At 63.0% G+C, this 57,671-nt stretch carries 46 protein-coding genes, 4 tRNA genes and 1 pseudogene (2 of these 51 cut by a window edge); 28 read left to right on the top strand and 23 right to left on the bottom strand.

The annotated features are described in order from the left end of the window. From JOE60_RS03770 to JOE60_RS03755, 4 genes are all read right to left on the bottom strand, one after another. On the bottom strand, positions 1 to 326 hold the 5' portion of the coding sequence (locus JOE60_RS03770) for a hypothetical protein (RefSeq protein WP_167264991.1). Its footprint begins 31 nt before the window's first position; only the first 326 of its 357 coding nucleotides appear in the window; the start codon lies at positions 324 to 326; its stop codon lies beyond the left edge, outside the window. Then, the gene (gene ispF, locus JOE60_RS03765; protein ID WP_167264992.1) at positions 319 to 864 is read right to left on the bottom strand and encodes a 2-C-methyl-D-erythritol 2,4-cyclodiphosphate synthase; all 546 of its coding nucleotides are present in this window, start codon (positions 862 to 864) and stop codon (positions 319 to 321) included. The genes JOE60_RS03770 and ispF overlap by 8 nt, the downstream gene beginning before the upstream one ends. After that, positions 861 to 1,643 carry a 2-C-methyl-D-erythritol 4-phosphate cytidylyltransferase gene (ispD, locus tag JOE60_RS03760; RefSeq protein WP_167264993.1) on the bottom strand — a complete coding sequence of 261 codons (783 nt, stop codon included), beginning with the start codon at positions 1,641 to 1,643 and terminating at the stop codon, positions 861 to 863. The genes ispF and ispD overlap by 4 nt, the downstream gene beginning before the upstream one ends. A gap of 76 nt (positions 1,644 to 1,719) precedes the next feature. Further along, the gene (locus JOE60_RS03755) at positions 1,720 to 2,202 is read right to left on the bottom strand and encodes a CarD family transcriptional regulator (RefSeq protein WP_011690592.1); all 483 of its coding nucleotides are present in this window, start codon (positions 2,200 to 2,202) and stop codon (positions 1,720 to 1,722) included. Positions 2,203 to 2,495: 293 nt separating this feature from the next. Between JOE60_RS03755 and JOE60_RS03750 the strand changes: the two genes are divergently transcribed. Beyond that, on the top strand, positions 2,496 to 3,083 hold the full coding sequence (locus JOE60_RS03750; protein ID WP_167265678.1) for a hypothetical protein: 588 nt from the start codon (positions 2,496 to 2,498) through the stop codon (positions 3,081 to 3,083). Positions 3,084 to 3,219: 136 nt separating this feature from the next. Here the strand turns inward: JOE60_RS03750 and JOE60_RS03745 are convergent, their stop codons facing one another. Together JOE60_RS03745 and JOE60_RS03740 are read right to left on the bottom strand one after the other, a co-directional pair. Beyond that, positions 3,220 to 3,900, bottom strand: coding sequence for a response regulator transcription factor (locus tag JOE60_RS03745; RefSeq protein WP_167264994.1), 681 nt, complete (start codon positions 3,898 to 3,900; stop codon positions 3,220 to 3,222). Next, positions 3,897 to 5,123, bottom strand: coding sequence for a sensor histidine kinase (locus JOE60_RS03740; protein ID WP_167265680.1), 1,227 nt, complete (start codon positions 5,121 to 5,123; stop codon positions 3,897 to 3,899). Before JOE60_RS03740 ends, JOE60_RS03745 begins: the two co-directional genes overlap by 4 nt. 200 nt (positions 5,124 to 5,323) lie before the next feature. Between JOE60_RS03740 and phoU the strand changes: the two genes are divergently transcribed. Then, on the top strand, positions 5,324 to 5,977 hold the full coding sequence (gene phoU, locus JOE60_RS03735; RefSeq protein WP_167264995.1) for a phosphate signaling complex protein PhoU: 654 nt from the start codon (positions 5,324 to 5,326) through the stop codon (positions 5,975 to 5,977). 79 nt (positions 5,978 to 6,056) lie between these two features. On the opposite strand, the gene JOE60_RS03730 is transcribed toward phoU, so the two are convergent. Beyond that, entirely contained in the window at positions 6,057 to 6,803 is a 747-nt protein-coding gene (locus tag JOE60_RS03730; RefSeq protein ID WP_167264996.1) for a phosphoglyceromutase, read from the bottom strand. 256 nt (positions 6,804 to 7,059) lie between these two features. Here JOE60_RS03730 and JOE60_RS03725 point away from each other — a divergent pair, with 256 nt between their 5' ends. Beyond that, the gene (locus JOE60_RS03725; protein WP_204814825.1) at positions 7,060 to 7,881 is read left to right on the top strand and encodes a class I SAM-dependent methyltransferase; all 822 of its coding nucleotides are present in this window, start codon (positions 7,060 to 7,062) and stop codon (positions 7,879 to 7,881) included. Positions 7,882 to 7,930: 49 nt separating this feature from the next. On the opposite strand, the gene JOE60_RS03720 is transcribed toward JOE60_RS03725, so the two are convergent. Both JOE60_RS03720 and JOE60_RS03715 read right to left on the bottom strand, forming a co-directional pair. Then, positions 7,931 to 8,272, bottom strand: a complete 342-nt coding sequence (locus tag JOE60_RS03720; protein ID WP_167264997.1) for a DUF2516 family protein — start codon at positions 8,270 to 8,272, stop codon at positions 7,931 to 7,933. 10 nt (positions 8,273 to 8,282) lie between these two features. Beyond that, the gene (locus tag JOE60_RS03715) at positions 8,283 to 9,467 is read right to left on the bottom strand and encodes a trans-sulfuration enzyme family protein (protein WP_167264998.1); all 1,185 of its coding nucleotides are present in this window, start codon (positions 9,465 to 9,467) and stop codon (positions 8,283 to 8,285) included. Positions 9,468 to 9,549: 82 nt separating this feature from the next. Here JOE60_RS03715 and tmk point away from each other — a divergent pair, with 82 nt between their 5' ends. The 3 genes from tmk to JOE60_RS03700 are packed head-to-tail and all read left to right on the top strand — an operon-like array spanning position 9,550 to position 12,910. Next, positions 9,550 to 10,212 carry a dTMP kinase gene (tmk, locus tag JOE60_RS03710; protein WP_167264999.1) on the top strand — a complete coding sequence of 221 codons (663 nt, stop codon included), beginning with the start codon at positions 9,550 to 9,552 and terminating at the stop codon, positions 10,210 to 10,212. After that, positions 10,209 to 11,372, top strand: a complete 1,164-nt coding sequence (locus JOE60_RS03705) for a DNA polymerase III subunit delta' (RefSeq protein WP_167265000.1) — start codon at positions 10,209 to 10,211, stop codon at positions 11,370 to 11,372. The genes tmk and JOE60_RS03705 overlap by 4 nt, the downstream gene beginning before the upstream one ends. Further along, positions 11,369 to 12,910: an alpha/beta hydrolase gene (locus JOE60_RS03700; protein WP_167265001.1), complete on the top strand. Its 1,542-nt coding sequence runs from the start codon at positions 11,369 to 11,371 to the stop codon at positions 12,908 to 12,910. The genes JOE60_RS03705 and JOE60_RS03700 overlap by 4 nt, the downstream gene beginning before the upstream one ends. A 16-nt stretch (positions 12,911 to 12,926) precedes the next feature. On the opposite strand, the gene JOE60_RS03695 is transcribed toward JOE60_RS03700, so the two are convergent. Continuing rightward, positions 12,927 to 13,442 carry an Lrp/AsnC family transcriptional regulator gene (locus JOE60_RS03695; protein ID WP_239528806.1) on the bottom strand — a complete coding sequence of 172 codons (516 nt, stop codon included), beginning with the start codon at positions 13,440 to 13,442 and terminating at the stop codon, positions 12,927 to 12,929. A gap of 84 nt (positions 13,443 to 13,526) precedes the next feature. Here JOE60_RS03695 and JOE60_RS03690 point away from each other — a divergent pair, with 84 nt between their 5' ends. Next, entirely contained in the window at positions 13,527 to 16,493 is a 2,967-nt protein-coding gene (locus JOE60_RS03690) for an aminotransferase (protein WP_167265002.1), read from the top strand. A 101-nt stretch (positions 16,494 to 16,594) separates the two neighbouring features. Beyond that, a tRNA-Thr gene (locus JOE60_RS03685) sits at positions 16,595 to 16,667 on the top strand. Positions 16,668 to 16,750: 83 nt separating this feature from the next. On the opposite strand, the gene JOE60_RS03680 is transcribed toward JOE60_RS03685, so the two are convergent. Beyond that, on the bottom strand, positions 16,751 to 17,689 hold the full coding sequence (locus tag JOE60_RS03680) for a LysR family transcriptional regulator (protein WP_167265003.1): 939 nt from the start codon (positions 17,687 to 17,689) through the stop codon (positions 16,751 to 16,753). Positions 17,690 to 17,930: 241 nt separating this feature from the next. Between JOE60_RS03680 and JOE60_RS03675 the strand changes: the two genes are divergently transcribed. Both JOE60_RS03675 and JOE60_RS03670 read left to right on the top strand, forming a co-directional pair. Continuing rightward, positions 17,931 to 19,049, top strand: a complete 1,119-nt coding sequence (locus tag JOE60_RS03675) for a PrpF domain-containing protein (protein ID WP_167265004.1) — start codon at positions 17,931 to 17,933, stop codon at positions 19,047 to 19,049. Positions 19,050 to 19,082: 33 nt separating this feature from the next. Further along, entirely contained in the window at positions 19,083 to 20,516 is a 1,434-nt protein-coding gene (locus tag JOE60_RS03670) for an SLC13 family permease (protein ID WP_167265005.1), read from the top strand. Between the two features lie 119 nt (positions 20,517 to 20,635). Here the strand turns inward: JOE60_RS03670 and JOE60_RS03665 are convergent, their stop codons facing one another. The 7 genes from JOE60_RS03665 to JOE60_RS03635 all read right to left on the bottom strand — a co-directional run bounded on the left by JOE60_RS03665 (position 20,636) and on the right by JOE60_RS03635 (position 27,085). Continuing rightward, entirely contained in the window at positions 20,636 to 21,475 is an 840-nt protein-coding gene (locus JOE60_RS03665; RefSeq protein WP_167265006.1) for an aldo/keto reductase, read from the bottom strand. Between the two features lie 157 nt (positions 21,476 to 21,632). Then, positions 21,633 to 22,073 carry a hypothetical protein gene (locus JOE60_RS03660; protein WP_167265686.1) on the bottom strand — a complete coding sequence of 147 codons (441 nt, stop codon included), beginning with the start codon at positions 22,071 to 22,073 and terminating at the stop codon, positions 21,633 to 21,635. A gap of 7 nt (positions 22,074 to 22,080) precedes the next feature. After that, positions 22,081 to 22,743 (bottom strand): bacterial proteasome activator family protein, encoded by a 663-nt coding sequence (locus tag JOE60_RS03655; RefSeq protein ID WP_167265007.1) that lies wholly within the window; start codon positions 22,741 to 22,743, stop codon positions 22,081 to 22,083. A 113-nt stretch (positions 22,744 to 22,856) separates the two neighbouring features. Beyond that, a complete protein-coding gene (locus tag JOE60_RS03650) occupies positions 22,857 to 23,048 on the bottom strand; it encodes a YbdD/YjiX family protein (RefSeq protein WP_167265008.1) in 192 nt (63 codons plus the stop codon). Then, on the bottom strand, positions 23,048 to 25,318 hold the full coding sequence (locus JOE60_RS03645) for a carbon starvation CstA family protein (protein ID WP_167265009.1): 2,271 nt from the start codon (positions 25,316 to 25,318) through the stop codon (positions 23,048 to 23,050). The genes JOE60_RS03650 and JOE60_RS03645 overlap by 1 nt, the downstream gene beginning before the upstream one ends. 210 nt (positions 25,319 to 25,528) lie before the next feature. Next, a complete protein-coding gene (locus JOE60_RS03640) occupies positions 25,529 to 26,071 on the bottom strand; it encodes a PadR family transcriptional regulator (protein ID WP_167265010.1) in 543 nt (180 codons plus the stop codon). A gap of 30 nt (positions 26,072 to 26,101) precedes the next feature. Continuing rightward, entirely contained in the window at positions 26,102 to 27,085 is a 984-nt protein-coding gene (locus tag JOE60_RS03635) for an NAD(P)H-quinone oxidoreductase (protein ID WP_167265011.1), read from the bottom strand. Positions 27,086 to 27,187: 102 nt separating this feature from the next. Here JOE60_RS03635 and JOE60_RS03630 point away from each other — a divergent pair. The 4 genes and pseudogenes from JOE60_RS03630 (at position 27,188) to JOE60_RS03615 (ending at position 33,644) form a co-directional block, all read left to right on the top strand. Beyond that, positions 27,188 to 27,278: transfer RNA gene (locus JOE60_RS03630), tRNA-Ser, on the top strand. A gap of 167 nt (positions 27,279 to 27,445) precedes the next feature. Continuing rightward, a pseudogene (locus JOE60_RS03625) lies at positions 27,446 to 28,231 on the top strand (VOC family protein). A gap of 172 nt (positions 28,232 to 28,403) precedes the next feature. Further along, positions 28,404 to 28,895 (top strand): septum formation family protein, encoded by a 492-nt coding sequence (locus JOE60_RS03620; protein WP_167265012.1) that lies wholly within the window; start codon positions 28,404 to 28,406, stop codon positions 28,893 to 28,895. 219 nt (positions 28,896 to 29,114) lie between these two features. Further along, the gene (locus JOE60_RS03615) at positions 29,115 to 33,644 is read left to right on the top strand and encodes an ExeM/NucH family extracellular endonuclease (protein ID WP_167265013.1); all 4,530 of its coding nucleotides are present in this window, start codon (positions 29,115 to 29,117) and stop codon (positions 33,642 to 33,644) included. A 145-nt stretch (positions 33,645 to 33,789) separates the two neighbouring features. Here the strand turns inward: JOE60_RS03615 and JOE60_RS03610 are convergent, their stop codons facing one another. Then, positions 33,790 to 35,730, bottom strand: a complete 1,941-nt coding sequence (locus tag JOE60_RS03610) for an FAD/NAD(P)-binding protein (protein ID WP_167265014.1) — start codon at positions 35,728 to 35,730, stop codon at positions 33,790 to 33,792. A gap of 60 nt (positions 35,731 to 35,790) precedes the next feature. Here JOE60_RS03610 and JOE60_RS03605 point away from each other — a divergent pair, with 60 nt between their 5' ends. After that, positions 35,791 to 38,052, top strand: a complete 2,262-nt coding sequence (locus JOE60_RS03605; RefSeq protein ID WP_167265015.1) for a prolyl oligopeptidase family serine peptidase — start codon at positions 35,791 to 35,793, stop codon at positions 38,050 to 38,052. 88 nt (positions 38,053 to 38,140) lie between these two features. Next, positions 38,141 to 38,228 (top strand) — tRNA-Ser (locus JOE60_RS03600). A gap of 90 nt (positions 38,229 to 38,318) precedes the next feature. Here the strand turns inward: JOE60_RS03600 and JOE60_RS03595 are convergent. Beyond that, on the bottom strand, positions 38,319 to 39,773 hold the full coding sequence (locus JOE60_RS03595) for an MFS transporter (RefSeq protein WP_167265016.1): 1,455 nt from the start codon (positions 39,771 to 39,773) through the stop codon (positions 38,319 to 38,321). A gap of 12 nt (positions 39,774 to 39,785) precedes the next feature. Next, entirely contained in the window at positions 39,786 to 41,951 is a 2,166-nt protein-coding gene (locus JOE60_RS03590) for a RecQ family ATP-dependent DNA helicase (RefSeq protein WP_167265017.1), read from the bottom strand. A gap of 122 nt (positions 41,952 to 42,073) precedes the next feature. Between JOE60_RS03590 and JOE60_RS03585 the strand changes: the two genes are divergently transcribed. From JOE60_RS03585 to JOE60_RS03575, 3 genes are read left to right on the top strand one after another with little or no spacing between them, the layout of a single operon-like run. Further along, a complete protein-coding gene (locus JOE60_RS03585; RefSeq protein ID WP_167265018.1) occupies positions 42,074 to 43,492 on the top strand; it encodes a phosphomannomutase/phosphoglucomutase in 1,419 nt (472 codons plus the stop codon). Between the two features lie 10 nt (positions 43,493 to 43,502). Further along, entirely contained in the window at positions 43,503 to 43,940 is a 438-nt protein-coding gene (locus JOE60_RS03580) for a hypothetical protein (RefSeq protein WP_167265019.1), read from the top strand. A 22-nt stretch (positions 43,941 to 43,962) separates the two neighbouring features. Further along, positions 43,963 to 44,433, top strand: coding sequence for an Rrf2 family transcriptional regulator (locus tag JOE60_RS03575; RefSeq protein WP_167265020.1), 471 nt, complete (start codon positions 43,963 to 43,965; stop codon positions 44,431 to 44,433). 156 nt (positions 44,434 to 44,589) lie between these two features. Here the strand turns inward: JOE60_RS03575 and JOE60_RS03570 are convergent, their stop codons facing one another. Beyond that, positions 44,590 to 46,425 carry a phosphoenolpyruvate carboxykinase (GTP) gene (locus JOE60_RS03570; RefSeq protein ID WP_167265021.1) on the bottom strand — a complete coding sequence of 612 codons (1,836 nt, stop codon included), beginning with the start codon at positions 46,423 to 46,425 and terminating at the stop codon, positions 44,590 to 44,592. 284 nt (positions 46,426 to 46,709) lie between these two features. Between JOE60_RS03570 and JOE60_RS03565 the strand changes: the two genes are divergently transcribed. Then, a tRNA-Arg gene (locus JOE60_RS03565) sits at positions 46,710 to 46,783 on the top strand. A 203-nt stretch (positions 46,784 to 46,986) separates the two neighbouring features. On the opposite strand, the gene JOE60_RS03560 is transcribed toward JOE60_RS03565, so the two are convergent. Further along, positions 46,987 to 47,715 carry a FadR/GntR family transcriptional regulator gene (locus JOE60_RS03560; protein ID WP_167265022.1) on the bottom strand — a complete coding sequence of 243 codons (729 nt, stop codon included), beginning with the start codon at positions 47,713 to 47,715 and terminating at the stop codon, positions 46,987 to 46,989. A gap of 285 nt (positions 47,716 to 48,000) precedes the next feature. Between JOE60_RS03560 and JOE60_RS03555 the strand changes: the two genes are divergently transcribed. The 8 genes from JOE60_RS03555 to JOE60_RS03520 all read left to right on the top strand — a co-directional run. After that, positions 48,001 to 49,623: an ABC transporter substrate-binding protein gene (locus tag JOE60_RS03555; protein WP_420851372.1), complete on the top strand. Its 1,623-nt coding sequence runs from the start codon at positions 48,001 to 48,003 to the stop codon at positions 49,621 to 49,623. 102 nt (positions 49,624 to 49,725) lie between these two features. Continuing rightward, complete coding sequence (locus tag JOE60_RS03550) at positions 49,726 to 50,682, top strand: ABC transporter permease (RefSeq protein ID WP_165450133.1); 957 nt, start codon at positions 49,726 to 49,728, stop codon at positions 50,680 to 50,682. 3 nt (positions 50,683 to 50,685) lie between these two features. Beyond that, on the top strand, positions 50,686 to 52,806 hold the full coding sequence (locus JOE60_RS03545; protein WP_167265024.1) for a dipeptide/oligopeptide/nickel ABC transporter permease/ATP-binding protein: 2,121 nt from the start codon (positions 50,686 to 50,688) through the stop codon (positions 52,804 to 52,806). Continuing rightward, positions 52,803 to 53,609: an ABC transporter ATP-binding protein gene (locus JOE60_RS03540; RefSeq protein WP_167265025.1), complete on the top strand. Its 807-nt coding sequence runs from the start codon at positions 52,803 to 52,805 to the stop codon at positions 53,607 to 53,609. Before JOE60_RS03545 ends, JOE60_RS03540 begins: the two co-directional genes overlap by 4 nt. A gap of 37 nt (positions 53,610 to 53,646) precedes the next feature. Next, the gene (locus tag JOE60_RS03535) at positions 53,647 to 54,564 is read left to right on the top strand and encodes a dihydrodipicolinate synthase family protein (RefSeq protein ID WP_167265026.1); all 918 of its coding nucleotides are present in this window, start codon (positions 53,647 to 53,649) and stop codon (positions 54,562 to 54,564) included. Positions 54,565 to 54,570: 6 nt separating this feature from the next. Further along, a complete protein-coding gene (locus JOE60_RS03530) occupies positions 54,571 to 55,572 on the top strand; it encodes an ROK family protein (protein ID WP_167265027.1) in 1,002 nt (333 codons plus the stop codon). A gap of 11 nt (positions 55,573 to 55,583) precedes the next feature. Beyond that, positions 55,584 to 56,270, top strand: a complete 687-nt coding sequence (locus JOE60_RS03525) for an N-acetylmannosamine-6-phosphate 2-epimerase (protein ID WP_167265028.1) — start codon at positions 55,584 to 55,586, stop codon at positions 56,268 to 56,270. A gap of 231 nt (positions 56,271 to 56,501) precedes the next feature. Next, on the top strand, positions 56,502 to 57,671 hold the 5' portion of the coding sequence (locus JOE60_RS03520; protein ID WP_167265029.1) for a dihydrolipoyl dehydrogenase family protein. The gene runs 282 nt beyond the window's last position; the window shows 1,170 of its 1,452 coding nt (coding positions 1-1,170); it begins with the start codon at positions 56,502 to 56,504; its stop codon lies off the right edge, out of view.

Raw genomic sequence — 57,671 nt, 5'->3', positions numbered from 1 at the left:
TGCACTTTGAGCTTTTCCTGCTGTTGCTGCGTCGCGGCACCCAGCGATGAACCGGCGGCAGAGTCCATGATGGCGGCCATTTCCTTGATGGGACCGCTGATCTCCGGCGCCAGCTTGTCCGCGATCTCGTGATAATGGGCGGCGATCTGCTTGGACTGTTGCTGCTGGTTGCCGTCAGGCTTGAACGTATCGCCGTTCAGGAAATCGCAGCTGGCTTTGACATCCATGGTGGTGGCGCCCGCGCACCCGCCCATCAGGAGCACAGTTGCCAAGGCTGCGGCCAGCGATGTGATGGAACGCCCGACGCCGGATGGCCGCTTAAGCATGCGGCGCCCCTTTTGCGGGACCCGGGTGGCCCGCGGCTGCCACCGGGTACACCAGGGCTGTGGCCACTGCGGAGATTCCCTCGCCGCGGCCGGTAAAGCCCAGGCCATCGCTGGTGGTGGCCGTGACACTGACCGGCGCATTCGCAGCCTCGCTCAGGACACGCTGGGATTCCTCGCGGCGGGGGCCGAACTTGGGGCGATTGGCCACGAACTGGACGGCAACGTTCCCGATTTCGAATCCTGCGGCGCGCACAATCCGGGCAGCCTCGCCCAGGAGCATCGCGCCGGAAGCACCGGCAAACTCAGGGCGGTCTGTCCCGAAGTGTGTTCCCAAGTCACCTATGCCGCACGCGGAAAACAGGGCATCGGCTGCCGCATGGGCAACGCAATCGCCGTCGGAATGACCGGACAGGCCCTGCTCGCCTTCCCAGTGGAGCCCCCCAAGCCACAGCGGCTGGGGATCATCTGCGGGGGCGAAAGCATGGACGTCAATGCCCACACCGGTCCTGGGCAGCATCATGTTCTCCGGCATGGTCATCCTTCCACCCAGCGCATGCCAAGGGGCCCTTCGAGGAGGCCTTCTGCGATGATCAGGTCCAGGGGTGTGGTGATTTTCAGCGATTGGCTGGCGCCACGGACCGCATGGACCGGAGAACCCAGCAGTTCAACCAGCATGGCGTCGTCCGTGACGGCGGCTGACTGCTTGTGATCGAAGGTACCGGCGGCCTGGTGGGCCCGGCGGAGGGTGTCCAGTTCAAAGCCCTGCGGCGTCTGGACGGCCCGGAGTTGCTCACGCGGCGCGGTTCCGGTCACGACTTCCGGCGCGATGGAATCGTCACCGGCATCCGTTGCTGCAACGGTCTTGATGGTGTCCACTACAGGCATCACGGGAATGACGGCCTTGGCACCGGCGGCCAGGGCGTCGGACACCCGCTGGAACACGCGTTCAGGGGCCAGTGCCCTGGCAGCATCGTGCACCAGGACGAATTGCGTGCCGTCTTCCAAGGCTGCCAGTGCGGCACGGACCGAATCCGCGCGGGAGGAACCGCCGTCGACCACCGTGATTTCCGGTCCGCCGTCCACCAGGTCAACCGTGAACCCGGCTATCTGTTCGCGCAGGATCGTGTCCCCCTGGGGAACTGCAACGCAGATCTGGCGTGCGACATCGGACGCCACCACGCCGCGCAGGGCGTGCATGAGGATGGTTTCTCCGCCCAAGGGAACCTGGGCTTTCGGCATACCGTAGCCCAGGCGTTCACCTGAACCGGCGGCCACCACGATCACGGCCGTGACGGCGCGATTGGAAGGGTGAGTCATGGCCTCAAGGGTACTTCCCGGGCGCATTTAGGCAAAAAGAAACCCGGCGGCGCCTTCGCACCACCGGGCTCAATTCTTAGGAAGCCAAGACCTCGTCAAGAACGCTTGCAGCCTTCTCTTCATCCGTCTTTTCGGCCAAAGCCAGTTCTGAAATCAGAATCTGCCGTGCCTTGGCCAGCATCCGCTTCTCACCTGCGGAAAGGCCGCGATCGTGATCACGACGCCAAAGATCGCGAACGACCTCTGCCACCTTGATGACATCACCTGAAGCAAGCTTCTCCAGGTTCGCCTTGTAACGACGTGACCAGTTGGTGGGTTCTTCGGTGAACTCGGCACGGAGAACGTCAAAAACGTGCTCCAAGCCTTCCTTGCCCACTACGTCCCGAACACCAACAAGATCAACATTCTCTGCTGGAACTTCAATGGTCAGATCACCCTGGGCCACCTTGAGCTTGAGATACATTTTCTCTTCGCCCTTGATGGTGCGCATCTTGATTTCTTCAATTTTTGCTGCACCGTGGTGAGGGTAAACTACTGTCTCGCCGACCTCAAAAACCATGTGGACTTTCCCCTTTCCCGCACACTAGTCTATCACGTTTAAGGCATACGACTGCCATCCCACAGGGCTCTGACCCGCGCCAATACTGGGAAGCAAGCCCCAACGGGGTTCGTCCAAGCTCTTGACGTAATCCACTTAAGATGCATCCCGGCCATCGCGAGCAGGCTGAAGGTCCGCAGTTGGCTGCGCCACAAACCCCCGCCGAATCCGTCTTTTGAGGTGTTTGCCGATAGGCTATGGCTGAAAAGTGTTCCAATGACTCTTGAGGAGTAGGTGTCGTGCGCAATACTGCGATGAACCCTGTCCAGCGCGGCAAGCTGGCAATTGCGGCGGCTGCAATCGGCGTCGGTCTTCTGTCCGTCACCGGCTGCGGATTCGTCAACGCCCAGCAGACCACCCACCAGTACTCTGCATCTGACGGGATCAAAGCTGATCTCGGACAACTGCAGCTGCGCAACATGCTCATTGTCGCCTCGGGCGAAAAAGAGTCCGGCCGCGTTATCGGTGCGGTCTTCAACCAGTCCACCTCGGACGCCACGCTGACCATCAGCGGTGCGAACGGCGCTCAGACCGAGATCCCCGTCAAGGCGCAATCAGAGACGTACCTGAACGGGCAGTCCGACGCTGCGATCCTCAGCTCGGCCGGCGCCGCTCCCGGTGGACTGGCCTCCGTGACCGTCCGCAGTGGATCCGACTCCGCCCAGATCAACGTCCCCGTGGTGGATGGCACCCTGCCGGAGTACAAGCAGTACATCCCCACCGGCTCGGCCACCCCCACACCGTCGGGCTCGGCCATGCCGTCGGAGTCCGCAATGCCGTCGGGTTCGGCAACGCCCACCGGCTCCGCCACGCCGTCGGAGTCCGCAGGGGCAGCCAAGTAGCATCAGGCGCCGGTGATTCCGGCCCGCAAGACATTAAGGGAGGGTCCCGGCCGCTGGGTTCAGCGGCCGGGACCCTCCCTTAATGTCTTGAGTGTTTGCCTTAAGGCGTTTGCCTTAAGGGCACTGGGTCCGCGGGTTACGGCTCGAACTTATAACCCAAACCCCGCACCGTCACCAGGTAGCGCGGCAGGGACGGATCGGGCTCGATCTTGCTGCGGAGACGCTTCACGTGGACATCCAGTGTTTTGGTGTCGCCCACGTAGTCCGAACCCCACACACGGTCGATGAGCTGGCCGCGGGTCAGGACCCTGCCCGAGTTCCGGAGCAACATCTCCAGGAGCTCGAATTCCTTAAGCGGCAAGGACACCTGCTCCCCGTTGACGCTCACCACGTGCCGCTCAATGTCCATCCGTACCGGTCCGGCCTGGACGGTGGAGGTGATGAGTTCTTCCGGCTCGCCCTGCCGGCGGAGGACAGCCCTGACCCGGGCCACCAACTCGCGGGAAGAGTACGGCTTGGTGACATAGTCATCGGCGCCCAGTTCCAAGCCCACCACCTTGTCGATCTCAGAGTCCTTGGCCGTCAGCATGATGACGGGAACACTGGAGCGCTGGCGCAGCTGGCGGCACACCTCGGTGCCGGGCGTTCCGGGCAGCTGAAGGTCCAGCAGGACCAGGTCCGCGCCGTTCCTGTCGAACTCCACCAAAGCGTCGCTGCCGTTGTCCACAACCTCAACATCAAAGCCCTCCTTGCCCAGGAGATAGGACAGGGGGTCGCTGAAGGACTCTTCGTCCTCCACAATCAAAATCCGGGTCAAGCGCTGGCTCCTTGCTCTTGGGCGCCGGCGGCGCCCCCTTGTTTACTCTCAAAAGACTGTGTTGAACCGATCCCGGCGGCGGGCAGGACGGCGTCGTCCTCTTCCTGGCCTTCCAGTTCCGGCAGGTGGATAGTGAACGTGGATCCCTGGCCGGGCTGGGACCAGACGGTCACCTCGCCACCATGGTTGGACACAACGTGCTTAACAATGCTGAGGCCCAGGCCGGTGCCGCCGGTGTGCCGGGAGCGGGCAGCATCAACCCGGAAGAAACGCTCAAAGACGCGTTCCTGGTCCTCCGGAGTGAGTCCTTCGCCCTGGTCCGTCACGGAGATGGCAACAACGCCTTCCCTGGTCCTGACGCCCACGCCCACCCTGCTGTTCTCCGGCGAGTAGCGGATGGCGTTGTCGATCAGGTTGCGCAGTGCTGTGACCAGGAGGTCGCGGTCACCAAAGACCAACGACTCGGAATGACCGCCTACCACCATCTGGATATTCTTGCTTTCGGCCGGAAGCTGCGAGCGGTCCACGGCCTCGGTGATCACGGTGTTGATGTCCACCGCGTGGCCTTGCTGGGCCACGTTTGCGCCCTGCAGGCGGGACAACTCAATAATGTCCTGGACCAAGGCCGCCAACCGCCCCGATTCCTTGTGCATCCGCTTGGCGAAGCGCCGGACAGCTTCCTCATCATCCGGCGAGGCTTCCAGGGCCTCGGCCAGGAGTGAGATAGCGCCAACCGGCGTCTTCAACTCGTGGGACACGTTGGCCACAAAGTCGTTGCGGATCTCTTCAGTACGCGTGATTTCCGTGCGGTCATCGGCCAGCAGCACGATATATTCCGAGCCAAGCATGGCTGCCCGCACCTGCACCACAATGGTGCCCTTGCCCAGGGGACCCCGCGGGAGCTCGTATTGCTCCTCCAGGATGACGCCGTCACGGCGGACCTTGGTGGTCATGTCCAGGAGCTGCTTGTGGACCACGGTGTGGCCGCGGACCAGGCCGTACGCATAGGCGGCGGGGCTGGCCCTCACCACACCATTGATCGCATCCACCACAACAAAAGCACGCCCGACGACGGCCAGGACTTCCGCTGCGCCGTCCGGCAGCAACGGTTCAGCGACATCAAGATCAACGATGCCGCGTTGACGTTCGCTGATTTTGAAAGCGAGCATGCCAAAGACGCCAAGCGACAGGCCTACCAGGCCGGCTACGACACCTATGAGCAATGGATCCACGTGTCCAGCTTATGCTGTGGAAACACGGCCAGGCTGTGATCCGCGGCCAAACCCGGACGGTTCAACTAACGTTCACCTAAAGGAGCCGAACAGTTCATTGGGGCCTGACACAGTTACTGGTTGGATTGCCAATGTTTTTGAGATCCACCCCCATAACCGGGAACCGGGATCTCCAAGGAAAGGACGCCTTAGTGCGCAAGGTTTTTCAGGCGGAACTTACCCAGGTAGGTGACGACCTCATCGAGATGTCCAAACTGGTTCACGAAGCGATTACGAAGGCCACAACATCCTTCGAAGGCGCGGATGTGGATCTGGCCCAGGACGTCATTGCAGCAGATGCCCGGATCGACTTCCTGCAGAACAGCCTGGACGAGCGCGCCATCGACATCCTTGCGTTGCAGGGCCCGGTGGCCAGCGATCTCCGCATGATCGTTGGTTCTTTGCGCATGAGCGCCTCGCTGGAGCGCATGGGGGACCTGGCACGCCACGTGGCCCAGCTGGCCCGCCTGCGCTACCCGGCGCTGGTGATTCCCTCCGCGCTGACCCATACCTTCAAGGCCATGGCCGAGCACGATATTGAGATCACCTCCAAGGTCATTGAACTTTTGGAGACCCGCGATCTTGAAGTTGCCCGGGACATCCTGAAGATCAACATCGCCGTGGACGATCTCCACCTCAGCGTCTTCAAGGCCATCGCTTCCCCGGACTGGAACGAATCCGCGTCCACCACCGTGGATGTGGCCCTGGCCAGCCGCTACTTCGAGCGCTTCGCGGACCACGGCGTCTCGGTTGCCCGCAAGGTCACCTACCTGGTGACCGGCGAGTGGCAGCCGGAAGGCTTCTAGCCACACCGCGTTCACAACTACTGCAGCATTAACGACGACGACGGCCGGTCACCTCAGGTGACCGGCCGTCGTCGTTTGCCTATTTCTTACCCTGGTTGGCCACCGCGAGGATGGCCTGGGCTGCTGCCTCGGGGTCAAGGTAGGTGCCACCGGCGTTGACCGGCTTGAAGTCCTCATCCAGTTCGTACACCAGCGGGATGCCCGTGGGGATGTTCAGGCCGGCGATGGCGTCATCGCTGATGCCGTCCAGGTGCTTGACCAGGGCGCGGAGAGAGTTGCCGTGGGCCGTGACCAGGACTGTCTTGCCGGCCTTGAGGTCCTCCTTGATGTCCGATTCCCAGTAGGGAAGGAGGCGGACCAGGACGTCCTTGAGGCACTCGGTGCGCGGCAGGGCATCGCCCAGGTCTGCGTAACGGGGATCGTGCGCCTGGGAGAATTCGCTGTCATCGGACAGGGGCGGCGGCGGGGTGTCGTAGCTGCGGCGCCATTCCATGAACTGCTCTTCGCCGAACTCGGCGAGGGTCTGGGCCTTGTCCTTGCCCTGGAGCGCACCGTAGTGGCGCTCGTTGAGGCGCCAGTCCCGCTTGACCGGGATCCAGCCGCGGTTGGCTTTGTCCAGTGCCATGTTGGCGGTGTTGATGGCACGCTTCAGGAGCGAGGTGTAGAGGACATCGGGGAGGATGTTGTTCTCCACCAGGAGCTCACCGCCGCGTACTGCTTCCTTGCGGCCTTGATCGTTGAGGTCAACGTCCACCCAACCGGTGAACAGGTTCTTGGCGTTCCAGTCGCTGTGGCCGTGGCGCAGCAAAATCAGCTTGTAAGTCATGGTTTTCATCCTAGCCGAGCGGTTCGGTGCCCAGCCGTGCGTTACGTCCGTTGAGTGAGCCCGGGCCCGGTCCGTGCTGGGTGCACTCCGTGCTGGGCGTAATCCGCGCCCGTTCCCGCCCGGCGCATCGATTCGTCGCCACCTCCGCGCCCGTTCCCGCCCAGCGCATCGAGTGTCCGGGGCGCGGAAGGCGGCAAAGGGCGCGATGCCGTCTTGGCGATAAAGGCGATGCCGCCCAGACGATAAAGTGGGGGCCGTGGTGCAAAAAGCAGAGCGGGTGGGCTCCCCCCGGAGCCGAGGCGGGAAACCCATTGGCAACATCACCCGGGGAACCACCAACCCGAACCGCATGCGCCGCCTGGATCGTTGGCTGGCGGGTCCGCAGGCGTGGCGGCTGCGCACCGCCGTCGAGCCCCTGGTGGTGGATCTTGGCTACGGCGCCTCGCCAACCACCGCCGTCGAGCTTTTCGAACGGTTGCAGGCCGTGCGGCCGGACGTGCGCGTATGTGGAATCGAAATCGAACCCGAGCGGGTCTGCACCGCCAAAGCCTTGGAACGGCCGGGGTTGAGTTTCCACGTGGGCGGATTCGAACTTCCGGTGCCAGGCAACCCCGTGCTGGTCCGCGCCTTCAACGTGCTGCGCCAATATGAGGAAGCGGACGTTGGCGGCATCTGGAGCTTGGTGCAATCACGGCTGGCTCCCGGAGGCTTGTTCATTGACGGAACCTGCGACGAGATTGGCCGGCGGGTCACCTGGGTTGCCTTGGACCCGGACCGCCCTCTGAGCCTTAGCTTCTCCGTAAGGTTCGGCAGTTTCGAGTTGCCCTCCGAAGTAGCCGAACGCCTGCCCAAAGCACTGATCCACAGGAATGTGCCGGGCGAGCCGATCCACGCGTTCCTCCGGGCCATGGACAAAGCCTGGTTGGAGGCGGCACCGCTGGCGTCGTTCGGAAACCGGCAACGCTGGGCGGGTATGTGCCGTTCACTCCGCGACGCCGGGTGGCCGCTTCAGGACGGACCGGCGCGCTGGCGCCTGGGTGAGCTGACGGTGGCGTGGGACGCTGTTGCGCCCCTTTAGGGTGCTGTTTCCAGGGTGCTGTTTTGCCGGGGCGGTGATGGCTGCTGGGTTACCAGGGGCCGTACGGGCCGACATTGCGGTTTCCGCCACTGCCCGCTTCGCGCAGGGCCGGACGGACGTCTGCCAGGTAGACGCCGGCTGCGGTGACCGCAGCGATGCCGAACAGGCCGAGGCTGCTGCCGCCGGTGAGGACCGTCAGGCCACCGATCAGGAGAGCACCGCCGGTCAGGGCCAGCCAAAATGTCTTGGTCCGCTTTGATGCCGCCACAAACAGGGTGGGCTTATGGCGCAGGCAGTCGGCAAAGGCCCACAGTTCCAGGGCCAGGGCAATCAGGCCAAGGATGATATAGACCCCGCTGGTGACATAACCGATCAAGATTTTTCCGTCCACGTCCCCCAGCCTAACTGTCCAGAGCCGTCAACGCCTGCTGAAGGTCGGACCAAAGATCTTCCACGTTCTCAATTCCAACGCTCAACCTGACCAGATTCTCCGGAACGCTGTGCGGCTCGGCCGTGTGCCGGCGTCGGCGTTCAATCAGGGATTCAACACCGCCCAAGGATGTTGCCGGAAGCCAAAGGCGCAATGCGCGGACCACGTCGTCAGCAGCTTCGGCGCCGGTTCGGTGGTGGTCGCCGGCGATCTGGAGGCAAAGGATGGAGCCGAATCCCTGCATTTGCTCCCTGGCGCGCTGATGTCCCGGGTCCGTCTCCAAGCCCGGGTAGCGGATGGCTTCCACTCTGGGATGGCTGCGGAGACGGTCGGCCAAAACGGCCGCCGAAGCCTGCGAGCGCTCGATCCGCAACGCCAGCGTCCGGAGTCCACGGAGGGCCAGCCACGCCTCAAACGGTCCGGCAATGCCGCCATGGATGATCCTGTGATGCAGGAGTTTGGCGCGAAGCTCCGGGTTGGACGTCACCAGGGCGCCGAGGACCACGTCCGAGTGGCCCGCCAGGTATTTGGTCACCGAGTGGAGGACGACGTCGGAACCCAGTTTGAGCGGTTGCTGCACCAAGGGCGTGGAGAAGGTATTGTCCGTCACCACGATGGCGCCCACGGCGTGGGCGGCCTCCGTAAGCGCCCGGATGTCCGCGATGCCCAGCATGGGGTTGGTGGGACTTTCCAGCCACAACAGATCCGCGTTCCTGCCATTCCCGGGGCTGATGAGGGCTTTGACGGCGTCTGTGTCGCTGATGTCCACCGTGCGCAGTTCCAGAAAGCCTTTCTCTGCAAGTTCCGTGGCCATCATGAGGGACCCCGCGTAGCTGTGGGACGGCATCACCACCACTCCGTTGGCCGGAACCAGTGAGAGTGCCGAGCTGACTGCGGCAAGTCCGGACGCGTAGAGGAGGCCCGGCAGGGTGGCACCTTCCAGTGTGGCGAGTGCGTCCTCGAAGGGGTCCCAGGTGGGGTTGGCGTAGCGTCCGTAGCCTCGGTCGCCGTCGCTCAGTGACCCTGTGCCAAAGTATGTGGAGGACAGGACAATGGGCGGATTGACCGGCTCATCATGCGCACGCTCCGGCCTCCCCGCAGCAACCACAACGGTTTCCGGGGATAATTCGGCAGCGTGCTGGTCGGAGAGGCTCATGGTGCCAGCCTAGTAGCGGACATGCCTGTGGATGAAAGGGATGACGCGCCTTGATGTCAGCGAAGATCGGTAGGCTAGACGCGTGAGTATTCAGAGCCAAGGTCTTTTCATCGCCTTCGAAGGCGGCGACGGCGCGGGCAAGTCAACGCAGGCGGCAAGGCTCTCTGATGCGCTCCAGGCCCGCGGATTGTCCGTGTTGCGCACGCGCGAACCTGGCGGGACCCCCATCGGGGAGAAACTGCGCTCCCTGGTGCTGGATCACGGGCACGGGACCATTGACGCCCGCACTGAAGCCTTGATGTTTGCCGCAGCCCGGGCCGCCCATGCCAGCCAGGTCATTCGGCCGGCTCTCGCCCAAGGCACAGTGGTCATCACGGACCGCTACGTCGATTCGTCCGTGGCGTACCAGGGTGCCGGCCGGGGCTTGGGGACCAACGATGTCCTGTCCCTGAATGAATGGGCCACCGAGGGCCTGCATCCGCATCTGACCGTTCTGCTGGACGTTGACGCTGTTGCCGGCAGGCAGCGCCGGACTGCGGACGGTGCCGCAGAAGACCGGCTGGAGTCCGAGCCCGACACCTTCCACTCCGCTATTCGCCAGGCTTTCCTGGACCGGGCCGCCGCCACTCCATCCAGCTACCTGGTGCTGCAGGCCGAGGCTGGAATTGATGCACTCGCCCAGGAAATCCTGTCCCGGGTTGAATACCTGCTGGCACTCAAGACCCCCGCGGGCGACGCTCCGTGAGCGTCTGGGACGACCTCCAAGGACAGGCGCCGGTGGTCGCGCAACTCAAACAAGCCGCACAAGGCGAGTCGGGTCTGACCCATGCGTGGCTCTTTACAGGCCCTCCCGGTTCCGGGCGCTCCAACGCCGCAAAAGCCTTCGCAGCCGCTTTGAACTGTGAGCAGGACGACGTCACCCGGCGGGGTTGTGGCCAATGCGCCGCGTGCCACACGATTCTGGGCGAAACGCACTCCGACGTGACCTTTGTCCGGACGGAGAAGGTCACCATCACCATCGATGAAGCCCGGGAGTTGGTGTCCAAAGCAGGAGACCGTCCCGCCACAGGCCGCTGGCGGATCATCGTGGTGGAGGACGCGGACCGCATGGCCGAGCGAACCACCAACGTTCTGTTGAAAGCCATCGAGGAACCCACGCCGCGAACCATCTGGATGCTGTGCGCCCCCTCCCCCGCCGATGTCCTGGTGACCATCAGGTCCCGCTGCCGGGCTGTGAGCCTGCGGTTGCCGCCGGCGTCGGACGTCGCGGATCTTCTGGTGAGGCGCGACGGCGTCGATCGCCAACTCGCGGACCGGGCCGCCCGCGCGGCCCAAAGCCACATCGGCATTGCCCGCCGGCTGGCCCGCGACCCGGATGCCAGGGAGCGCCGGCTCGAAACCGTCCGCATTCCCCTGGGCCTCCGGGGGGTCACGGCTGCCGTGATGATGGCTGAGAAGCTGGTGAAAATTGCCACGGACGAAGCCAACAGCTCCAATGACGAACGCGATGCGGCGGAGAAAATCGCCTTGCTGGCAAGCCTGGGCGCCCCCGAGTCGGGCACCCTGCCGCCGTCCATGCGCAGCCAGGTGAAGCAGCTGGAAGATGACCAAAAGCGGCGGGCCAAGAGGTCCATCACGGATTCCCTGGACCGTACCCTGACTGATCTTCTGTCCTTCTACCGCGACGTCCTCATCATCCAGCTGGGGAACGCTGTGGAACTGGTCAACGTTGAGCTGACGAGCGAGCTGGAAGATTATGCAGGCCGTTCAACCCCCGAAAGCACGTTGGCCCGGATGGACGCCATCAACAAAGCACGTGTCCGCATCACCACCACCAACGTGGCACCACTGTTGGCGGTCGAGTCCATGGCCACGAGCCTCATCCAGCACCAGGAGAAACCATGAAGTCCGCACCCCGCCGGTTTGCAGCGCTGTGCGTCGCCCTTGTTTCCATGCTGGTCCTGAGCGCCTGCACCCTTCCTTTCATGCCGCCACCCACGGCAAAGCCGTCCACCAGCACCGTTGACCCGGCCATTGCAGCATCGGCTCCCGAGGGCCTGGAAAAGTACTACTCACAATCCGTGGAGTGGTCCTCCTGCCAGGACGGATTCCTGTGCGGCAAGGTCAAAGTTCCCTTGGATTACGGAAATCCCGCGGGCGGGGACATTGACCTTTCCGTGATCAAGCTCCCCAGCACCAACAACAAACAAGGCTCAGTCCTGGTCAATCCGGGTGGCCCCGGCGGCTCCGGCGTCGATTTCGTCAAAGATGCCGGCAAGAGCCTGATCACGGAGAAACTGCGGGCCAACTTTGACGTGGTGGGTTTTGACCCCCGGGGCGTGGGCCGATCCGCCCCGGTGACCTGCATGACCGACGCTGAACGCGATGCCGCACGGACCAAGACCTTCAGGAAGAACACCGACGACGGCCTTGCTGCTGCGTTTGCCTTCAACAAAACCCTGGCCGATCAATGCGCCCAGCAGACCGGCCCGGTCCTGGGCCACATCGACACCGTCAGTGCGGCCAAGGACCTCGACGTGCTGAGGGCCGTCATGAACGATGCCAAGCTCAACTACCTGGGCTTTTCCTACGGCACTTTCCTGGGCTCCACCTACGCATCGCTGTTCCCGGACAACGTGGGCCGCCTGGTCCTTGATGGCGCGGTTGACCCTTCCATCAGCAATGAGGAACTCACCGCAGGGCAGGCCAAGGCCTTCGAACGGGCCATCCGCACCTACGTGGCCAACTGCCAACAGCAAAACTCGTGCCCACTGAGCGGTTCCGTGGACAACGGCGTGCAGGAAATCCGGGACCTCATCAACGCCGTGGACCAGAATCCGCAGACTGCCAAGGACGGCCGGACGGTGACCAGCAACGACTTTGTGAACGGCCTCATCCTGCCCCTTTACAACGACCAAAGCTGGCCCGCCCTCACCCAAGCCTTGGAAGCCGCATTCTCCGGCGACGCGTCACCCATGATGCGGCTTGCCGACCTGGGTGCCGACCGCGAAGCAAACGGCAAGTACAGCTCCAACTCCGCACTGGCGTTCCAGGCAATCAACTGCCTGGACTACCCCATGGTGTGGGACGCCGCCGGCATGCGCGCCGAGGAACAGCAGCTCATGCAGGACTCCCCCACGTTCGGCTCTTTCTTTGCCTATGGAGGCGTCAACTGCAGGGACTGGCCGTACAAAAACACCCGCACTCCCGCGCCGGTGGAATACAAGGGCACGGCCCCCATTGTGGTGGTTGGCACCACCGGGGATCCCGCCACACCACTGGAATGGTCCCAGTCGCTGCGCAAGCAGCTGGGCAACGCCTCACTGGTCACGTGGGAAGGCGAGGGGCACACAGCGTACGGTCGCAGCAATACGTGCGTCAGCAACGCCGTCGACGACTACTTTGTTGACGGCAAGCTGCCGCAAGACGGCATCAAGTGCTGACCAGGCGCAACTGCCGTTAGTGGACGCCCCAATTGAACCGGTGGGTGTGGATCTTGTAGTAGGTGAAGGTCTCCACTGAAGAGATTCCGGCGACAGGGCGGATCTTTCTGTTGATGACGTCAAAGAGCCCGTCATTGTCAGGGGCGATGACCTCAACCATGATGTCCACCGAGCCTGCGGTCAGCACCAAATAGATGACCTCGCTCAAGCCCCCCAACTCTTCGGCGACCCGCGCCACGTCCCCGTGGACCCGTATACCCAGCATCGCCATGCTGCGATAGCCGAGCTTCAGGGGGTCGGTAACCCCTACGACGTCCAGGATTCCCCGTTCCTTGAGGCGTTTCACCCGCAGGCGGGCACCGCCGGGAGATAGCCCTGCCGCGGCAGCCAGATCCGAGTAGGGCATGCGCCCATCCTTCTGCAGGTGCGTGATCAGCACCTGGTCAACGGCATCCACATGGTCCATATCGTGATCCGTGCCCGCCGCTTTGGCAGCGTCGGCTGGCTGACCGCTGGTCTCTTGATAATTCATGGAATCATCTTATACGATGACGATTCATTACTAAATACCTCATTTTAGTGACAAATCATCATCAAACTTAGGAATCAGATGTCCTTGCCTACTTCTGTCATAGATCAAGGGGGTCTTCCTCGCCCTGACGTTTCTCCTGATGAGGCGGCACTCCTGGCGCAGTCCCTGTACGGGATCGACGTGGTGTCCGTCCGCGAACTGGGCAGCCAGCAGGACAGGAATTTCCTGCTGTCCGATGGCACACAGCGACGGCTTTTCAAGGTCAGCAATCCAACTTTCACCCACGACGAAGTGGCCGCCCAGAACGCCGCCATGGAGACACTGGCAGCTGCCGGCCTCAATGGCCCTGTGCCGGTGACGTCCCCGGCCGGCCTGGCTATCAACACAACATCAATCCAAGGCAAAGATCATTGCGTCCGGCTCCTCACTTTCGTTGATGGAACCCCCCTCATCGATCGGCGACACCTATCCCCAACTGTCCTGCGGGACATGGGACGCACCATTGCCGGTGCCAGCGCGGCTCTTGCCACGTTCCGGCATCCTGGCTTGGAGCGGAACCTGCAATGGGACCTCAGAGCCGGGGAAGCAGTGGTGGCCGAATTGCTGGACTTCGTGAAGGACGCCCGGAAGCGTGACCTCCTGAGCCAGGCTTTGTCCCGTTTGACTTCCCGGTTGCAGCCATTGAAGGACCACCTCCCTGTCCAGGCGGTCCATGGCGACATCACCGACGACAATCTGGTGTTCGCACTCGATGATCACGGCGGCATCCGGATTACTGGGATCATCGATTTCAGCGACACGATGTACAGCTGGCGGATCGCTGAACTCGCCGTGGCCTGCGCCTCCATCTTCCATCACTCACCGCAGGAGCCGCTGGCAATCCTTCCGCTGATCACGTCCTTCAACGAGGTGGTTCCCATGGTTGAAGCGGAAATTGAGGCCTTGTGGCCACTAATCGTCCTTCGTGGAGCGGTCCTGGCCGTGAGCGGCGAGCAGCAAACCGCCATCGACCCCGGTAATGACTACGCTTCTTCCGCCATGGACAGGGAATGGGAAGCCTTCGATGTCCCCGCTGGCTTTGACTGGGACGTCGCAGAAGCCGCCATCCGTGCAGCGCTCGGGCAAACGCCCGGCGGATCAGGCACGGTTGCTCACCCCGGGCACCTGCTGCTTTCGGCCGGAACGCAAACCCCGAATCTTGGCTGGGACAGCGAGTCCTACAGCGAAGGTTCCTGGTTGGCAGGACCTGCGGAAGAGCGCAAGGTGATCGAGCGCCACCTCCTGGATGCCGACGTCGTACTCACCCGCTTTGGTGAACCCCGCTTAACCCGCGCCCGTCCCAACAGCGCGTTCGAGCCCGCCAACGTGGCTTTGGCGGTCGAAATCCATGTCAAGGACCGGCAAACCCTGCACGCACCTTTTCCCGGTGCAGTGACTTTTGACCATGAAACCGGGGCGCTCACGCTGACCGGCGTCCACGGGACCGTGATCCTTCAGGGACTATTGGATACTACCGACCCTACGGAAAGGCCAGAAGTCAGCACCGGCGAACCATTGGGACTTGTGGGGCCCGACGGTGTGGCCGTGTGGCACGCCCGCCAGGCGACCGACACGTCCCGGGTTCTTCCACCACGCTTCGTCCGGGCCTCCGAGTTTCCGGCCTACGCCTCGCTGTACCGGGACCCGTCTGCCTTGCTGACGGAAGCGGGCGAGCCGGCGGGCCGCGGTGACTTCGGTGGTAATTTCGCCGGTGACTTCGGTGCGGATGCGGGCAGCGTGGTGGAGCGACGCCGCGGCGCTTACAACTCGCTGCAGAGCCATTACTACGGGGAGCCGCCCAGGATCGAGCGGGGATGGAAGGAGCACCTCATCGACACGTCCGGCCGAAACTATCTGGATATGGTCAACAACGTCACAGTCCTGGGCCATGGCCACCCGGCTGTCGCCGCGGCAGCCCACCGCCAGTGGAGCATGCTGAACACCAACTCCCGGTTCAATTACGACGCCGTAGTGGAGTTCTCGGAGCGGCTGCTCTCCCGCGTTCCGTCGTCGCTGGACACTGTTTTCCTGGTGAACAGCGGCACGGAGGCAGTGGACCTTGCACTTCGCTTGTCCAAAGCGTTCACCCAGCGGGACCACGTCCTTTGCTGTGAAGAGTCGTACCACGGGTGGTCCTTGGCGTCGGACGCTGTGTCCACCTCCACCTCCGACAACCCGCAAGCAGCAACCACCCGACCACCGTGGGTACACGTGGCTGCTGCTCCGAACGACTACCGTGGCAACCACCGTGGTGACGGCGCAGGGCTCAGGTACGCCGAGGATGCGGCGCGGCAGTTGAAGCACCTTTCACAAGCGGGCACACCCGTGGGCACCTTCATTGCCGAACCGCGCAACGGCAACGCGGGAGCCATTGCAACACCGCCCGGCTACTTGAAAGCCATGTACGCCAACGTTCGGAGCAGTGGTGGCGTATGCATCTCCGATGAAGTCCAGGTTGGCTACGGCCGGCTGGGGAAGCACTTCTGGGGCTTCGAAGAACACGACGCCGTGCCGGACATCATCACCATTGCCAAGGCCATGGGCAACGGGCATCCCCTGGGCGCCGTCATCACGCGCCGCGAGATAGCCGATGCCTTGGCAGCCCAAGGCGCGTTCTTCTCCTCCGCCGGGGGAAGTACCCTAAGCAGCCGCATAGGTCTGACCGTGCTTGACGTGATCGAATCGGAAAACCTGCAAGCCAATGCCGCACTGGTGGGGCAGGTCCTCACGGACGGCTTCGCCGAACTGATGGATAAGCACAGCATCATTGGTGCCATCCACGGCATGGGCCTCTACCAAGGACTGGAGTTCGTTCGCGACCGGGACACGCTGGAACCGGCCGCCGCGGAAACACGGGCCATCTGCGACAGGATGCTCCACCTGGGAGTGGTGGTGCTGCCCACCGGGGACCGGCAGAACATTCTCAAGATCAAGCCGCCGCTGTGTATTGCCGAAGACAGCGCCCGGTTCTTCCTGCGCATGCTGGACCAGGTGCTCACGGAAGGGTGGTGACCCTCCGGACGGCAGCGCGCACCCCGTTTTGACCCGGAAGCAGTGCCTCTATTACAGTTGTGTCTTGCGTGATCAGCCGGGAAACCGGGGATGAACGCGGTGCTTCCTTAGCTCAGTCGGTAGAGCGTTTCACTCGTAATGAAAAGGTCATCAGTTCGATTCTGATAGGAAGCTCGGATTAAAACCCTGCTGGTTCACCAACCAGCAGGGTTTTTTGTTTGCCCTGGCCCGGTTGGATGGAACCGGGACAACAGCCCCTACAAATAGTCGCCCGCCCTCTCACGCGCTACCTCCAGCAGGGTTGAGTGGAAAGCGATCTCAGCCGGGGCGTAGACCTTGTCCTGGCGTTGGGCCAGGAGTACCCGCCGAAGGGGTGCGGCCGATCCCAGGCTGATGGCCCTCACATCCGGATGCTGGAGGGCCACAGCCGTTTTGGGCACCATGGCCACTCCCATCCCGACGCTCACCATGGCCTGGGCCTCCTGATAGTCATTGGCCAGGAAACCGATGGTGGGTTCGAATCCCGCTTCATGGGCAGAACGCTGGAGGACCTCCACCACGGGGTGGGCTTCAGCCCGGACGATCCATGATTCTTTGCGGAGCTCCTCCATTCTGATTTCGTCGCGCCCGGCCAGAGGGTGTCCGCGGGAAACCAGGATCACTGTGCTCTCCTGGAAAACCTCGGTGACGCGGATGGAGTCGTCCTGGAACCTGTTCCAGGGGTAATCCCACAGGAGGCACAGTCCCGTGACACCTGCTTGCAGGTCCGAGACAAGGTCGTCAAAGCGTGCACTGCGCACCGAAAGGCCAATGGCGGGGTACCGCTTCTTGTAAGCCCTGATGACTATGGGCAGGAAGGAGCCGGCAAGTGTTGGAAAGGTTCCGATGGTGAGGGAGCCACGCTTTAGCCCGGCGAGCTGATCCAGGTCGGACCGGGCTGCCCGCATTTGGCCCACGATTTTGCGCGCGTGGCCTGCCAGTAATTGCCCCGCTTCTGTGGGGACCACCCCGCGCGACCGACGGTTCAGCAGGGGCTGCCCCACTTCCTGCTCCAATTTTCGCAATTGCTGGGACACGGCAGAAGGTGAATACAGCATCACATCCGCGGCAGCAGTGATGGACCCCTGCTCTACTACCTCCACCAACAGCGCAAGCCGCCGGATATCAAAAAGATCCTGGTCGTCATCGTTAAGCAATGGTTCACCTATCCCCGAATTTGATTCATTCTATACACGCAGCCTTAATTCGGCTCCGCATCAGGGTCGCGAGATCTCCCAACCGGAGGGTCCATGACATCCCGGGAACCTTCACCATCAATGATTGAAGCATTGCTTCATCCCACCTCAGATATTCAACATTGTCTTCAAATGTGATGTGCCTCAATCTCGAAGTAAGCCCTTGAATTCACGAGGGTCACCGAGAAGCAAGGAACTGACCATGAACATCGAAGCGGAATGGATGCGCGGCGGCACCAGCAAGTGCTGGGTCTTCGACAGCGGGCAATTCGATGGATCTGAAAAGAGTCCGGATGCACTGCTGCCGCGACTGTTCGGCAGCCCCGACCACCGCCAAATTGACGGGGTGGGTGGCGCCACCTCAACCACCAGCAAGGCCATGATTGTCCGCAGGCCCGGTGACGGCGATGTTGATGTCGAGTTCACTTTTGCCCAGGTTGGAATCGAAGAGGCAGCTGTTGATTGGGGCAGCAACTGCGGAAACTGCTCGGCGGTGGTCGGCCTGTACGCCATCGAGAAGGGCTGGGTCACGCCCACCGGTGAGGTCACGCGGATCGTCACCCGGAATACCAATACCGGACAGATCATCATCCAGCGGGTGGCCACCCCGGATGGAGCCCTGCCAATCGTTCCGCAGGCCCAGATGCCGGGGGTGCCCTTCCCCGGATACCGGGTGGGGCTGGGCTTCCAGGATCCGGCCGGAAAAACCACGGGAAGTCTTCTTCCCACCGGATCCGCTGCGGAGACAATCACCGCGGGTGGAACGCGCTGGACCGCTTCCCTTGTGGACGCCGGCGCCCCGGTAGTCATCCTGCGGGCTGAAGAACTCGGCTTGGATCCGGAGCGCTACGACAGTTGGTTCGCCGGCGTCGAGCTGCAATTGGCGACCCTGGACGAGATACGCCGCCAAGCGGCGGTCCGCATGGGCCTCGCTGAATCAACGCACCAAGCTGCCCGCGCGATCCCCAAAGTCGCCATTGTGGCTGCACCGGCCAGGACAGACGAAGGCAGCGACGCCAGCGTCATGATGCTCTCCATGGGCAAGCCCCATCCCGCCCTGGCGATCACGGGCAGCATCGCGCTGACCCTCGCAGCCCGAACCCCAGGAACCGTCCTCCACCACATCACCGGACACAAACTGCAGCCTCGTTTGAGGCTGCGCACCCCGGCCGGAGCGCTTGAGACGTGGAGCGAGGAAAACGAGGGCTCCTTGATCGTCGGGGTGGATCGGACGGCCCGCACCATCGCAACCACCACCATCCACCTCCCCGAGACGCTCGACAATACCGTCGGCGCCTCACTCGCCGGCGCTACCCGCTGAACAGCCAGCGCTACTCGATGAAGAGAGAGCACCATGACTAACACCGCAGAGAAGACTGCACCCAGCACTCCTACCGTTCAAGGGCGTCCCAAGCGCCGCCGTCGTATCCTTCTGGTGACGGTTGTCGCCATCACCCTCTTGGGTCTCGCCGCCCTCCTGTTCGGAGGGATGCTCGGTGGTCCCACGGCGGCCCAGGGATCGGAGCCGACCATGACCGCTACGCAGATCATTCCGCTGGTCATTCTGGTGGTGATGTTTGTGGTGGCCACCAAGTGGCCGCTCAACATCGGCGTGATGGGGCTGGTTGCCTCCTTCGGCGTCGGCTATTTCGTCCTGGGCATGACCGACAAGCAGATCCTGGAGGAGTTTCCCGCCAGCATCGTCCTGACGATCATCGGCGTTACCTACTTCTTCAGCATGGCTCAGCGCAATGGCTCGATCGACATCATCGTCCAAACATGCGTTCGGCTGGTTCGCGGCAAGACCATGCTGCTGCCTTGGGTGTTCTTCCTCATGGCGGCCGCCCTGACTGCGCTGGGCACGTTCTCCCCCGCTGCAGTTGCCCTCCTGGCCCCCGCAGCGCTTGGACTTGCCTACGAGTCCCGTATCCATCCGGTCCTGATGGGAGCCTTCGTCATCAATGGCGCCCATGCCGGCGGATTCTCTCCCCTGTCCGTCGCCGGCGTCCTGGTTCACGACATCGCCCTGAAAAACGGCTTCCCCATTGACCAGGGCGCACTCTTCCTGGCCAGCTTCGCGCTGAACTTCATCCTCTCTGCCCTGACAATTGTCTTATTCGGCCTCTTGGGTAAACTCCGCGACAAGCACGCCAACGAATACTCCGCTTTGGCGACGCCCAAGACCGGACGTCCCACGGGCCAGCAGATCCTGACGCTGGGACTGATCCTCGCCATCCTGGTGTGCACCCTGGGTTTCCACATGCCGATTGGTTTCGTTGCCCTGTCCGCCGGCCTGCTTCTGGCACTGGTGAACATCAAGGAGCACCAGACCTTCATTGGCGGCATCTCCTGGTCCACCGTTCTCCTGGTGGCAGGCATGATCACCTATGTCTCCCTGCTCCAGCACGTTGGCGTCATCGATACCCTCGCCGAGCAGGCCCTGGCTCTGGGTGCACCCCTCCTGATCGCGCTGGTGCTGTGCTACGTCATCGGCGTGGGATCGGCCTTCGCATCATCCACGGCCCTGCTGACCGCATTCATCCCCCTGGCCGGCCCCCTGCTGGCAACCAGTTCGCTCAGTGCCTCCGGGACCGTGGCAGCCCTGGCAATCGCAGCCACTGTAGTGGACGTTTCGCCCTTCTCCACCGACGGCGCCCTGGTGGTGGCCAATGCACGTGAGCACGACCGCCAGCGCGTTTACAAGCAGCTGATGATGTACGCCGGAGGAGTGGTCCTGGTCGCCCCGGCCCTGGCCTGGGCCCTGCTGGTACCGACCGGAATCATGTAGCCTTCCTGACCGGCACGACGGCGGCAGGTGCCTTGGGCGGGCAAGCCGGCTACCGGCGTCGAAGGTTAACAAAAAGGTGCCCCGCTCCCTCAAAGGGAGCGGGGCACCTTTTTGTTGCTTTAGGCGAAGTCCGAGACTGCCGGGTCAGCGCCGATGCGGCCGTCAGCACCGCGGTCCAGGCCGTTGATGGCCTCGATGTCGGTGGCGTCCAGCGTCACGTCCAGGGCCGCGAAGTTTTCCTGGATGCGCGACTCGGTGACCGACTTGGGGATCACGACGTTGCCGATTGCCAAGTGCCAGGCGATGACAACCTGTGCAGGTGTGGCGTCATGCTTGGCAGCAATCTCTGCGATGGTTGCGCTCTCCAGCAGATCGCCGCCCTGCCCCAGCGGGGACCATGCCTGGGTCAGGATTCCCTTGGAGGCGTTGAATTCCCGCAGCTGGGACTGGTTGAAGAACGGGTGCAGCTCAACCTGGTTGATGACCGGAACTACGCCGGTTTCATCGATGATGCGCTGCAGGCCTTCCTTGGTGAAGTTGGAAACACCGATGGACTTTACCCGGCCGCGCTTCTGCAGCTCGATCAGCGCCTTCCAGGTGTCAACGTACTTTTCCTGCTTGGGCTGCATCCAGTGGATGAGGTACAGGTCCAGGGTCTCCAGGCCAAGGCGGTCCATGGAAGCCTCGAAGGCCTCCAGCGTGGACTCGTAGCCCTGGTCGGCGTTCCACAGCTTGGTGGTGATGAAGATTTCCTCCGCGGAAAGACCCGAAGCGGCGATGGCGCGGCCAACGCCGGCCTCGTTCCCGTAGATCTTGGCTGTGTCGATATGGCGGAAGCCGGCCTCAAATGCCTGGCGGACTACCTTTTCGGCTACATCGTCTTCAACCTGCCACACCCCGTAGCCGAGCTGGGGAATGGTGTTGCCGTCGTTGAAAGTAAGTTCTGGTGACGAAGTCATAGTGGTTATCCTGCCAGCCCCACGCGGCCCGCACGAGGGGCGGAGAGCAAGATCAGCTAACCGCTTAACTTCCTGTTGGCAGGGAATAACGGCGCGCGCGGGTAATTGCTAACGCTGCGCTTATTTGCGAAATCCGGGTACTGGCGAATCCCGGACTTCAGGCGTTGAGCTGCCGCTCGGCGTCGGCCACTTGCTCGAAAACAGACTCAGCCCGCCTGCGGACCGACAACGCTCCTACTGGCACCGGCCCCACAGCCAGCCGCAGCATGGCTGCAGCCTCGGCGGTGGTGGCCAGCGAATTGCCGGCCTTCGACAACGCCCTGTGGACGCCGGCCAACGCCCCGGGGACATCCAAACCATCGCTCGGGGAGCGCCTCTGTGCCTCCACGCAAATGATCCGGATGCGCGGGGACAACCCGGCAAGCTGGTTGGCTACCTCCACCAGCTCGTTGTAAAGCTGGTCATCATCAACGCCTTCAAGCACCTGGTGATACCGGTCCAGGCCACGGTGGAAACGATCATGGGCACGGCGCCACAACCCCTTGCCAAGTTCCAGATCGTCTTTCCGCCCCTGCCGGACGGCCCCAAAGAATCCCACCATCAGCTCAGAGGTACTGGCCTGGGCCATGGTCGGGATCGTCCAAGCGGCCAGACGATGCCGTGGGTGCGCCCGGTGCTGCCGCCCGCTGTGGCTGACCGTTCTCGCCGATGACAATGCCGGGAGCAATCACAGTTCCCGGTGGGAGTTGCTTGAGGTGGTTCTGGGCAGCGGCGTGTTCCCTCGCAGCCTGCTGGGCGGCCATCGCTGCCTGGATTCCATGGAACAGGCCCTCAAGCCAGCCCACCAGCTGAGCCTGCGCAATCCGGAGCTCGGCATCCGATGGAGCCTTGCCCTCAGGGAAGGGAAGGCTGATCCGTTCCAATTCCTCAAGGAGCTCGGGGGCAAGCCCGTCCTCCAGTTCCTTGATGGACCGCTCATGGATCTCCGCCAAACGGCCCCGGGCAGCGTCGTCCAAGGGAGCGCTCTTCACTTCTTCCAGCAGCTGCCGGATCATGGTGCCGATGCGCATTACCTTGGCGGGCTCGTCCACCAGCTCATGGAGGCCGCTCCTCTTGGCTGTTGCGCCCTTCTCCTCGTCTTCCGAGGCAGCTGAGGGGCCGGCCGCGTTATCCAGGGAAGGTTCAGTGGCGTCGTCCAGGGTGGTTCCCTCCACAGGAGTGTCGTCCGAAGCCTCATCCGTGGGCTGAATGTTGTTCAGATCGCTCATTTGTTCATACTCTCACGAGCTCCGGTCCGGGCCCCGTCCCTGCTGGCATTTTGGACTTCGTTCGTAGCGAAACCTCCAAGTGCCCGGACGAGGCCTTACCGGGCCGCTTCACCTCAGCAGCAGCGACCCTGCGGGTTCGTGTCCTGCCGATCCATCCGGTCCCGCCAGAACTCGCGTTCGGTCATGGCGGGACCGGCATGGTCCGAGTCCTCGAAGTGCTCCAGATACTTGCTGTAAGCATCCGCTCCCATGAGTGATCCCATGTAAGCGGCAAAGCCCCGGAAGCCCTTGGTGATGGCATTCATCAGTGATGTCCGGCCTTTTCGCTTCTCCTGGCTGCGGGAAGGGCATCCCATTCAGCCATGAGAGCCTTCTCCGCGGACGTGGGAAGCAGCCCGGCAGGCGCGAACACTTTGGATGCCACCGCTGGGTCCTCATGACCCTTTGCACCTCCGGCCCGGAAGGCCTTGAAAGTGGCCAGAAGGGCAGTGATGATCACAATGATGCTCAACACCACGAAGATCACGGAAAGCCACCCTTGGATGGCCGTGTTCCGGACCACGGCTTCCATGGCAGCCACCGACTTGGCGGTGCCGGACTCCGTCTTCCCGTCAGCCAGAGCCTTGGAGAAGGCCTGGTTGTTGGCGAAGTAGCCCACAGCCGGTACGGGCGAGAAGATCTTATGGAAGCTTGCCGTGATGGTCACTACGGCGGCAAAGGCCAGCGGCACGGCCACGATCCACAGCCACTTGAAGGTGCCCCGCTTGGCAATAATGGCCATGCAGACGGCCAAAGCAATCGCGGCAAGGAGCTGGTTGGCGATGCCGAACAACGGGAACAGGGTGTTGATGCCACCGAGAGGATCTGTGACGCCCATGATCAGCACAGCGCCCCAAGCCGCCACCATGATGGCTGTGCACAACCAGGCACCGGGCCGCCAGGAGGCTTCCTTGAACTTGGGGATGAAGTTCCCAATGGAATCCTGCAGCATGAAACGCGCAACGCGTGTCCCGGCGTCCACGGCGGTGAGGATGAACAGGGCCTCGAACATGATGGCGAAGTGGTACCAGAAAGCCATCATGCCCGGCCCACCTATGAACTGCTGCATGATGTGCGCCAAGCCGACCGCCAGGGTGGGCGCTCCGCCGGAACGGGAGATGATGCTCTCCTCCCCTACGTCCTTGGCGGTTTGCGCCAAAACGTCGGGAGTGATGTTCACATTGGCCAGGCCCAGGCTGTTCACCCAGGTGGCGGCCGTCTCCACGGTGCCGCCGGTCAGCGCCAAAGGAGCATTCATGGCGAAGTAGATGCCACGGTCAATGGAAATGGCAGCCACCAGGGCCATGATGGCTACGAAGGATTCCATCAACATCCCGCCGTAGCCAATGAACCGGGTCTGCCGTTCCTTTTCAATCAGCTTGGGCGTGGTTCCTGAGGAAATCAGGGCATGGAATCCTGAGAGCGCTCCGCAGGCGATGGTGACAAAAAGGAACGGGAACAGTGAACCGGAGAAGACCGGCCCGTTGTCCCTGCCGGCGAATTCGCTGAAGGCCGGCACAGTGATTTCCGGGCGCACCACAATGATGGCCAATGCCAGCATCACAATCACACCGATTTTCATGAACGTGGAGAGGTAGTCGCGCGGTGCCAGCAGCAGCCATACGGGCAGGATTGCTGCGATGAATCCGTACACAATCAGGCCCCATGCAATGGTCACCTTGTCCAGGTGGAAGAAGGCTGCTCCCCACTCGGTCCCGGCTACGGCGCCGCCGCCAATGATGGCCGCCATGAGCAGCACGAAACCGATGATGGACACCTCCATCACCTTGCCGGGACGGATGAAGCGCAGGTAGACCCCCATGAACAACGCAATGGGGATGGTCATGCCCACCGAGAACACACCCCACGGGCTCTCACCCAGGGCGTTGACCACCACGAGCGCCAGGATGGCAACGATGATGATCATGATCAACAGGGTGGCGATCAGGGCAGCGGTGCCACCAATCAGGCCCAGCTCCTCACGGGCCATCTGGCCCAGGGAACGGCCGCCGCGGCGCATGGAGAAGAACATCACCAGGTAGTCCTGCACAGCACCGGCAAGAACGACGCCGAGGATGATCCAGATGGTGCCGGGGAGATAGCCCATCTGGGCCGCAATGACCGGTCCCACCAGAGGGCCCGCGCCGGCAATTGCTGCGAAGTGGTGGCCGAACAACACATTCCGGTCGGTGCGGACATAGTCCTTGCCGTCCGCTTTGTATTCGGCCGGGGTCGCCCGGCGGTCATCCGGTTTAAGCAGGTAGCGCTCAATGACCTTGGAGTAGAACCGGTATCCGATCAGGTACGTACACACCGCAGCGAAAACGAACCAGATGGCATTGACCGTCTCTCCACGGACCAACGCCACCATGAACCACGCCACTGCGCCCACCAGTGAAATCGCAACCCAGAGGCCAATCTTTGCCGGCGTCCAGCGGCGCTCTTCTGCATCTCGGACCGAATCATCCACTGCCGGTGAGGGCAGGGATGGGTCCAGTCCTTCCTTCAATCCGGCGTGGTCTGGAACCTTACCCATATCTCCTCCTTGAGAATTGCTGCGGTGATGGGACATGCCGTTGTGGCGAAAACCGCGGTGGGGACCGCTTCGCCACGTGCCTCCAAGCACACTAACAATTGCCACTGACATGTAAAGGCCGCACACGCTGACGTCAGGCCACCCCTCGGTGGGCGGTCATGGACGTGCGGCGGGCGACCGTTTCATGACGCCATTCCTCGAGGCGGCAGCCTAGCTTTGACCCGAAATCCCCTGCGCCTGGACCATCCTGGCCTCGCACAGATCCAGCCACCGGACTTCAGCCTCAGCGTGGAAAACCAACGAGTCAAGAACAAGCAGCCATGCCGTGTCCTCGGGCCGTTGGCCCGCTGAGACCATCTTGCGCGCCTGGGTGTGCTCTTGAAGGGCGCGCAGGGAAACTTCCCTCTGCGCCTGGATGACCTCGGAGGCACTGATTCCCGGAATGCTCACGGCGAGCGCCAGCTTGATGGCAATTTCATTCCGCGGCGGAGTGCCACGGTCCACTGCCCCGGCGAACCACGCCGCGACTTCCTCTGCCCCGGCGTCAGTGATGCTGTAGACGACGTGCCCGCCGCCGTCGTCGCCGTCCTTGCGGACCAAACCGTCGCGCTCCAAACGGTCCAGGGTTGTGTAGACCTGGCCGATGTTGAGCGGCCAGGCCGATCCCGTGCGGTCCTGGAATTCCACACGCAGTTCATACCCGTAACGGGGCCGGTCCTGAAGCAGGGCAAGCAGGCTGTGCCGGATGGACATGGAACTCCTCCCTGCGGGGTGGCGGACACATCAGAGGAGCAGCAGGACCTTGCCAACGTGCTCGCCGGAGTCGAAGTACTGGTGGGCTTCCCTGACCTGATCCAGGGGGAAGGTCTTTGCCACCAGGGGCTTGATCCGCCCGTCGGTGACCATGGGCCAAACGGACTCCCGCACGGCCGTCATGATGATGCCTTTTTCCGCGACGGATCGCGGCCGGAGGGCGGTGCCAATAACTGCGGCACGCTTGCTGAGCAGCTGACCCAGGTTGATCTGGGCCGTGGCGCCTCCCTGCAACCCGATAACGATGAGCCGGCCATAATAAGCCAACGCATCAATATTCTGTTGGAGGTACTTGGCACCCACGACATCCAGGATCACATCGGCGCCCTTGCCGTTGTTTTGCGCTTTCAGGCTCTCCGGGAAGTCTTCCTCCGCGTAGTTGATGGCGATGTCCGCCCCGAGGAACGCCTTGGCGGTACTGACTTTTTCATCGGTGCCGGCCGTGGTGGCCACCGTGGCGCCATACGCCTTGGCCAGCTGGATGGCCAAGGTGCCGATGCCTCCTGTGGCGCCATGGATCAGCACGGTTTCGCCCGGCTGGAGTTGTGCAGTCATGATGAGGTTGGAATACACCGTGGCGGCAACCTCCGGCAGGGCCGCAGCCGTGATGAGGTCAACGCCCTCCGGAACCCGCAGAACCTGCTCGGCCGCCACGGCCACCTGTTGTGCGTAGCCGCCCCCGGAGAGCAAAGCTACTACTTTGTCTCCTACGGAAAATGCCTTGGTCACGCCCGGACCGAAGGCCGCGATCCGGCCGGAGACTTCAAGGCCGGGAACCTCCGACGCCCCTGGCGGCGGCGGGTAGAACCCACGGCGCTGCTGGACATCTGCACGGTTAAGGCCTGCGGCAACGACGTCGATCAGTACCTCGCCTTGGCCGGGTACCGGAGCCGGTACCTCGCGGACTTCAAGGACTTCGGGCCCGCCAGGTTCTGAGATGTAGACGGCTTTCATGACGAACTCCCGGTTTTCTAGCGTGTCTGCCGGACCCGGGGCAGGGACAGGAAGACGTGATGTTTTGGAACAGCCAACTCCCTATGAAACACTACTAGGCGAGGAAGGTTGTCCGAGCGGCCTAAGGAGCTGGTCTTGAAAACCAGTGTGCGGTAACCCCGTACCAAGGGTTCAAATCCCTTACCTTCCGCCAAGAGATGCCCCGGGTGCTGCCACCCGGGGCATTTTTGTGCGCAACCGAGACCGGGCAACCGGAAGTCATTGAAACTGTCAGACCCCCCGCATAGTCTTCTTTTGTCTCGAACCCACTGACATTTGCCGTAGCTTTCCGGCCGCGGCTTGACCACAGGAGCCTGACCTATGCCCAAGCCTGATATCACTCCGGGTGCGCCGTGCTGGATCGATTTGATGACCTCCGATACCGCAAAGGCCAAGGCCTTCTATACGGCAATTTTTGGCTGGACCTACGAAACCGGTGATCAGGAAACGTATGGCGGCTACATCACTGCCTATAAGGACGGCCAGATGGTGGCAGGAATGATGGCCAAGTAGCCGGACATGACCGCAATGCCGGATCTTTGGTCCACGTACCTGCGTACTGATGACATCCAGGCCACCACCCGGGCTGCCGCGGCAAACGGCGGCCAGGTCTACATGGAACCCATGGACGTTCCCGCGCAGGGAAGCATGGCCATGTACGCTGACGCTTCCGGAGCGTCCATCGGAGCCTGGCAGTTCGGTGAAATGAAGGGTTTTGAACTGGCAGCTGAGCCGGGTGCTCCCGCATGGCATGAGCTGCTGTCGAAGGATTACGCCGCCGCCATTGCGTTCTACCAGAACGTCTTTGGTTGGCAGACGGATGTCATGAGCGACACCCCCGAGTTCCGTTACACAACCCTGGGCTCAGGGGATGACTCCAAGGCAGGGATCATGGACGCGGCCGGCTTCCTTCCGGAACAGGTGCCATCCATGTGGAGCGTTTATTTTTGCGTGGAAAATACGGACGCCACGGTGGAGAAGCCCATCGCCTTGGGGGCTACGGTGACGCAGCCCGCAGAGGACAGTCCGTTCGGCAGGTTGGCTACCCTGTCTGATCCCACAGGTGCCGTCTTCAGGGTGGTTCAGGACCAAGGCCAAGGCGCTTAGACTGTTGCTTTTCAGGTCCGTCCCGCTGCTCCCTACCCAAGAGCCGCTGGACGGACCCGCCTGTTGCCGGCGCTGGGGGATCAGCCGGCGGCAGGTCCTGTTTGGTCCCTCGCCGTTGACCGCAGAGCCGGCGTCCGCCAGACGTTCTGTGGCCCATCTGGGAAGGACCAGAATGCTCCACCGCGCAAAACCACTCCACACCGCCGCCCTGGTGGCCGTGGCCTCTTTGGCTCTGGCCGGCTGTTCGCTCATCAGCAGCGGCGACGCCAAGCGGGATGACACCGGCAAGCCCACTGAAACATCCGTTGCCGACGCCTTCAAGGTCAAGGTTGGGGACTGCATCGCAGAGCCATCCGGCACCGAGGTCAAGGACGTCTCCGTCATCCCGTGCGAGCAAAACCACGACCTCGAGGCGTACGCGGCGAAGAACATTGTGGCCGACGATTACCCCGGCCAGGAGGAAGTGGCCAAACAGTCGGAAGATTTCTGTGGCACGGAGTTCGCAACTTTCGTGGGTGTGCCCTTCGATCAATCCACTCTGGAATTGACCTATTTCTACCCCACGTCCGATACGTGGAAGGCCAAGGACCGTGAGATCGTCTGCTTGATCGGCGGCGCCTCAGGTACCTCCACTGCCGGAACCTTGAAGGGCGCAGCCAAATAGGCGCACCCGCATCAGCGCAGCCACCCGACTGCGCACCCTCTGGAGGACAGTGAAGGCACTCTCCGGCCACCACTGATCCACTTCCCATTCATCCGTTCGTGTTCTGCTACGTCTGAGGCAGCTTTACCCGGAGTAACTTCCGGCACATCGCCCACTTCACAAGACAGTGGACGTCGTCCCAAGAGACCCCACAGGGCTCCCTGATGAAAGTTAGAGCGGATGCACCAGCATTGGAAGACAGTAGCCGGAACGGTTCTGTCAGTGGGGTTGCTTGCAGCCCCACTGACAGCCGCACCGGCCATGGCAGTGGACAACGCGCCCGTCGCGGCCGGCACTTCGCCGGTGGTGATCAACGAGGCCTATCTGAGTGGCGGCAGCAATGGCGCCGCCTATAAGAACAAGTTCGTGGAGCTGTACAACAGCTCCGATGCTCCGGTCAGCCTGGCGGGCTGGTCCCTGCAGTACAGGAGTGCCGGCACCACCACGGCACCAACAGGCATCACCCCCCTGACAGGAAGCATTCCGGCCAAGGGATACTTCCTGGTCCAAGGCGCCACGAACAGTGGTACATCCACGGCACCGGCGCTGCCGGCACCTGATGTCCAGGCGTCCGGCACGCTCAACCCCAGCGGTACAACGGGGACGCTGATCCTGGCGAAGCAGGGCACTGCGGTGTCGCCGCTTCCCACGGGTTCGGTCACAGGCAATCCTGCAATCGCTGATCTGCTGGGCTATGGGACATCGAACACGTTCGAAACGGCCGTGGCTCCGGCTCCCACCAGCAACACTGATGTCAAGAGCATCAACCGGACCAACGGCGTGGACACGGACTCCAACGCCGCCGACTTCACCCTGAGCGCCACCATTACGCCGACCGCGTCCACCGGCGGGACTCCCCCCACCGATCCCGGGCCCGTGACAGGCGCCAAGACCATTGCCGAGATCCAGGGCACCGGCCCTGCGAGCCCGTTCGTCGGCAGCACCGTCACAACCCGCGGTAAAGTCACTGCCGTCTACTCCACGGGCGGACTGAACGGCTACTACCTCCAGACCCCCGGCAGCGGCGGGGGAACCGCCGGGGCGGCCAGGACGGCGTCGGACGCTTTGTTCATCTACTCGCCCACGACGGCGGGGACGGTCCAATCAGGCGACTACTTGGAAGTCACCGGAGCGGTCAGCGAATTCGCCAACCAGACCCAGATGACTGTGGACGCAGCGGGACTAAAGAAGCTCACCGAAGCTGCACCCGAGGTCAAGTCCACACCTTTCGCACTTCCGGCGAATGAGGCTGCCCGCGAGAACCTGGAAGGCATGCTGGTTTCGCCTGAGGGGCCTTTCACGGTCACGGACAACTACTCCCTGAACCAGTACGGCGAGATCGGTTTGGCGGCAGGTACCTCCCCCTTGGTCCAGCCGACAGCTGTAGCCACGTACGGCTCACCGGAATACGCCGCCGTGGTGGCGGACAACGCATTGCGCGGCATCAAGCTCGACGACGGCGCTTCCACCAACTTCCTCAAGGACGCCGCCACCAAGGCACAGGAACTGCCCTACCTGACAACGTCCAACCCCGTGCGCGTCGGTTCGCCGGCGACGTTCCGGACAGACGTGATCCTGGGTTACGGCAACAACTCCTGGAAGTTCCAGCCCCTCGAAGCACTGACACCCACCAGCGCGGAACGTGCCCAACCGGCGACGTTCACCAGCACCCGTCCCGACGGGCCGGCCGATGTTGGTGGCAACCTCAAGCTGGCGTCCTTCAACGTCCTGAACTACTTCCCCACCACCGGTGACCAGTTGAGCGGCTGCGTGTTCTACACCGACCGCGCAGGCAACCCCATCACGGTCAAGGAAGGCTGCAACGCCCGCGGCGCCGCCAATGCGGAGAATTTCGAGCGCCAGCAAAGCAAGATCGTTGCGGCAATCACCACATCCGGTGCGGACGTGGTGTCGCTGGAAGAAATCGAGAACTCGGCCCAGTTCGGCAAGAACCGTGATGACGCCCTGTCCAAACTGGTGGACGCCCTGAACGTGAAGACACCCGGCGTTTGGGATTACGTGCGGACGCCCGCCAACGCTCCCCCGTTGAGCGATGAGGACATGATCCGCACCGCTTTCATCTACAAAAAGGCAACGGCCGAGCCCGTGGGTGAGTCGATCATCCACAACGACACCGCGGCTTTCGCAAGTGCCCGCAAGCCGCTGGCCCAGGTGTTCAAGCCCGTAGGTGCAGCGGACGACAAGAAATTCATTGCGATCGTCAACCACTTCAAGTCCAAGGGCTCCGCAGCAACACCGGACGACACGGACAAGGGCCAGGGCGCGTCCAACGTGGCCCGCACCAAGCAGGCAGAATCCCTCCTTTCCTTCTCGAAAGACTTGCAGGCATCCAAGGGAACCGACAAGGTTTTCCTGATTGGTGACTTCAATGCCTACGCCAAGGAAGATCCCATCAACGTCCTGACCGGCGCCGGGTACAAGGACCTGGAAGTGGGAACCGGGAAGCACTCCTACCTGTTCGGCGGGATGGTGGGATCCCTGGACCACATCCTCGCTTCACCGGCAGCCGCAGCAAAGGTCACCGGAACTGACATCTGGAACATCAACTCAGTGGAGTCCGTGGCCCTTGAGTACAGCAGGTATAACAACAATGTGACCAACTACTATGCGGAGAACGAATTCCGGGCCAGCGACCACGACCCCGTGGTGGTGGGCCTGAACCTCGCACCGGACGCACCGGCCACCGTTGATCTGCAGTTCCTGGGGATCAACGATTTCCACGGCCGGATCGACTCCAACACCGTGCTCTTCGCCGGAACCGTTGAGAAACTCCGCGCGGCAGCGGCCCCCGGAGCCACCGCATTTATTTCTGCGGGCGACAATATTGGCGCCTCCCTCTTCGCCTCGTCAGTAGCGAAGGACCAGCCCACCATTGATGTTCTGAACGCCCTGGAACTGCAGGCGTCCGCTGTGGGCAACCACGAGTTCGACGGCGGCTGGCCGGATTTGCGTGATCGCGTCATCAATGGCGGGAACAACGCGAAGTTCGCGTACTTGGGCGCCAACGTCTACCAAAAGGGCACCACCACCCCGGTTCTTCCGGAGTACAAGGTCCTGGACATGAACGGCATGAAGGTGGCCGTGATCGGCACGGTCACGCAGGAAGTCCCTTCCCTTGTCACTCCTGCCGGAATCACGGACCTGGAGTTCGGCGATCCCGTGGACGCCATCAACCGGGTGGCAGCAAAAATCAAGGCCGGGAACCTCGCCGACATCATCATTGTGGAAAACCACGACGGTGCTGCCGCCGGAACCCCGGAGGGCGCCACCTTGGCCCAGGAAGTGGCTGCAGGCGGCCCCTTCGCCAAGCTGGTCAACCAAACCACACCCGATGTGGCTGCCATCTTCACCGGGCACACCCACAAGGAATACGCGTGGGATGCCCCCATCCTGGATACCAATGGCCAGCCCACCGGGAAAACCCGGCCCATCGTGCAGACCGGTAACTACGGTGAGAACGTCGGTACCGTGACCTTGACGGTGGACACCGCCAGCAAGGCCGTCACTGCTTACAAAGCCGCAGTTGTGGACCGCACCACGGACACAGCGGACAGCCTTGTTGCCGCATACCCCCGGGTGGCCCAAGTGAAGACCATCGTGGACAAGGCCGTGGCCCAAGCGGCCGAGATCGGCAACCAGCCCGTGGGGGCCGTGACCGCCGATATCACCACGGCTTTCACACCGGACCCGGCCGGCGGCGCCCCCAAGCGTGATGACCGTGCCAGCGAATCCACCTTGGGCAACCTGGTGGCCGACTCCCTGGTGGATACCCTCAAGGCACCCGAGCTGGGCGCTGCCGAGATCGGCGTGGTGAATCCCGGCGGTCTGCGTAACGAGCTCTACTACGCACCGGATGGCACCATCACCTACTCGGAAGCCAACGCGGTATTGCCGTTCGTCAACAACCTCTGGACCACGTCCCTGACGGGCGCGCAGTTCAAGACGTTGCTTGAGCAGCAGTGGCAAACCAACGCTGATGGCACCGTCCCGAGCCGGCCCTACCAGCAACTGGGTGTTTCGAAGAACGTTAATTACACGTACGACGCTGCCCGTCCGGCGGGCGACCGCATCACCGGAATCTGGGTGAACGGCACTGTCATTGATCCGGCAAAGCAGTACCGGATTGGTACGTTCAGCTTCCTTGCAACCGGTGGCGACAACTTCCGGGTGTTCAAGGAAGGCACCAACACCAAGGACACCGGCTTGGTGGATCGGGACGCGTGGATCAAGTACCTGCGCGAACACAACCCCGTATCCCCGGACTTTGCCCGCCGTTCTGTGGCTGTTGCCAACACCACGGCAGCCGAGGTCAAGGCCGGTGAGGCCGTGGCCCTCGCCGTCTCCAAGCTCAACCTCACCTCCATTGGCAGCCCGGCAAACACCGCCCTGAAGGCCGTGTTCGTGGACGCCAAGGGAGCGGCAGTGGTGCTGGGACAGGTTCCGGTCAACGCCGGTGCAGCGACCGTGAACCTGAAAGTTCCGGCAGCCGCTGCAGCGGGGACGGGCACCGTGGTGCTCACCGCCGTCGAAAGCGGAACCGTGGTGAAGGCACTGGTGAAGGTGGCCGCGAGCGGACCCACTCCGCCCCAGTGCACTCCCCCGGTGAAGCCTTCCAAGTGGTACGACGTCGTGGGCTGGCTGCGGTACGCCTTCGCTTGGGTGGAGTACCAGAGGTGCCTGCGCGGCTGATCCTCGTCAATAAGTAAGGCCGACAGTAAATAAGCCAGGGCCCCTCACCAAGATGGTGAGGGGCCCTGGCCCTTTTAGTGGATCTTCAGGATGCTCAGCGGTTCAGGACACTCAGCGGTTCAGGACACTCAGCGGTTCAGGATGCTCAGCGGTTCAGGATGCTCAGCGCAATCTCATCGGCATCGCGAAGCGTGCGCTGGCCACTTGAGTAGGTCTTGCCGGTCCGGGGACGGGCTTCGGCAGCGATGGCCGTGCCCCACTGCGAGGCAGACAATTGCAAGCCCAGGACGTACAGGTTCGGGGTAATCGTCCCGTTGGCCGCCAGTGGGCGGTAGGGGTGCGGCTCCACATCAAGGCCCGTGGTCTGCATCGGCGTGCCTTCAACGCTCATCATGATCTTGGTCCGGACCAAACCATCAGCCATGAGCTGTTCCAGCAACGGGGAAAGGTTGATTCCCACGCGGTTGGCCGGGGACATCGCTTCGATCAACGTGGGAGCTTCCACGGGATCATCCTGGACCCACGGAGAGAACGCCTTGAACAGCTTGGCGCCCCGGTCAACACTGAACTTGGGGTCGGGACCCACAAAGCTGACCACGCCTGCCCGCGCCAGGGCCGCCAACTGTTCGGAACGTACCGCTGGAGCACCGCTGGCGAGTCCTTCCACGAAGGATTCGAACCAGCCCCTGAGGCCCGCCAACCACGACTCGTCGGTGATGCCGCCGTCGGCCACCACCGACTTTAAGATGGCACGCCCGGTGTGCAATGCACCGATGGCCATCTTCACCGGATCAGCCTCACCCAGCGCCGAGCGCCGCGCGTCATCATCCAAATAGGCGGTGATGGTGGCATCAAGGTCCCGCCGGCTGGCGAAAGAACGTCCGGCCAGGGGTGCCGCCAGTCCCCTCAAGTCCAACCTGCGGGAAGCGACCACGTGTTTTTCCACGAGGTCGCCAACATCGCTTTCCCAGTTGGCCGTGGTGTGCGCGTGGGGTCGTAGTGCATCCTCAAGGTCCGCCAGGAATTGCTCCGGATCCTTGATGGCAGTGGGTTGGTGGGCTGCCAGCGTGGAGTAGTAGGCCCACAAGGCGTCGCGATGCAGCAACGGCCACAGGTCATGATCAAATCCGGGCTGGATGCCTGCTGCCCGGAACCTGTCCACGGCATCCTCGGTCATGTAGCGCATGGTGATGCTGCTGGGGTAATACCCGTCAAGACCGGCCTTGGCACGGTACGGTGTGCCGCGCCGGGATGCCGCGATGATCCTGGGCTCCCGCCCGGACGGCCGGTACTCCAGCGCACCCGCACCCGGCGAGCCGGTCTGGACGAACTTGCCGCCGCGACCCTCGGTCAGCTGGCCCATCACGTCGAAAAAGTTAAGACCCATGCCGCGGACCAGTACCGGTTGCTGGTCCGGCACCATTTCCCAGTCAACATCCGCTGGCGGCGCGGGCGGAAAGTAGAGCAGCCCATGCTCGGCGGCGGCACTCTTGAACGAGCGTTGCTCAGGATTCAGCCGGGACTCAACGTGGCCCAGGGCCAGCACCACCGAGTCCACCGTGAGTTTGGCGCCCGTGGCGAGTTCGACGTCGAACATCCCGCCAACGGGGCGCGCAGCGACGGCGGAGGTTTCATGGAAGGTGACCTCGACGCCGTCGGGCAGCTTCTCCAGCAGGGCCGCCAGGGTTTGGCGCAAGTACCGGCCGTACAAAGCCCGGCTGGGGAAATCACGTGAGTCCAAGGTGGCCAGCTCAGCTTTTTCGGCATCGTTGAGTCCAGCGCCATCACGACGGCGGGCCTCACGCCACTGGTCGAAGGAACCGCCGGTCAACCGCCGGGCAAGGTGGGGGTCCTCGGGAATCAGCGTGGGATAGAAAGACTGGGTGTTCATCAGGAAAAGGCGTGACTGTTCCGGTTGCCACACATGGCCGGAACCGGCAGGGTATGGATCCACGACGTGGATGTGCAACTGCCCCTCCCCGCCGGCAGGTGCTGCAGCCCAGTTCGCGAGCAACCGCTCAAGGACGCTGGTGCCCCGAGGGCCCGCCCCCAGCAGGGCAACACGGTTGGTTTGGGATTTAGCCACGCTCCAGCCTAACTTCTGTGTGACTTGCTTACCGTTGAGCAGTGTTGCTTGGATGGGCTGATGACCACCACACAAGCTGATCAGACGCCACTTCCAGAGAAGGATAACGCCCGGACATCCGGGCCACGGCACGCCGCAGACGTCGCGCCGGAGCCCATAGATGAGAACATCTGGCTCGAAGAGATCCACGGCGAAGAGCAGCTGGCGTGGGTGCGCGAACAAAATGCCCGCACCGAAGAACTGCTCGACGATCCCGAGTACCGCAGTGTTGAAGCAGGCATCCTTGAGGTTTTGGACTCAACGGACCGCATTGCCATGGTGAACAAGCGCGGGGATTACTACTACAACTTCTGGAAAGACCAGGAGCACCCCAAGGGACTGTGGCGCCGGACCACCTGGGAAAGCTACCTCACGGATTCGCCGGAGTGGGACGTTCTGCTGGACGTTGACGCACTGGCAGCTTCAGAGGGAACCGAGTGGGTATTCCACGGCGCCGGGTTCCTCCGGCCGGAGGACGGCAGCGAGTACCGCCTGGCCATGGTTTCGCTGTCGCCCGACGGCGGTGACGCTGACCGCCACCGCGAGTTCGACGTCGAATCGCGCACCTTCGTTGAGGGCGGCTTTGATATCCCCACCGCGAAAGGCAACGTGAGCTGGCTTGATGCCGACACATTGCTGGTTTCAACCACCGCCGAGGGCCTTCCTGCTACCTCGTCCTCCTATGCCAGGACCGCGGTGAAACTGGGCCGGGGACAGTCCCTCCAAGAGGCCGAGCGCCTCTACGAGATCCCTGAGGACCACATGCTGGCCATGGTGGCTCACGACTCCACGCCGGGTTACGAGCGCACCTTTGCCGTTGACTACATCGACTTCTACAACCGGAGCACATCGCTGCTGCGTGAGGGTTCATGGCTGGCCGTTGATGTCCCCACGGACGTGAACATCAGCGTCCACCGGGACTGGCTGCTGTTCCGCCCGCAGAAGGACTGGGACGTGGACGGGACCGTCTTCCCTGCAGGGTCTTTGCTGGCGGCAGATTTTGAGCAGTATCTGGCCGGATCCCGCTCGCTGCTGACCTTGTTTGAACCCGACGCGCACACCTCCTTGCAGTCCTGGAGCTGGACCAGGGAATACCTGTTGCTCAACCTGCTGCGGGACGTCTCCTCCGAAATCCGGGTCCTCGATCCGCGGCTGCCCGTGGAGCCGGACGCCCCCACCGCCGGCAACGGGGCGTGGGCCTCCACCGTCCTGGATGCCTGCCCGCCCCTGCACGACGTCAATGCCTACGCAGTGGACGATGAAGACGAGGCCGGCGCCGGCAACGATTTCTGGCTGGTGGCCACCGGCTTCACCACCCCCACCACCTTGACCCGCGGCTCCCTGGTCCGGACCGAGCCGGGCGGCGGGAGCGGAACCCCGGGCGTAGCAAGCCACCACACGGAAGTGAAGCGGTCGCCGTCGTTCTTCGACGAAGACCAGTACGAAGTCCAGCAACACTTCGCCGTCTCGGAAGACGGCACCAAGGTTCCCTACTTCCAGGTTGCCTCCAAGGATCTGGTGCTCGACGGGCAGAACCCCACACAGCTTTCCGGCTACGGCGGTTTCGAGATCTCGCGGACACCCGCTTACAGCGGGTCCATTGGGCGGGCCTGGCTGGAGCGGCGCACCACAGCAGTGGCGTCCGACGACGGCTCCGCACCGCACTCACGGGGCGGCGTCTACGTTGTTGCCAACATCCGCGGCGGGGGCGAATACGGACCGGGTTGGCACCGCGCAGCCCTCCAGGAGAACCGGCACCGCGCCTACGAGGATTTCGCGGCGGTGGCCAAGGACCTGATCTCCCGCGGCGTCACCAGCCGGCCCCGGCTGGGATGCGTTGGCGGTTCCAACGGCGGCTTGCTGGTGGGAAACATGCTGACCCAGTACCCCGAACTGTTCGGAGCCGTGTCCTGCGGTGTTCCCCTCCTGGACATGCGGCGCTACACCAAGCTGTCCGCGGGATATTCGTGGATCGCCGAGTACGGCGATCCCGACGTCCCCGCGCAATGGGAGTTCATCCGGACTTTCTCGCCCTACCACCTCCTGCACGATGGCGTGGATTACCCGGAAACGTTCATCTGGACAGCCACTTCGGATGACCGGGTGGGCCCCGTGCAGGCCCGCAAAATGGCGGCACGGATGCAGGCTATGGGGATTCCGGACGTGTGGTTCCACGAGGCACTGGAAGGTGGCCATGCCGGTGCTTCGGACAACCGGCAGGCGGCAGCGCTGCAGGCACGCAGCAACCACTTCCTGTGGCGCTCGTTGGCCGGACGGAACTGACCTACGCGCCAGCGCAGCCCGTTTCCAGTGGCTGTTTTGCACTGGGCCGCAGGTTCTGCGTATCCTTGGTGGGCTAGCAATAGCAAAGGGAGACGTGCCAGAGCGGCCGAATGGGCTTCACTGCTAATGAAGTGTGGGGCACAACTCCACCGGGGGTTCAAATCCCCCCGTCTCCGCGAACAGGTCCCGGTTTTCGAACCGGGACCTTTTGCGTTAACCGACTGCGGCGTTCGCGGGGTCCGAGACCCGGTTTCAGGCGCGTTGCTTCAGGCCCGTTTGGCGGGACCCGGTACGGTGCGCCTGGCCCCACCGCTGACTTCTGCCCCGGCGTGCTTGGGCAACGTGAGGCTGTCCACTGTGCTGATCAGCATCAGCACCGCCATCGCAAGGAAAGCTCCCCTGTACGGCGCGACGCCCTCCGGGCCGAAAATCTGCGTTGCTTCGAAGAGCCGCAGGAACAACGCACCCACAGCGATGCCAGCGGCTGCTGCCAACTGGACCAAGGTGGCCGAGATTGCGTTGGCCGAGGGCAGTTGTCCGGGCTCGATGTCCGCGTATTGCACCGAGGCATAGGCAGAGAAGCCGATGGACCGGAATGCACCGCTTAACAGCAGCACCGCAAAGATGACGGGCTCGGGGGTTTGGGCGGTCAGGAATGCGCAAAGGGCAAAAGTCACTGCCGAGGAGAAGGATGCGAAAACCAGCACGGGCTTGAACCCAAAGCGCCGGATGAGCGGTGTGGTGGCGGGCTTGATGCCAATGTTCCCAACGAACACGGCGGCCACCATGACACCGGCTTTTAGAGGGTCCCAACCGAATCCGCTCTGGAACATCAGGGGCAGCAGGAACGGGACTGAACTGATGGTCAAACGGTAAATAAAGCCGCCCGTTGACGTGGCCCGGAAGGTTCTGGTGCCAAAGACGCCGAGGTTGAACAAGGGCACTTTGGCTGTCCGCATCCACAAGACCGCACCGGCGAGGGACGCCAAACCGGCACCCACCACCACCACGGCAATCCAGTTGGAGGCATGGCCGCCCAGTGTTTCCAGCCCTACCACCAGCGCGCCCACACCCAGCGTGGTCAGCACCAGGCCAAACCAGTCGAGCCGCCTGCCGGAATCGAAGGATGTCCGGGGAACAAGGCGCAGCGCCGCGATGAAGGCAGCCAGGCCCAAGGGCACGTTGATCAGGAAGATCCAGTGCCAGGACAGGAACGTGGTCAGTGCGCCGCCCACCATGGGAGCCAGGACCGGAGCAAGCAAGCCCGGCCACACCAGATACGCGGTGGCGCGCAGAAGCTCGGACTTGGGCGTGCCCCGGAGGACCACCAGCGTGCCGACGGGAACCATCATTGCCCCGCCCAGGCCTTGGGCCACGCGGCTGACGGTGAGCATGGTCAGGTCCGTGCTCACTGCACACAGCAGCGAAGCGATGGTGAACACGGCGATGGCCAGGCAAAAGATCCTGCGGGCTCCGAACCGCTCGGCGAGCCAACTGCTCAGGGGAATGCCCATGGCCACTGTCACCAGGTAAGCAGTCATGGTGATGTTGATGTCGGCGGGGGCGGCATGGAAATCGGACGCGATGCTGGGGATGGCCGTTGTCAGGATGGTACCGTCCAGGAACTCCATGAAGAACGTGGCCGCCACCAGCAGGGCCAAGCGGGGCCGCCAAGCCGTTTCCGTAGGCGCATCAACGCCGGTGTTGGGGTTTATGGTCATGGGTCCGGTCCGCTACCCGGCCTGGGCAAGTGCCAGCGGCAGAACAGCACCTGCTCCTGTTTCACGCAGCGCGAGCCCGGCCACCGTCATGGTCCACCGGCTGTCGATGAGATCATCCACCAACAGCACGGGCTGATCGCCGATACTCTTCAGGGCCTGCGCAAGCTCGGCCCCGACAGCCAGCCTGTCCCACACTCCAGCCAAACGGTAGGCACTGTTCCCGCCGCGTGCTCCGGTGGGTCCACCGTGCTCCGGTGTCAGTTGTCCCAGGTACGGCATCCGGCCAATGCCTGCTATCCCCTCCGCCAGGGTGTTCACCAGCTGCGGCTTGCTGCGGGAAGGAATGCTGACCACTGCAGCTGGTCGACCAACGCCGCTCCATGGGGTTCCGCCTTCAGCCCCGGACCACTCACGAAGCACCTGGACACAGGCTTGGAGCATGGCCGGGTCAACGGCACGGTCCGGGGCGCCGGCGGCAAACAGTTCGCGCAGGGCACCGCCCCAGCCCAGATCCGTGAGCCGGGCGAGCACCCGACCTTCTGCGATGCTCTGGTGCGGTTTAATTTTGCCCTTGACCGCGACGCCCAAGCGATCCATTCCGCTGGGCCACTGCAGACGTGGTTCCACGGCGATACCTGCGCGGCGAAGTGTCTGGTTGGCAGCGTCCGCTGCCGAGGCAGCCACATCAACGGGGAACCAACGGCCTGCGCAGTTATCGCACTTGCCACAGGGGGCGGCGGTTTCGTCATCCAGGACAGAGGTGATGTACTCCATCCTGCAGCCTGCGGTGTCTTGGTAGATCACCATGGAATCCTGCTCGTCCACACGGGCCTCGGCAATCCGGGCGTACCGCTCGGCGTCGTAGTGCCACGGTTTGCCGGTTGCCCGCCATCCCCCGCCAACGCGCTCCACGGCGCCATCCACTGCAAGGACCTTGAGGAGGAGTTCCAGCGGTGTCCTGCGCAGGTCCACCCGCGCTTCCAACGCCACCGTGGACATGGCTGAGCTTGCTTCCCCGAGAACGCGGAGCACAGAGTCCGCCTTTTCGGCCGAAGGCATTGAGGCCGTGGCAAAGTACTGCCAAATTTCGCGGTCCTCAGAACCGGGAAGGAGCAGGACATCGGCGTTGGCTGCTCCACGGCCGGCGCGGCCAACCTGCTGGTAGTAGGCCACAGGCGACGAAGGGGCGCCCAGGTGGATCACGAATCCCAGATCAGGCTTGTCGAATCCCATGCCCAGGGCTGAGGTGGCCACCAGTGCTTTCACTTGGTTGTCCTTCAGCAGTTGCTCCGCCCTTTCGCGGTCCGCCGTATCCGTGCGTCCCGTGTAGGCAAGGACATTGTGCCCCGCCTCAGACAGGAGCCGGGCAGTGTCTTCCGCGGCGGAAACCGTCAGCGTGTAGATGATGCCGCTTCCGGGCATGTCCCCCAGGTGGGTCAGCAACCATCCCAGCCGGTCCCGCGAGTCGTGGAGATTCAGGACACCCAGCCGCAGGGACTCACGGCCCAGAGCGCCACGGATGGTCAGTACTCCTGCACCCAACTGTTCCTCGATGTCATGAACCACCCGCGAGTTGGCTGTGGCGGTGGTGGCAAGGACCGGGACCGTTTCAGGCAGCTGCGCGATCAGGTCGGCGATGCGGCGGTAATCCGGCCGGAAGTCATGGCCCCAGTCTGAAATACAGTGTGCCTCGTCAATGACCAAGAGGCCCGTACGACGCACAAGCTCCGGGAGTTGGTTCTCCCTGAACGAGGGGTTGGTCAGCCGCTCAGGTGAGACCAGGAGAACGTCCACCTCGTCGGCGGCCAGCTGGGCCAGCACGGTGTCCCACTCCAAAGCGTTGGCCGAGTTGATGGCCACTGCCCGCACACCGGCCCTCGCAGCGGCCGCAACCTGGTCCCGCATCAAGGCAAGCAAGGGGGAAACAATGAGTGTGGGCCCGGCACCACGCCGGCGCAACAGCAGTGATGCAACGAAGTAGACGGCTGACTTACCCCACCCGGTGCGTTGAACCACCAATGCACGGCGCCCGGCATCAACCAGCGCCTCTATGGCCTCGAACTGGCCATCATGGAACTTTGCGTCCGGATGCCCTACCAACTCGCGGAGGCAGGCCAACGCCTGCTGATGGGTAGGTGATTGCAACGAAACTGCGGGATGTGGGGAGCTGTTGGCCATGCCCCCAGTATTCCAGCCGCCCCGGACAACGTGGGCGCAGGGATGGGCTATGTGGACAAAGCTGTCCACAGGTCCGGGCCCGCATTCATGCCGAATTGCGGTGTCACAGTAGGATTGAGCGCGTGACTAGCGAGCAGAGCAAGACCTTTGACCTTTCGGCGTCCTTCAAGGCGTACGACGTCCGGGGCATCGTGGGCGATTCCATTACGGCCGAGATCGTCGAAGCCGTGGGCGCTGCCTTTGTTGATGTCCTCGGGCTTGAGGGCGAAACCGTGCTTGTGGGCGGCGACATGCGCCCGTCCTCGCCGGAGTTCAGCCAGGCGTTCGCCAATGGAGCGGCAACGCGTGGGGCCAACGTGCAGCTGCTGGACCTGATTTCCACTGATGAGCTGTACTACGCCTGCGGCGCGCTGAACGCTGCCGGGGCCACCTTTACCGCCAGCCACAACCCGGCCGAGTACAACGGCATCAAGATGGCCAAGGCCGGCGCCCAGCCCATCTCCTCCGAGTCCGGTCTCAAGGAGATCCAGGCCCTCGCCGAAGAGTATTTGAATACCGGGATCATTCCCGCTGCAGCAACCCGTGGCGAAATCGGCGTGCACGACGTCTTGAAGGACTACGCGGAGTACCTGCGCAGCCTCGTGGACCTCTCCGGGTCCCGTCCGTTGAAGGTTGTGGTGGATGCCGGCAACGGCATGGCCGGCCTGACCACTCCCGCGGTTCTGGGAGACAAGATCCTTCCGGGCCTGCCGTTCGATATTGTGCCGCTGTACTTCGAGCTCGATGGCTCGTTCCCGAACCACCCGGCCAACCCGCTTGAGCCGGAGAACCTCCGTGATCTTCAAGCCGCAGTGGTAAAGCACGGCGCGGACATCGGATTGGCGTTCGACGGCGACGCTGACCGCTGCTTCGTGATTGATGAGAAGGGCCAGCCCGTGTCCCCGTCCGCGATCACCGGCATGGTGGCCCGCCGGGAGATCGCCCGCGCCCAGGCCGCCGGCGAGCAGACCCCGGTCATCATCCACAATCTGCTGACCTCCAAGGCAGTACCCGAGTTGGTGGCACACGATGGTGGCCGTGCGGTCCGTACCAGGGTGGGCCACTCCTTCATCAAGGCCGTCATGGCCGAAGAAGGCGCCGTCTTCGGCGGGGAACACTCAGCGCACTTCTACTTCCGTGATTTCTGGAATGCGGACACCGGCATGCTCGCCGCGATGCACGTCCTCGCGGCCTTGGGCGAGCAGGATGGTCCGCTGTCCGAACTCGGCCGCCAGTACGAGCCCTACGTTTCCTCCGGAGAGATCAACTCCGAGATCGAGGACAAGGCCGGTGCCGTGGAACGCGTGCGCGTTGACTTCCAGGACGAAGACATCAGCATCGACCACATGGACGGCTCCACCTTCACTGCCAACGATGGCAGCTGGTGGTTCAACCTCCGCCCTTCAAACACTGAACCATTCCTTCGCCTGAACGCTGAAGCCACGGACCACGCCACCATGGAAAAGATCCGTGACCGCGTCCTGGCACTGGTCCGGGCCTAAGGAGGACCGGGTGAGCCACCAATCCACTGAGTCCGTCCAGGACCAGGAGCTTCGCGAGACGCTGGGCACGGCACTGGGTACCGCGCAGGAACACCTCCAGCAAAACGGCGGGTTCTATCCGTTCGGCGTCACCATGTCAGACGACGGCGAACTCCGGATTGTGATGATCGCCCCCGGGGAACCCGACGAGGATGGCGATGTTGATGCAGGGCAGATGTTGGAGGACATCCATCACTTGCTTCGCCAAGGCCGCGATGAGTTCCGCGCAGTAGCCGTGGTCAGCGACGTCATGCTCCCGGAGCACGATTCCGATGGCATTTACGGCGCAGCCGAGCACAAGGAAGGCGGCGTGCTCGCTGCCATCATTCCTTACGCACCGGCACCGGAGGGCTTCGAGTTCTCACCCATGGAGCCGGACACCAACGAACCATCCATCTGGGTGGACTAGACCGACTACCCAGGGTGACCCCGTGAAAATCAACGCCTTCGCCGATGTGAGCCTCCGCGCCATCATGGTGTTGGCTGCGGCGCCCGAGGGAACCCTTCTGACAACCCAGGCCGTGTCGGACGCGGTAGGCACTCCATACAACCACGTCAGCAAAGCGATGGTCCGCCTCCGGTCACTGGGCCTGATAGATGTGGAGCGCGGCAGGCTGGGTGGATCCCGCCTGAATGAAGCCGGCCGTCGGGCCACTGTCGGCTACGTCCTGAGGCAACTGGACAGCAGGCAGGATCCTGCCGAATGCCAATCGCCAACCCGCAACTGCCCCCTGATCACGGAGTGCGGGCTGCGTCATGCCATGAACCGCGCCAGGGAAGCGTTCTACAGCGAGTTGGACAGCGTGGTGATCTCCACGCTCCCCCACGCTCGGCAGATGAACCCCGTGTTCCAGTCGATCGGCCTCCGCCCGGAAATCCGAAAGGTTGCTGCGCAGGCGTAAGGCTCCGTTCAGACGAACCTGGCCCGGAGCATCGCAGCAACGGCCGCCAACTGACTTAAACGACGGCGGCACTTAAACGACGGCGGCCCGTCACCTTTCATGGAAAGGTGACGGGCCGTCGTCGTGCACTTAAGAACGCCGTTGTTCCTAAGAGGTCTAGCCCAGACGGGTTTTGAGGCCGTCCAGTTCGGATTGCAGGGCCGCCGGGAGCGATCCACCGAAGTTGGCGAACCACTCTTCGATGGATGCCAGCTCGGTGGCCCACTCGTCGGCATCCACGCGGACAGCCGCTTCGACGTCAGCCGGGGTCATGTCCAAGCCTTCGAGGTCGATGGATTCACCGGTCGGGACAAAACCGATCGGGGTCTCCACAGCGTCAGCCTTGCCTTCCAAACGCTCGATTGCCCACTTGAGCACACGTGCGTTGTCACCGAAACCAGGCCAGGCAAAGCCACCGTCAGCGGTACGACGGAACCAGTTGACCAGGAAGATCTTGGGCAGGCGGTTCTGACCAAGTGAGTTGGCCTTGGCGGACAGGTTCACCCAGTGGTTCAGGTAGTCACCTGCGTCGTAACCGATGAAGGGCAGCATGGCCATGGGGTCGCGGCGGACCACACCAACGGCACCCGCGGCAGCAGCCGTGGTCTCCGAAGACAGCGTGGCGCCCATGAAGATGCCGTTGGACCAGTTGCGGGCCTCGGTGACCAGCGGGATGGTGGTCTTGCGGCGGCCACCGAACAGGATCGCGGACAGTTCAACACCCTCCGGGCTGAAGTACTCTTCGGCCAGCATGTCGATCTGGTCGATCGGCGTGCAGAAGCGGGAGTTCGGGTGCGCTGCGGGAGCGTCGGAGTCCGGGGTCCAGGACTGGCCGCGCCAGTCGGTCAGGTGAGCCGGAGTATCTTCGGTCATCCCTTCCCACCACACGCCACCATCATCAGTCAGCGCAATGTTGGTGAAGATGCTGTTGCCCTTGGCGATGGCGCGCATGGCGTTGGGGTTGGTGCCCCAGCCCGTGCCCGGTGCTACGCCGAACAGGCCGGCCTCGGGGTTGACGGCGCGGAGTTCGCCTTCTTTTCCGAAGCGCATCCACGTGATGTCGTCGCCGAGGGTCTCCACCTTCCAGCCCTCGATGGTGGGGTCCAGCAGGGCGAGGTTGGTCTTGCCACAGGCAGACGGGAAAGCAGCGGAGACGTAGTAGGTCTTCTGCTCCGGGGAGGTCAGCTTCAGGATGAGCATGTGCTCGGCGAGCCAGCCTTCGTCGCGCGCCATGACCGAGGCGATGCGCAGGGCGTAGCACTTCTTCCCCAGCAGGGCGTTTCCGCCGTAGCCGGATCCAAAGGACCAGATGGAGCGCTCTTCCGGGAAGTGGACAATCCACTTGTCCGGGTTGCACGGCCAGGCAACGTCTTCCTGGCCGGCTTCCAACGGCGCGCCCAGTGAATGGAGTGCGGGGACAAAGAAGGCGTCCGTCTGGGTAATGCGGTCCAGAACGTCCGTACCGATGCGGGCCATGATCCGCATGGAAGCCACGACATAGGCGGAGTCGGTGATCTCGACGCCGAACTTGGGGTCCTCGGCGTCGAGGTGGCCCATGACGAACGGGATGACGTACATGGTGCGGCCGCGCATTGAACCGGCGAACAGGCCGCGCAGTTTCTGCTTCATCTCGGCCGGAGCCATCCAGTTGTTGGTAAAGCCTGCGTCGCGCTCGTTCTCGGAGCAGATGAAGGTCTGCTCTTCCACACGGGCTACGTCGGCCGGATCGGAGAACGCTGCGAAGGAGTTCGGGAACGTTTCCGGGTTGAGGCGCTTGAGTGTGCCGGCCTCTACGAGCTCGTCAGTGAGCCTCGTGTTCTCTGCTTCGCTGCCGTCCACCCAGTGGATGCGGTCCGGTTGGGTCAGCTCGGCAACTTCCTCAACCCAGGCCAGCAGGCGTGCATGGGTAGTAGGTGCCTTCTCAAGCAGCGGCAGTCGCGCCAGATCGCCCATTGCGGTTCCCTTCCTCGGGTTCAGTGGTGTGTCCTAAACGATAGGGGGAGCGGACCAGACCAATCCGTTGTCAGACATCGGACATTCGCGGGACTGGAAAGTGAAATCCGCGGGAAATCAAGGGGCGGGAGCGCGAAAGGGGCGATTTAAGTGACTAAGGTCACGTAGACCGGTCTAGTTGCCTAGATAACACCCGATCGATTTGGAACTTCACATGAACTTCTGTACAGTTTATTGAGGTTCGAGGGGGTCAGAGAAACAGACCGCCGAGAATCACACGAAATGCGCCCATAGCTCAGCTGGATAGAGCGTCTGTCTACGGAACAGAAGGTCAGGGGTTCGAATCCCTTTGGGCGCACAAATCAAGACCCGCATCGGTTCGCCGGTGCGGGTCTTTTGTTTTCCCTGAGCCCCCCCCCATCCAGGTAGAAGATCAGCGGGTCATGGAGCGTCAGAACGCGCACACATGCGGCCCCGTTCGGTGACGGGCGGCAGAAACAGCAAGGGCCGCCGTCGTACTCCCAAAAGAAAGTACGACGGCGGCCCTTGCGGTTACGTCCGCTAGTCGCCCACAGCTTCGCTGATGCGCCGACGGATGCCGTCAAAGTGCCGGTTGAGCAGTTCAGACGCCGCGGCACGGTTTCCTGTTGCTACTGCCGTATAGATGCTGCGGTGCATGGCAGCAGTCTTCACCAGGTCCTCGTTGCCTGCTCCGATTTCCACGTGGATCTTCCGGTAGACCTTCCAGAAGACGCCCATCAAATTGATCAGGAGTTCATTGTTGAGCGGCTCGAACAGCCGGCGATGAAACTCAGCGTCGGCGGCAACGAAGTTCTCCCCGGCAGCAGCCAAGTCCTCCATCTGCTTCACGGCCTCTTCAATGGAGGCAAGCTGCTCTTTGGTCATGACGTCCATGGAGGATCCGATGAGGCCCGACTCCAGTGCCTGGCGAACATCAACCAGTTGCAGCGCCTCCAGTCCCTGATGGCGCAGGGACAGCCGACCCCGGAAAGTCAGGCCGTCAGCCAGAGCGTCGAAGTTGCTGGGAGCCACGAACATCCCGAATCCGTGACGGATCTCGATCACGCCCAGGGCCTGGAGGACTTTGAGGGATTCACGCAGGGTGTTGCGGCCGACGCCCAGGGCGACGGACAGCTCGCTCTCCGTGGGCAACGGATCGCCGGCCTCAAGTTCGCGCTCGAGGATCAATTCCATAATGTCCGACTGCAAGGCACGCAGCCGGGCCTGTGCACTGAACCGCGCTTGCGGAACTACACCGGAAGTTGTCATGGCGCTCTCCTAGCCAATGCGCCACCCTGCAAGAAGGCGGTGCGGTGTTAATATTGAGGCGAGCTTAGTGCCCACCGCAGAATGAGTTACTCGCAGCATACAATATCGGATGTCCCACCTCCCTGATAGCTGTGCCGCCGAATTCCTCTGAGAATTCCCTTCCGCACCGGCCGCAGCCGGCAATCACTCACTTGACGTTCTCTTGTGACCGCCCTTACAGTTTCCATACGAGCATCGGACGTCCTACATCCGATAACCCACGAAACGCGAATGGTGAGGCACCCTATGAGCAAGACGATCCACAGCCTGCCGCTGGTCAATGACGCCAGCCGCCGGAACTTCCTGAAGCTGAGCGGCGCAGTTGGTGCAGCAGCCGCCTTCACGGCAACCCTTTCTGCGTGCGGCGGCGCTGCCAGCACCACCACGGGGACAACCACCAACACGGCCGCGGTCAACAAGGACCTCATCATCGAGGCCGGCATCTCCTACGCCCTTTCCACGGGTTTTGACCCGCTGAGCTCCTCCGGCGCCACCCCGATGGCCGCCAACCTGCACATCTTCGAAGGCCTCATCGAACTGCACCCCGCCACGCGTCAGCCGTACAACGCCTTGGCAGCCACGGACCCCAAGAAGGTCAACGACACCACCTACCAGGTGACCATCCGCGATGGCGCCAAGTTCCATGACGGTTCCCCCGTCACTACCGAGGATGTTGCCTACTCCTTCACCCGCGTGATGGACCCCGCCAACAAGTCCCTGTTCTCCCAGTTCATCCCCTTCATCCAGGACGTCAAGCCGCTGGATGCCAAGACCGTGGAGTTCACCCTTAAGTACGCCTTCCCCGGGTTCGGCCCCCGCATCTCGGTAGTCAAGGTTGTGCCCAAGGCACTGGCCACCGATTTGAAGGCCTTCGACGCGAAGCCCGTGGGCTCCGGCCCCTACAAGCTCGTCTCTGCTGTCAAGGACGACAAGATCGTTTTCGAGGCCTTCGCTGATTACAACGGCCCCAAGCCTGCACTGGCCAAGGGCATGAACTGGCTGTTGCTCTCCGACGCCGCCGCCCGTGTCACGGCCGTGCAGTCGGGACGCGTCCAGGCGATCGAAGACGTTCCTTACCTGGACGTGGACGGTTTGAAGTCCAAGGTCAAGGTGGAGTCGGTCCAGTCCTTCGGCCTGCTGTTCCTCATGTTCAACTGCGCCAAAGCCCCCTTTGACAACAAGCTGGTGCGCCAAGCCCTGCACTACGGCCTGGACAAGGACGCCATCATCAAGAAGGCGCTGTTCGGCAACGCCAAGGCCGCCAGCTCCTACTTCCAGGAAGGCCACCCGGACTACGTCAAGGCCAAGAATGTCTATGGCTTTGACACGTCCAAGGCCGAGGAACTCCTGAAGCAGGCCGGCGTCACCAACCTCGAGTTCGAACTCCTGACAACGGACACCGCCTGGGTCAAGGACGTTGCACCACTGATCCTCGAATCCTGGAACAAGATCCCTGGCGTCAAGGTCACCGTGAAGAGCCTCCAGTCCGGCGCTTTGTACAGCGACCGTGTGGGCAAGGGCGATTACTCCGTGGTGGCAGCACCCGGCGATCCCTCCGTCTTCGGCAACGATGCAGACCTGCTCCTGAGCTGGTTCTACTCGGGTGCAACCTGGATGGACAAGCGCGCCTTCTGGACCACTCCTGAGCGCACCAAGCTGCAGGAACTCATGAACAAGGGCTCACAGGCCTCGGGTGACGACGCCAAGAAGATCGTGGGCGAAATCGTGGACATGGTCTCTGAAGAGGTACCCCTGTATCCAGTCTTCCACCGCCAACTCCCCAGCGCCTGGGATGAGAAGAAGCTCAACGGCTTCCAGCCACTGCCCACCACCGGCTTGTCATTCGTCGACGTCGGACGAACTGCCTAAAGCCCCCTTCACGTTGTGGGGCCCGCTCTGCGGCCTAAATCCCCCAAATAGCCCGCAGAGCGGGCCCCGCAACCAGCAGCATCCAACCAACCGGAGAACACATTGGTCACCATATTGCGTTTGCTAGGCCGCAGACTTGCAGCATTGCCATTGATGATCCTGGGCATTACGTTGCTCGTCTTCCTCGTCCTGCAGGCCGCTCCCGGCGATCAGGCAAGCTCCGCCCTCGGCGATGGCGCCAGCGAAGAAGCCAAGCAGCAGTACCGCCAGGACAATGGCCTGAACGACCCCCTGGTCCTGCAGTACTTCCGATTCCTCGGCAAGCTCCTGCAGTTCGACCTCGGCGTCACCACACCACCGGCCAAGTCGGTGGCGTCCATGATCGCCTCGGCGTTTCCCCTGACCCTTCAACTCACCTTCCTTGGCGTCCTCATTGCGATCGTGCTCTCCCTGGCCTTCGGCATCATGGGCGCCCTGTACCGCGACAAATGGCAGGACCAGCTGGTCCGCGTCTTCTCCATCGCCGCGATTGCTACGCCGTCATTCTGGCTCGGCATCCTGCTCATCCAGTGGTTCGCCCTCGGTGAGAACCCGATGTTCCCCTCGGGCGGAATTGCGACGCCGGAATCCGGCTTTGGCGGTTGGCTCAACTCGATGGCCCTCCCGGCACTCGCCCTCGGCATCCCGGTCTCAGCGTCCCTGATCCGCGTGGTCCGCACCTCGATGGTTGAAGAACTGGACCGCGACTACGTCCGCACCGCCATCGGCAACGGTGTCCCCTACCGCGAGGTGGTCTCCAAGAACGTCCTCCGCAACGCGCTCGTCACCCCGGTGACCGTGCTGGGACTTCGCGTCGGCTACTTGCTGGGCGGCGCCGTCGTGATTGAAATGATTTTCGCCCTGCCCGGCATGGGCCAACTGATCCTCAACGGCATCACCAACCTGGACGTCAACCTGGTCCAGGGCGTGGTGCTCACCATCTCGGTCACCTTTGTTCTGGTGAACATCGTGGTGGACCTCCTCTACCTGCTCATCAACCCCCGAATCAGGACGGTATAGCTCATGCGCAGCAAGCTCGCAGAACGGCTAAGTGCCCCGGGCATTCGTTTCAAGGCCCTGCCCTGGGGCTCCCGCATCGCCCTGCTCTTCCTCATCATGATTGTCCTGGCGGCCATCTTCGCGCCGGTCATTGCCCCGCACGATCCCTTGGAGACCTTTATCCCGGCCACCCCGCCGGGCGCCGAACACTTCTTCGGAACCGATCGTCTGGGCCGTGACATTTTCTCCCGGCTCCTGTTTGGCGCACAGTCCTCGCTGATGATCGGCCTGGGCGCGGTTGCCTTGGCCATCTTGGCCGGAGCGCTCCTCGGTTCGTTCGCGGCCACCTCCAGCAAGTCCGTGAACGAGATCATCATGCGGCTCATGGACATCCTCATGGCATTCCCCGGCATCGCCCTCGCAGCCGTGCTGTTGGCAGCGTTCGGTAACTCGGTGCCCACCATCATCATCGCGATCGCCATCATTTACACCCCCCAGCTGGCCCGCGTGGTCCGTGCCAACGTGCTGGCACAGTACGGCGAAGACTACGTCCGCGCCGAGCGCGTGATCGGAGCCGGCCGCTTCTACATCCTGGTCAAGCACATCGTCCGCAACACCGCCGCCCCCGTGCTGGTCTTCGCCACGGTCATGGTGGCCGACGCCATCATCCTCGAAGCCTCGCTGTCCTTCCTGGGCGCCGGCGTACAGGACCCCGCTCCTTCCTGGGGCAACGTGATCTCCTACGGCCGCAACCTGGTCCTGTCCGGCGGCTGGTGGGCCACTACCTTCGCCGGCCTCACCATCCTGCTGACCGTGCTCTCCCTAAACATCCTGGCCGAGGGCCTCACCGACGCCATGGTCAATCCGAAGCTCCGCCGGGCACCTGTAGTAAAGGACGACGACGGATCCTCCGCAGCCGTTGCCGTCGATGCCGAGGTTGCCACCTCCGTTGCCCAGCCCTCCGTGGTTGAGGCACACGAGCTCGACGGCGTCATGGCGGCTTCCGCTGACGGCGTCACTTCCGGGGCCGGCTCCTCAGCCGTGCTCACCGACGTGAAGCTCGCCGCCACCAACCCGCACCTCCTCCTGGACCGCGAATTGGAACTCCTGGCAGCAATCGAAGCGAAGCGCACCGACCGCCTCCCGCAGGTTTCTCCCGAAGCGCGAAACGTGCTCGAGGTGAAGAACCTCTCCATCCGGTTCCCGGGCCGTTTCGGCGACATCGCGATTGTGGACAACGTCTCCTTCACCGTCCGCGAGGGCGAAACCATGGGCCTGGTGGGCGAATCCGGTTGTGGCAAGTCCATCACTTCCCTGGCCGTGATGGGGCTGCTGCCCAAGACCGCCCAGGTCACCGGCTCCATCAAGTTCGATGGCAAGGAACTCCTGGACTCCGCCACCATGCACAGCAACCCGAAGGCCTATGAGGGCCTCCGGGGCGAACAGATCGCCATGGTCTACCAGGACGCGTTGAGCTCCCTGAATCCGTCCATGAAGATCAAGGACCAGCTGGAACAACTCACCAAACGCGGTGGGCGCAAAACTCCTGCCGAGCTCCTGGAAATGGTGAAACTGGATCCCGTCCGGACCCTCGCCAGCTACCCGCATGAGCTCTCCGGCGGCCAGCGCCAACGCGTGCTGATCGCCATGGCCCTCTCCCGTTCACCCAAGATTGTTGTGGCCGATGAGCCCACCACCGCCCTGGACGTCACGGTCCAGAAACAGGTTGTGGACCTGCTCAACGAACTGCGCGAACAACTCGGCTTCGCCATGGTGTTCGTCAGCCACGACCTCGCGTTGGTCGCCTCGCTGGCCCACCGCATCACGGTGATGTACGCCGGCCAGGTGGTGGAAACCGCACAGGCTTCCGAGCTTCTGCAGAACCCCAAGCACGAGTACACCCGCGGTTTGCTCGGCGCAGTCCTCTCCATTGAGGCCGACGCCGTGCGCCTCCACCAGATCCCCGGCACGGTCCCGTCCCCGCGGGACTTCGCCACGGGCGACCGCTTCGCGGCCCGCTCACTGCGACCCGACGCCGATCCCCACCAGAAACTGGTCCTCACCGCGGTTTCTTCCGTTGACTCGATCAACGGCGGCGATGCCGACCACTACTGGGCGAGCCATGTGAAGGAGGACGCGAAATGAGTGAATCAACCGGCAAACCGGTCATTGAGCTCCAGGACGTCAAGGTCTACCACCACGCACGGACCGGTGGCCTGTTCCGTCCAAACATCGTCAAAGCTGTTGACGGCGTGGACTTCACCATCAGCCGCGGCGAAACCGTAGGCATCGTGGGTGAGTCCGGCTGCGGCAAGTCCACGCTTGCTTCAGTGCTCGTGGGACTCCAGCCGCCGACGTCGGGCAAGGTTTTGTTCCACGGAAAGCCGGCCATCAAGCGGAACGCGGCCATGCGCAAGCAGTTCGGCCGCTCCGTCTCCGTGGTCTTCCAGGACCCGGCAACAGCACTGAACCCGCGCATGACCATCCAGGACATCCTCACCGATCCATTGCAGATTCACGGCATCGGCAACGCATCAACGCGCGCTGCCAAGGTCAAGGAACTGTTGGCGCTGGTTGGCTTGCCGCACTCGGCAGCCGAAGTGACGCCGTCGCAGGTTTCCGGCGGCCAGCGCCAGCGCGTGGCGATCGCCCGAGCCCTGGCCTTGGACCCGGACATCATCGTGGCGGACGAGCCGACGTCGGCGCTGGACGTTTCCGTCCGTGCGCAGGTCCTGAACCTGCTCTCCGACCTGAAGACGCAGCTGAACCTGGGCATGGTGTTCATCTCGCACGACATCCAGACCGTCCGCTACGTCTCGGACCGTATCTGCGTCATGTACTTCGGCAAGATCGTCGAACAAGGCTCAGCCGCGCAGGTCTTCGACAACCCGAGCAACGACTACACCAAGAAGCTGCTGGGCGCCGCGCCAAGCCTGCTTCATATCTAGTTTTTCCCTTCACAAGCTACAAACAACGGAGAATTCTGTGTCCACTCAATTCCAGGGCGTCATCCCCCCGGTCATCACCCCCCGCCACGCCAACGGCAGCATCGACACCGCGTCGCTGAAGAACGTCACCAAGCACCTGATCGACGGCGGCGTGTCCGGCCTTTTCGTCCTGGGCTCCTCCGGCGAAGTCCCCTACCTGACCAACGACGAGCGTGAGCTGGTGGTCTCCACCATCGCCGACGCCAACGCTGGAGCAGTTCCGCTGATCGTGGGCGCCAACGAGCAGACCACCACGCGCGTCATTGAGGAAGCCCGCAAGGTGGTAGACCTTGGCGCTGACGCGATCGTGGTTACCTCCATGTACTACGCGATCGGCAACGCAGCGGAAACGGAGACCCATTTCCGCAGCATCCACGCAGCTATCGAGAAGCCGATCTTCGCCTACGACGTCCCGGTCCGCACCCACTTCAAACTGCCCACGGATCTTCTGGTCCGCCTCGGCCGCGACGGCGTCATTGCCGGTGTCAAGGACTCCTCCGGCGACGATGTCTCCTTCCGCCAACTGATCCTCGCCGCCAAGGAAATCCCCAACTTCGACATCTTCACCGGTCACGAGGTTGTGGTGGACGGTGCGCTCCTGGGCGGCGCGCAGGGCGTCGTCCCGGGCCTCGGCAACGTTGACCCGGCCGGCTACCGTCGCCTGTTCGACGCCGCGCAGGCCGGCGACTGGGCTCTCGCGGCCCGCGAGCAGGATCGCCTGGCCGACGTCTTCGAGATCGTCTACACCCCCAACGGCCGCGTCTCCGGCGGCGCCGCTGGGCTGGGTGCGTTCAAGACCGCGCTGCAGGTGATGGGCGTCATCGAGTCGAACACCATGAGCTCGCCGATGCTGTCTTTGAATGACTCCGAGACTGCCGCGATCCGCGAAATTCTGGAGCGGAACGGGCTGGTCTAAGCAATCGTGACCGCTCCCGTAGCCCAAGCGACCCACGTGATCGGCGTTGACCTCGGCGGCACCAAAACCGCCGCCGGGGTTGTCGCCCCTTCAGGCGAAGTGTTGATGTCGGAGACCATTCCGACATTGAACCGGGATGGCGGCGAAGCGATCCTCGACGCCACCGCAGCGCTGATCACGGGCTTGGTGGAGCGCGCTGCCGACGCCGGAATGTCAGTTTCCGGCGTCGGCATCGGCTCCGCCGGAGTCATCGATGCCTCTTCCGGGACCGTCGTGTCTGCGACCGACGCGATTCATGGCTGGGCCGGGACTGAGCTCGTTTCTGGTCTTTCATCCCGTCTATCGCTTCCAGCCACCTCTGTGCGCGCCGTCAACGATGTCCACGCCCACGCCCTCGGCGAATCTTGGCTTGGCGCCGCTGCCGGTTCCTCAAGTTCACTCATGGTGGCGTTCGGGACCGGTGTGGGGGGCAGTTTTGTGCTGGATGGTTCGCCTGTTCTGGGGCACCGCTTTGTGGGCGGGCATGTGGGGCACTTCGCTTCGCCTTATGCTTACTCAGATGGTGTTCCGCTGCCGTGTGTGTGCGGTTCGGCCGGGCACGTCGAGGCCATAGCCTCAGGGCCCGCGATTTATGAGACGTACCTGCGGTTTGGCGGTTCTACCAGTGAGGCTTCGGACACGCGGGGCCTGTTTGGACTGGCCTCTTCAAGCGCTCACGACGGCGGTGCTGGCGGTGCCTCCGCTGGTGACCGCACCGCCGCCTTGCGCGCCATTGACGTCGGTGCTGCCGCCGCTGGCCAGGCCGTGGGTGGGCTCATCAACATCCTGGACCCCGGAACTGTGGTGATCTCCGGTGGCCTGGCTGATGCCGGCGAGCTGTGGTGGACCCCCATGGAGACGGCGCTACGCAAAGAACTGTTGTCCCCGCTGGCTTCTGTACCCGTGGTCCGGGCAACCCTTGGCAATACGGCCGCCATTGTTGGTGCCGCGAAACTCGTTCTCCCTTAAGGAACACACCCATGATCCTGACCCCCGAAGGCCTCGAAGCCCTCCGTTCCCAGCTCATCGTCTCCTGCCAGGCCTACCCCGGCGAGCCCATGCGCGATCCCCGCACCACGGGCCAGGTGGCCGCCTCTGCGGTCATCGGGGGCGCTGCGGCGATCCGCGTCCAAGGCTTGGCCGACGTGCAGTTCACCCGTGCCGCCGTCGAGGTTCCTGTCATTGGACTTTGGAAAGACGGCCACGACGGCGTCTTCATCACCCCGACGTTGCGTCATGCACTTGCTGTGGCGAACGCCGGGGCTCATGTTGTGGCGATCGATGGAACGCGCCGGGAGCGTCCGGATGGGCTGTCCTTGGCCGCCACTGTTGCCGGCATCCACGCGGAATCGCACGCCCTGGTCATGGCGGATTGCGGATCGTTAGATGACGCCGTGGCAGCCGTGGAGGCAGGCGCAGACCTGATCGGCACCACGTTGTCCGGCTACACCGGCGAGCGCCTTAAGACAGACGGCCCGGACTTTGCGCTCTTGGAACAGATCGCTTCTGCAGGCTTGGGTAAGCCGCTCATCGCTGAGGGACGGATCCACACCCCCGCCCACGCCCGCCAAGCCCTCGACGCGGGTGCCTTTGCCGTGGTTGTTGGTACCGCGATCACCCACCCGGCCAGCATCACGGGCTGGTTCAAGGGCGCGATGCACGCGTAAGCACGTGCGGTGGCGAGATTCTGCTGGATCATCGGAGCCGTGCCATGGTGAAAACCCTGTTTTTTCACGGGCCGCCATGGATCAGGTGAGCGATGATCCAGCAAATTTTCGCCTGCGCCGGACTCGAGAGACGAGCCACCCGTTGCGAGGCCTGCTTTGCGCCCCAAAACCCACGCCCACCCCGCAAAACGGGCCTCACAACGCAGGGGGCAGCAGTTGTAGGCTTTCCCCATGACTGCCGAGAGCTCCCGTGAATTTGACGTCATTGTGATCGGCGCAGGTGCCGTAGGTGAAAACGTGGCGGACCGTGTGGTTCGCGGCGGCCTGACGGCGGTGATTGTGGAGAGCGAGTTAGTGGGCGGCGAGTGCTCATACTGGGCATGCATGCCATCCAAAGCACTGTTGCGTCCCGGCAGTGTCCTTCACGCAGCCCAGGGAATACCCGGGGCAAGCGAGGCCGTCACTGGAACCGTTGACGCGCACGCGGCGCTCAAACATCGGGATTGGTTCACCAATAATTGGCAGGACAACGGCCAGGTTGAGTGGTTGGACAGTGCGGGTATTGAGTTGGTTCGCGGCCGCGCCCGCATCACGGGTCCGCGCGAGGTGCAGGTAGACGGCCTGGACGGCGCCGGCCATACCCTCACGGCGCGCCATGCAGTGGTGGTGGCTACTGGATCAACTCCGTCAATCCCGGACATCGACGGCCTTCAGGATGTTCCGTTCTGGACCACCAGGGAAGCAACGTCCGCCAAGGAGGTTCCCCGGCGCTTCGTGGTCCTGGGCGGCGGCGTTGCCGGCGTCGAGTTGGCGCAGGCTTTTGCCCGGCTGGGCTCGGACGTGGCAGTGGTGGCCCGGGGCCGCCTGCTGAGCAGTTACCCCGAGGAAGCCGCCAACCTGGTCTTGGCCGGCCTCCGCGCAGACGGCATTGATGTGCACCTTCACACCGACGTGCAAAAAGTGGAGAAGAACGACGACGGCTCACTGACAGTGTGGCTCAACGGCAAGGAACTCAAGGCCGATCAACTCCTGGTCGCGTCCGGACGGCACCCCGCAGTGGCCGGCCTTGGCTTGGAAAGCGTGGGTATCGAAGCGCCGAACAGCAAGCCGCTCCGCCTGACCACCGATGCCAGCGGTCTGGTGGAAGGTACGGCCGCAGACGCCGGTGCTTGGCTGTACGCAGCTGGTGATGCCGCGGGCAAGGTCCTCCTCACGCACCAAGGAAAATACGAGGCCCGGGCCACAGGGGATGCGATCGTGGCCCGAGCCAACGGCACCCTCAATGGCGCTCCCCAGCCGTGGAGCCCCTACGCACAGACAGCAAACCAGCATGCGGTGCCCAGCGTCGTGTTCACGGATCCGGAAGTTGCCTCAGTGGGGTTGAACCTGGAGCAGGCCCTG

Source organism: Paenarthrobacter ilicis (assembly GCF_016907545.1).
GTDB lineage: Bacteria > Actinomycetota > Actinomycetes > Actinomycetales > Micrococcaceae > Arthrobacter > Arthrobacter ilicis.
The sequence above is the reverse complement of the archived record's forward strand: the minus strand, read 5'-3'. Positions and strand labels throughout refer to the sequence as shown.

Coding starts and splice junctions, on each gene's coding strand:
- ispF (WP_167264992.1), bottom strand. CDS start 864: ATGACCATGCCGGAGAACATGATGCTGCCCAGGACCGGTGTGGGCATT.
- ispD (WP_167264993.1), bottom strand. CDS start 1,643: ATGACTCACCCTTCCAATCGCGCCGTCACGGCCGTGATCGTGGTGGCC.
- JOE60_RS03755 (WP_011690592.1), bottom strand. CDS start 2,202: ATGGTTTTTGAGGTCGGCGAGACAGTAGTTTACCCTCACCACGGTGCA.
- JOE60_RS03750 (WP_167265678.1), top strand. CDS start 2,496: ATGAACCCTGTCCAGCGCGGCAAGCTGGCAATTGCGGCGGCTGCAATC.
- JOE60_RS03730 (WP_167264996.1), bottom strand. CDS start 6,803: ATGACTTACAAGCTGATTTTGCTGCGCCACGGCCACAGCGACTGGAAC.
- JOE60_RS03715 (WP_167264998.1), bottom strand. CDS start 9,467: ATGAGCCTCTCCGACCAGCACGCTGCCGAATTATCCCCGGAAACCGTT.
- JOE60_RS03700 (WP_167265001.1), top strand. CDS start 11,369: ATGAAGTCCGCACCCCGCCGGTTTGCAGCGCTGTGCGTCGCCCTTGTT.
- JOE60_RS03695 (WP_239528806.1), bottom strand. CDS start 13,442: ATGAATTATCAAGAGACCAGCGGTCAGCCAGCCGACGCTGCCAAAGCG.
- JOE60_RS03675 (WP_167265004.1), top strand. CDS start 17,931: ATGAACATCGAAGCGGAATGGATGCGCGGCGGCACCAGCAAGTGCTGG.
- JOE60_RS03670 (WP_167265005.1), top strand. CDS start 19,083: ATGACTAACACCGCAGAGAAGACTGCACCCAGCACTCCTACCGTTCAA.
- JOE60_RS03665 (WP_167265006.1), bottom strand. CDS start 21,475: ATGACTTCGTCACCAGAACTTACTTTCAACGACGGCAACACCATTCCC.
- JOE60_RS03655 (WP_167265007.1), bottom strand. CDS start 22,743: ATGAGCGATCTGAACAACATTCAGCCCACGGATGAGGCTTCGGACGAC.
- JOE60_RS03650 (WP_167265008.1), bottom strand. CDS start 23,048: ATGAATGCCATCACCAAGGGCTTCCGGGGCTTTGCCGCTTACATGGGA.
- JOE60_RS03645 (WP_167265009.1), bottom strand. CDS start 25,318: ATGGGTAAGGTTCCAGACCACGCCGGATTGAAGGAAGGACTGGACCCA.
- JOE60_RS03640 (WP_167265010.1), bottom strand. CDS start 26,071: ATGTCCATCCGGCACAGCCTGCTTGCCCTGCTTCAGGACCGGCCCCGT.
- JOE60_RS03635 (WP_167265011.1), bottom strand. CDS start 27,085: ATGAAAGCCGTCTACATCTCAGAACCTGGCGGGCCCGAAGTCCTTGAA.
- JOE60_RS03620 (WP_167265012.1), top strand. CDS start 28,404: ATGCTCCACCGCGCAAAACCACTCCACACCGCCGCCCTGGTGGCCGTG.
- JOE60_RS03615 (WP_167265013.1), top strand. CDS start 29,115: ATGCACCAGCATTGGAAGACAGTAGCCGGAACGGTTCTGTCAGTGGGG.
- JOE60_RS03605 (WP_167265015.1), top strand. CDS start 35,791: ATGACCACCACACAAGCTGATCAGACGCCACTTCCAGAGAAGGATAAC.
- JOE60_RS03595 (WP_167265016.1), bottom strand. CDS start 39,773: ATGACCATAAACCCCAACACCGGCGTTGATGCGCCTACGGAAACGGCT.
- JOE60_RS03590 (WP_167265017.1), bottom strand. CDS start 41,951: ATGGCCAACAGCTCCCCACATCCCGCAGTTTCGTTGCAATCACCTACC.
- JOE60_RS03570 (WP_167265021.1), bottom strand. CDS start 46,425: ATGGGCGATCTGGCGCGACTGCCGCTGCTTGAGAAGGCACCTACTACC.
- JOE60_RS03560 (WP_167265022.1), bottom strand. CDS start 47,715: ATGACAACTTCCGGTGTAGTTCCGCAAGCGCGGTTCAGTGCACAGGCC.
- JOE60_RS03555 (WP_420851372.1), top strand. CDS start 48,001: ATGAGCAAGACGATCCACAGCCTGCCGCTGGTCAATGACGCCAGCCGC.
- JOE60_RS03545 (WP_167265024.1), top strand. CDS start 50,686: ATGCGCAGCAAGCTCGCAGAACGGCTAAGTGCCCCGGGCATTCGTTTC.
- JOE60_RS03540 (WP_167265025.1), top strand. CDS start 52,803: ATGAGTGAATCAACCGGCAAACCGGTCATTGAGCTCCAGGACGTCAAG.
- JOE60_RS03525 (WP_167265028.1), top strand. CDS start 55,584: ATGATCCTGACCCCCGAAGGCCTCGAAGCCCTCCGTTCCCAGCTCATC.